Genomic DNA, 57,281 nt, shown 5'->3' with positions numbered 1-57,281 from the left:
CGCGAGCGCCAGCGAATTGGCGGCCGTGCCGTTGAATACGAAGAACACTTCACAGTCGGTCTGGAACAGCTCGCGCAGACGGTCGCATACCTGGTTGGTCCAGGAGTCGTCGCCGTAGGCCGGCTCGTGGCCGCTGTTGTTGGCGGCGATCAGCGCTTCGAGCGCTTCAGGGCAGATGCCGGCATAGTTGTCGGACGCGAAATGTTGCATGGCTGGCGGCGCGCCCGGCGACAGGCGCGCTGAGATGACGGGAAAGCGGTCATTTTAGTGCGCCCTTCGGTTATTTGTTTTCCGGTTACGGACCGGCGGGGGCGGTCGCGTCGATACGCGCTCAGTTGCAGCCGCAATCGGGCATGCGGCCACGGCCACGAGTCATGCGTGCGACGACGATCAGCCCGGCCGCGCCCACCAGCAATGCGGCCGCCGCCAGCCACAGCGCCGGTGAAAAAGAACCGCTCCGTGCGGCAATCGGCGCCGCGACCAGCGGGCCGACGATCTGACCAACACCATAGGCCGCCGTCGCATAACCCATCAGCGCGGCAGCGTCGTCGCCACGCAGACGCCTCGCCTCGCGCATCGCGAACAGGGTGATCGCGGTAAACGGCAAGCCGATCAGGATGCTGCCGAATGAGAAGCCGCCTGCTGTCGGCCAGACGATACCGAGCGCGATGCCGCACGCCTGCAGCACGTAACAGCCGGCCAGCAGCTTGCGATTGTCCCAATGCACCGGCAAACGCGCGGCCAGCAGTGCGCCGACGATCAGCGCCGCGCCGAACATCGGCCAGAACAGGTCCGGCCAGGACGAGCCGGGCAACGCGTGACGCGCGATCACCGGCAGGAAAGTCGCGGTGATGATGTAGCCGAAGCCAGGGATGCCGTAGAGGAGGATGAGCCAGAAGGCGTCGGCGGGGCGGGTGGTGGTGGGGAGGGCGTGGCTTCTTGGGGCGGGGGCCGGAGTGGCGGGAGTCTCGGCAGGCGCGGCATCGCTGTCCACCTGGCGAGCACCCCGCTCATTCCCGCGACCGGTGAAAACCGGCCAAACGACAATCGCCAGAACTGCGGCGACAAGACCAAAACCGAGCCACCCCGTCGAGGGCCCGTACCCATCCGCCACGGTGACCAGCAGCCCCGTTCCGACGATACCCGCACCCGGCCCCGTATAGATCACCCCGCCCCACTCCGGCGCACCGAGTTCGGCAAGCCGCCGCAAGCCCCACTGCGACGCGAAAACGAACGTCATCGCACTGACCGCGCCGGCGAGGAAGCGTACCGCCGCCCATACCCAGAACTGACTCGTCACGCCCATCGCCAGCGTCAGCAGCACCGTCGTCGCAAGCCCCGCGCGCACCATGCGCGCCGGCTCGATCCGCAGCGCGGCGCAACTGACCGCGCCGACGAAATAGCCCGCGTAATTGAACGACGCAAGCCACCCACCATGCTGAATGTCGATCTGCGGCTGGCCAAATGCGCCGCCGTGCAGCATCAGAGGCAAGAGCGGCGTGAACGCAAATCGGCCGATGCCGAGCGCAACGGCCAGTGTGACCATGCAGGCAAGCGCGGCGCGGCGGGCGGCGTGGTGCCCGGCTAGGCTGCCGCGCGCAATGGAGGCGAATTCGTTCATGAGCGGGCGGTGATAGATGCCGTTAGCAGGATCGGAATGGTTGAATTCATGATAGCTTGACCTTTCGATCACGAAAAATGAATAATTCGGATATCACCAATCGCCAGGAGAGAATCATGGATCTGGCCGCCCTGACCATTTTTCGCGCCGTCGTGCGGGAAAACGGCGTGACGCGCGCCGCTGCCAAGCTCAACCGCGTGCAATCGAACGTCACCACGCGCATCAAGCAGCTTGAAGAGCAACTGGGCACCGACCTGTTTATCCGCGACGGCCGCCGTCTCGTGCTGACGCCGGCCGGCGAGACGCTGCTGCCATATGCCGAACGACTGCTCGCGCTCGCCGACGAGGCGCGTCACGCGGTGCGTGAGGATCGTCCGAGCGGGCGCCTGCGTTTGGGCACGATGGAAAGCGTCGCGGCAACGCGTCTTCCCGCGTTGCTCGCTCTTTACCATCAGCGGTGGCCCGCAGTTGCACTGGAACTGGAAACCGGCACGACCGGCAAGCTGATCGAGCGGGTGCGCGAATTCGAAGTGGATGCGGCGTTGGTGGCAACGCCGTTGGACCCCGCCGCGCTCGGCGAATTATTCGAGTCGGTGCCTGTGTTCAGGGAGGAGTTGGTGATGCTGACGCCCCGCGGGCATCGGCCGATCCACGACGTTCGGGACATTGCGCTGTCAACGCTGATCGCGTTCGAGCGCGGTTGCGCTTACCGGGCTTATATCGAGAAGTGGTATCTGGAACACGGCGTGAGGCCCGCGCGCGTGCTGGAGTTGGGCTCCTACCACGCGATCGTGGCTTGCGTGGCCGCCGGCGCGGGAGTGGCGGTCGCGCCACGATCGGTGCTGGATTTGCAGGCTGACGCCAGCAATATCGCGGTGCATGAGCTACCGGATATCGGCGAGATCGAGACATTGCTCGTGTGGCGGCGCGGGCATTTTTCGTCCGCACTGAACGCGCTCAAGCAGGCAATGGTGACTCGGGAAAGTGCCGCGAATTTGCCTGAGCCCGCAACTGCGGCGGAAGGTGCTTCCTGATCTTGCGGTTGCGGTTGCGGTTGCGGTTGCGGTTGCGGTTGCGGTTGCGGTTGCGGTTGCGGTTGCGGCTGCGGCTGCGGCTGCGGCTGCGGCTGCGGCTGCGGTTGCGATTATGCCTGCGCGGCGCGGCATGAAATCAATTGTGCGAAGGTGAACTACGAGGGAATCCTCGCGAGGCGGGGCGCCACGCCGATGAACAGACTGGCGTGACAGACCGAAAAAACTCAGGCCACACGGCACGCCCAAACTGCGGCGCGCGGTGTGGCCCAATCATGCTCGAATCAGAGCTGGCCTTCGACCCAGCCCTTGACGCCGGCCAGTGCCGCCGGCAGATTCGCCGGCTCGGTGCCGCCCGCCTGCGCCATATCCGGACGGCCACCGCCCTTGCCGCCGACTTGCTGCGCGACGAAGTTCACCAGTTCGCCTGCCTTGACCTTCTTGCTGGCGTCCGCCGTGACACCCGCGATCAGGCTCACCTTGCCGCCTTCGACCGATGCCAGCACGATTGCCGCGCTCTTCAGCTTGTCCTTCAGCTTGTCGACGGTTTCGCGCAGTGTCTTGACGTCCGCGCCCTCGAGCGTAGCTGCCAGCACGTGCACGCCGCCAACTTCGATCGCCTGACCCGCCAGTTCGTCGCCCTGGCTTGACGCCATTTTCGACTTCAGCGCGCTCAGTTCCTTTTCCAGCGACTTCACCTGGTCCTGCACCTGGACGATACGCTGCGTCAGTTCCGACGGTTGCGCCTTCAGCACGGCAGCGGCCGCATTGATGCGCGCGTCGAGATCCTGCACGAAGCGCACGGCGTTGTCGCCCGTAATCGCTTCCACGCGACGGATGCCCGCCGCCACGCCGCCTTCCATCACGATCTTGAAGAGGCCGATGTCGCCGGTGCGATGCACGTGCGTACCGCCGCACAATTCACGCGAAAAACCCAGGTCGAGCACGCGCACTTCGTCGCCGTACTTTTCGCCGAACAATGCCATAGCGCCGCCCTTCACGGCTTCGTCGAACGGCATGACCTGCACGATGCCCGGCGCGTTCGCCAGCACTTCGGCATTGACGATTTCCTCGACGCGGCGGATCTGCTCGTCTGTCATCGGCGCGTTGTGCGCGAAGTCGAAACGGGTCTTGTCCGCGTCGACGAGTGATCCCTTCTGTTGCACGTGCGTGCCGAGCACTTCGCGCAACGCCTTGTGCATCAAGTGCGTGGCCGAGTGGTTGCGAGCCGTGCGGGCGCGGCGCACCGCGTCGATTTCCGCCTTGACGACGTCGCCCACCTTCAGCGTGCCCTGCTCGAGCGTGCCGTGATGACCGACCACGTCGGCCTGCACCTTCAGCGTATCGCTCACCGCGAAGCGCACGCTCGCGTTGGCCAGCACGCCCTGGTCGCCGACCTGGCCGCCCGATTCCGCGTAGAACGGCGTGTGATCCAGCACGACCACCGCCTGCTGGCCGTGGTTCACTTCCTGCACCGAAGCACCGTCCACGTACAGCGCGATCACCTTCGCGTCGTCGAAGACGATTTCTTCGTAACCGTGGAACGTGGTCTTCGCGCCCGAGTATTCGAGGCCTTGCGCCATCTTGAACTTGCCCGCCGCGCGAGCCTGCTCGCGCTGACGCGCCATGGCTTCGTCGAACGCGGCTTCGTCGACCGTGACTTCGCGCTCGCGACACACGTCTGCCGTCAGATCCAGCGGGAAACCATACGTGTCGTGCAGCTTGAATGCGAGTTCGCCGTCGAGCGTCTTGCCGCCCTTGGCTTCGAGGTCGGCCAACGCGCTCTCGAGAATCGACATGCCGTGCTCGATGGTTTCAAAGAAGCGCTCTTCTTCCTGACGCAGCACGTCGGTCACGCGTTGCTCGGCTTCCTTCAGTTCCGGATACGCGCCGCCCATTTGCGCGACGAGGTCCGCCACCATGCGGTGGAAGAACGAGCCCTTCTTGCCCAGCTTGTAGCCGTGACGGATCGCGCGGCGCACGATCCGGCGCAGCACGTAGCCGCGGCCCTCGTTGCCCGGAATCACACCGTCGACGATCAGGAACGAGCACGCGCGAATGTGATCGGCAATCACCTTCAGCGAATTGTTGGTCAGGTCGCTCACGCCGGTTTCGCGGCCCGCAGCCTTGATGAGCGCCTGGAACAGGTCGATCTCATAGTTGCTGTGCACGTGCTGCAGAACGGCGGCGATACGCTCCAGGCCCATGCCGGTGTCGACGCACTGCTTGGGCAGCGGCGTCATGTTGCCTTGCGCGTCGCGATTGAACTGCATGAACACGAGATTCCAGATCTCGATGTAGCGGTCACCGTCTTCTTCAGGCGAGCCCGGGGGGCCGCCCCACACGTCCGGGCCGTGGTCGTAGAAGATTTCCGAGCACGGGCCGCACGGGCCGGTGTCGGCCATCTGCCAGAAGTTGTCCGACGCGTAGCGCGCGCCCTTGTTGTCGCCGATGCGGATGATGCGCTCGACCGGCACGCCCACTTCTTTCGCCCAGATGTCGTGCGCTTCGTCGTCTTCGTGATAGACGGTGACCCACAGCTTGTCTTTCGGCAGCTGGTACACACCTGTCAGCAGCTCCCACGCGTAGTGGATCGCGTCGCGCTTGAAGTAGTCGCCGAACGAGAAGTTGCCCAGCATTTCGAAGAATGTATGGTGGCGCGCGGTGTAGCCGACGTTTTCCAGATCGTTGTGCTTGCCGCCGGCGCGCACGCTGCGCTGCGCGGTCGTGGCGCGGGAATACGGACGCGACTCCGCGCCGAGGAACACATCTTTGAACTGCACCATTCCCGAATTGGTGAAGAGCAGTGTCGGATCGTTGCCGGGCACAAGGCTCGACGAGCGAACGATCGTATGGCCCTTCGATTCGAAGAACTTGAGGAATTTCTCGCGGATTTCGGCGGCTTTCATAGCGTGCGGGGGACGGGTTTGCCAGTTCCCTGGCTGTTACCGGCGGCATCGTGGGATGCGCCAACTGTTTGTTTCTTAAACGACTGATTATACGGGATCGGCGCCCGTGCGCGGCAGCGCGCCCTGCAGGGTTGGCCGTTCGGCCAGGTTTGAGCGGGCAGCGTGGGACATTATGGGGCGCGCCGTTAGTCTTATGACGTTCGGCCGACTCCGCCCGCGTGCCGGAATCGCTTAAGATTGCCTCCATTCGCGGCGCCTTGCGCGCCGCCTCGCGATTCGCAACTACGTGCATGAAACCAGGGCGCGCTGCGCGCTGGCCGACACAGGAGACATCTACGAATATGGGCGCTCTCAGTCATATCCGCGTGCTGGATCTCACACGCGTGCTCGCCGGACCCTGGTGCGCGCAGACTCTTGCCGATTTCGGCGCCGACGTGATCAAGATCGAACGCCCCGAAGTCGGCGACGACACCCGCCATTGGGGGCCGCCGTACCTCAAGACGCCTGATGGCAAAGACACCCGCGAAGCCGCGTATTACCTCGCGGCGAACCGCAACAAGCGCTCGGTCACCGTCGACATCGCTTCGCCCGAAGGCCAGCGGATCATCCGCGAGCTGGCCGCGCAGAGCGACGTGGTGCTGGAGAACTACAAGGTCGGCCAGTTGAAGAAATACGGTCTGGACTACGCATCGCTCAAGGAAGTGAAGCCCGATCTCATTTATTGCTCGGTGACGGGCTTCGGGCAGACCGGGCCGTATGCGCAGCGCGCCGGCTATGACTTTATCGTGCAAGGCATTGGCGGCTTCATGAGCATTACCGGCGAACGCGACGGCCAGCCGGGCGGCGGCCCGCAAAAGGCCGGCGTCGCGATCGCCGACCTCATGACCGGCATGTACTCGACCATTGCCGTGCTCACCGCCCTCACCCACCGTGACCGGACGGGCGAAGGCCAGTACATCGACATGGCGCTGCTCGACGTGCAGGTGGCGATGCTCGCCAATATGAATTCGAACTACCTGGCAAGCGGCCAGCCGCCGGTGCGCTGGGGCAATGCGCATCCCAACATCGTGCCGTACCAGACGTTCCAGACGAGCGACGGCTGGATCATCGTCGCAGTCGGCAACGACGGGCAGTTCCGTAAGTTCGTCGAAGTGGGCGGCCGTCCGGAACTGGCCGACGACGAGCGATTCGCGACCAACCCGGCGCGGGTGCGCAATCGCGACATCCTCGTGCCGATTCTCGCGGAGATGGTCCGGCTCCAGGGCAAGCAGCAATGGATCAGCGCGCTCGAAGCCGCAGGCGTGCCGTGTGGGCCGATCAACGATCTCGGCGAAGTCTTCGAGAACGAACAGGTGGTGGCGCGTGGGATGCAGGTGGATCTGCCGCATCCGTCGGGCGGCACGGTCAAGCTGGTGCGCAATCCGATCAATATGACCGGCACGCCGCCCGAAGCGCTTGCGCATCCGCCTACGCTCGGGGAACACACGGAGAGCATTTTGCGTGACGTGCTCGGCTATGACGAAGCGAGGATCGCGGCGTTGCGGGGGCAGTCGGTGATTTGAAGCCGGCGAGGTCGCGTTGGTCGCGCGTTGATCGCGGTGGCACGTTGATCGCGTTCTGCGCGGGCGTTACTCAGCGACGGTTTGACGCACCGAACGACTCCAGCCACTCGCGCCCTTCGTCCCAATCACCAAGCCCGCTGTCCGCGTTGATATGCCCGCGCGCACCGATGTCGATCCAACGGCTGCCCCAAGCGTTCGCACAGGTCTGTGAAAACGTCACGCCGCCATAGGGATCGTCGCGGCTCGCCACGACAATGGACGGAAACGGCAGGCGCGCGGGCGGCACGGGTGCGAAACCGCTCGCGTCCTGCGGGAAATGCGCTTCGGCGGGATCTGGCGGAGCGACCAGCAATGCGCCCGCCACCTTCGCAAGCTGCGCGGCGCCCGCGTACTGCGAGGCCCAGAAGGCGACCGTCAGGCAACCGAGGCTATGCGCGGCGAACACCACCGGCGCGTCAGCGGCGGCTACGGCGGCATCGAGCGTGCGGCACCAGGCGTCGCGTTCGGGGTGGTCCCAGTCGGTCATTCGCACCCGTACGAATGACGGGTCCAGCGCTTCCCAACGCGTCTGCCAGTGGCCAGCGCCGGAGCCTTGGTAGCCGGGCAGCACGAGTGTGCTCAGTTGTTTTTGTCCGCTCATCGCGTTCCCCGTTGGTCGTTACCTGCAGTTAGTCGTGACTTGCAATTTATTGTCGTAGGCACGGCCACCTTTTCAACGCATCACGCGCGCCACACCCACGCCGCGCGGGTCCGCTGCCGGCTCAGGCGCGGTGCCGTCGATACGAATCATCTGCACATCGCCGTTGAACGACTGCCCCTCGAGCGTGTAGCCCATGCCTTGCAACTGCTCGGCCAGCTCACCCGTGACCGGATGATACGGCTCGAAATAGATCGTCTTTTGCGGCAGCAACTGATGGTGGAAACGCATCGCGGCGAGCGCGTCGGCGGGCGGCATATTGAAATCGTACAGGTCGGTCATTACCTGGAATATCGAGGTCAGGATGCGCGAGCCGCCTGGCGTGCCGATCACGAGCGACACCTTGTTGTCCTTCAGCAGAATGGTCGGCGTCATCGACGACAGCGGGCGGCGTCCGGGCGCCACCGTATTGACCTCCGCGCCGCTCGCGCTCGCCGGCCTGGTGACGAAGTCATCCATGGCGTCGTTCAGCAGAAAGCCGCCGCCGTCCACCACCACGCCCGAACCGAAGTCACCGTTCAACGTGTACGTGTTCGACACGGCATTGCCCCACTTGTCGACCACCGAGAAATGCGTGGTCTGCGCCTTCTCCGGCGCCGCGTCGCCGAGGCCCGGCTTGACCGGCGCCGCGCCCGGCACTTCGTCGGGTTTGACTTCGTCCGCGCGCTGCGCAAGGTAGGCGTCGTCGATCAGTTTGCCGACCGGCACCTTGTACGCATCCGGATCGCCCAGGTATTGCTGGCGATCAGCGAACACGCGGTCCTCGATCTGTGCGATCAAATGGATATACGGCACGGAATTGAGTTCGAGGCCGTCGAACGCCTGCTTCAGATCGGCTTTCATCTTCAGCATCTGGATCAACCCGACGCCGCCCGAACTCGGCGGCGGCGCGGTAACGACCTGGTAGCCGTTCCAGTCGGCGGTGAGCGGCTGGCGCCACACGGCTTTGTATTGAATCAGGTCCTGCTTCGTGACAAGACCGTGGCCGTACATCTGCTGGGCAATCAGATCCGCGGTGCGGCCTTCGTAGAATTCGCGCCCGCCGTCGCTCGCAATGCGCGACAGCGTCTGCGCGAGTTCAGGCTGGCGGTACGTCAGGCCTGCCTTGAGACTGGAAAAGTACGCGTCGAAATTGGTCTTGCCGGCGAAGTTCTTCGCTGCGGCGTCGCGGCGCTGCTGCAACCATGGCTCGACCTGAAAACCGTCGGTGGCATAGCGGATCGCCGGCGCCAGCACCTGCTTCCACTTCAGCTTGCCGAAACGCTGCTGCGCCTCCCACATGCCCTCGACCGTCCCCGGCACGGCCACCGCGCGGTGGCCGACGGTGCTCATGCCCGGCAACAGGTTGCCCTTGTCGTCGAGGTACATGTCGCGGGTCGCCTGTTGCGGCGCGCGCTCGCGGTAGTCGAGGAAGTACGGCTTGCCGTCCATGAACACGGTCATGAATCCGCCGCCGCCCAGATTGCCCGCGTCCGGACAGGTCACGGCCAGCGTGAACGCGATTGCGACAGCGGCATCCACCGCGTTGCCGCCGGCGGCGAAAATCTGCTGCGCCGTGTCCGCGCTGTAACGGTCCGGCACGGCCACGGCCGACGCGTCGAATACGGCTTTGGGCGGCGGCGTTTTCGCCAAAGCGGGCACGGGCGCGAGCGCGCTGCCCGCAAACGCGGCGAGCATGGCCGACACCGTCACGAGCCGGGCGAAATTAAGAGCGGTGAAAGGCGCGCGAGGCGCGCCGTGCGTGGGGACAGACATCCGAGAAACTCCGGCAACTGAGGGCGCCATGGTGCACGAACGACAGGATTTCGTGCAAGGCGACAAGGGACTGTGCGGCCCGGGCATGGAAGGCTCGCGACCGGGCGCGGCGCCAGAAAGCCCAATGCGGGCATGCCGCACGCGAGCGGACGAGGCCGCGCCGCTCGCATCCTAAGTCGGCGGCGAACCCATCAACAAACCGATTTACCTCCTGTTACAGCGCCGGCTGCGCCCAGAATCCGCCACGAAAACCGCTCAAACGTTGGCTGCATGCCGCACTCGCCTGCCGCAACGGGGCTCGTCAGGTAGAATTGTCGGATAAGAGGACGCATTGCGCGCCCTCGACAGACTTTCACCTTCTCGCATGAATACCGAACGCAACGACGCGCCAGCGGCATCCAATTTCATCCGCAACATCATTGACGAAGACAACCGCACCGGCAAGTGGGGCCAGCGCGTCGAAACGCGCTTTCCGCCCGAGCCGAACGGCTATCTGCACATCGGTCACGCCAAGAGCATCTGCCTGAACTTCGGCGTGGCGCGCAGCTACGGCGGCGTGTGCCATTTGCGCTTCGACGACACCAATCCGGAAAAGGAAAGCGTCGAATACGTCGACTCGATCATCGACGCCGTGCGCTGGCTCGGCTTCGAGTGGGAAAAAGACGGCAAGGAACAGCTCTACTACGCGAGCGATTACTACGACAAGCTGTACGAATTCGCCGAGCTGCTGATCGAACGCGGCAAGGCGTATGTGGACAGTCAGTCGGCCGAAGAAATGCGCGCGAACCGCGGCTCGGCCACGGAAGTCGGCACGCCCTCGCGCTTTCGCGAACGTTCGGTGCAGGAGAATCTCGACCTGTTCCGCCGCATGAGGGCCGGTGAGTTCAAGGAAGGCGAGCATGTGCTGCGCGCGAAGATCGACATGTCGTCGCCCAACTTCAACATGCGCGATCCGGTCATTTACCGGATCCGTTTCGCGCATCACTACCGGACCGGCGACAAGTGGTGCGTGTACCCCATGTACGACTACACGCACTGCATCTCGGACGCGCTGGAAAACATCACGCATTCGCTGTGCACGCTCGAGTTCGAAGACCACCGTCCGCTGTACGACTGGATTCTGAACGAGCTTGCCGAGGCCGGCATTTTCATGCGCCCGCTCCCGCAGCAGATCGAATTTTCGCGCCTGAACCTGACCTACGCGATCACCAGCAAGCGCAAGCTGCTGCAACTCGTGACCGAAGGTCACGTGGACGGCTGGGACGATCCGCGTATGCCGACCATCGTCGGCGTGCGCCGGCGCGGCTTCACGCCGGAAGCGATCCAGTTGTTCTGCGAGCGTATCGGCATCACCAAGGTCGATTCGTGGATCGACATGAGCGTGTTCGAAGGCGCGCTGCGCGACGATCTCGATGCGAAGGCGCCGCGCACGGCCGCCGTGCTCGACCCGGTCAAGCTGATCATCGACAACTTCCCGGAAGGCGTGACCGAATCGTGCAATGCGCCGGTCCACCCGCATCATCCGGAAATGGGCGTGCGCGAATTTCCGATTTCACGCGAGTTGTGGATCGAGCGCGACGACTATAACGAAACGCCGCCCAAGGGCTACTTCCGTCTGTTCCCGGGCAACAAGGTACGCCTGCGCTACGGCTACGTGATCGAATGCATCGGCGCGGACAAGGACGAAAACGGCAACATCGTCGCGATCCACTGCAACTACTTCCCGGACAGCAAATCGGGCACCGAAGGCGCGAACAACTACAAGGTCAAGGGCAACATCCACTGGGTCAGCGCCGCAGGTGCGTGCCCGGCCGAAGTGCGCATCTACGACCGCCTGTTCAAGGAGCCGCAACCGGACGCCGGCGGCCGCGATTTCCTCGAGGCGCTGAATCCGGATTCGAAGCGCGTGGTCAACGCCTACCTGGAGCCGGGCGCGCGCGAGGCGCTGCCGGAACAGCGCTATCAGTTCGAACGCCACGGCTACTTCGTTGCCGACCGCGTCGATTCGCAACCGGGTAAGCCCGTATTCAATCGCATCGTCAGCCTGCGTGATAGTTGGGGCAAGCCGGCGTAAGCTGAACGTGAGCTTTGTTGCGCAGTAAACGTTGAATACGGCGTGCGTCTCGTGAGAAGGATGCACGCCGTTTTGTTGCATCCCTATTCCATCGACAGTGACGACGCGGTGTTCGCAAGCGCCAGTCCCGGAGGTCTGATGAAAGTTTCAGCCCGCCACAGGGCGAGTATCAAGGACACAACGCGGCACCCCATGCAGGACACGGCGTGGCGTGCAACGCACGGCGCCGCGCAGGCCACGCGCGACTGCGTTCGTGGTGCGCGTCGCGCGCTCATGGCACTGGCCGCCTTCGGCGCGGCGTCGCTGACTTGCTCCGCGTACGCGGACGAACTCACCGGCACGCTGAAGAAAATTCACGATGATGGCGTGGTCGTGCTCGGCGTGCGTGAAGCGTCGATCCCCTTTTCCTATTTCGACGGCAAAGGCACGGTCGGCTACTCGCAGACCATCGCGCTGCAGATCGTGGACGAGATCAAGAAGACGCTCGGCATGCCGCAACTGAAGGTGCGCGAGATCACCGTGACCTCGTCGAACCGTACGCCGATGTTGCTCAACAACCAGATCGATCTGGAGTGCGGGTCGACCACGCACACGGTGGAACGCGAAAACCTGGCTGCGTTCTCCAACAGTTTCTTCCAGTACGCGGTGCGCATGATCGCGCGCAAAAACAGCGGCATTACGGATTTTCAGGATCTGGCCGGCAAGGCGGTCGTAACGACCGCGGGCACCTCGGATGAACGCCTGCTGCGTCGCCTGAATACCGACAAGCATCTGAACATGCGCATCACCAGTGCCCGGGATCATCCCGAGGCGTTCGGCGCGCTCAAGGACGATCGGGCCGTGGCCTTCGTGATGGACGAGCCGATCGTGTACGGTTTCAAAGCGACCGACCCGCGTCCGGACGACTTCGTGGTGACCGGCACGCCGCTTGGCTATGAAGTTTACGCGTGCATGTTCCGCAAGGGCGATGAACCGTTCCGCAGCCTCGTGAACGGGGTGATCGCGCGCGGCCAGACTTCCGGCGAAGCGGAGCGTCTGTACAAGCAGTGGTTCACGCAACCTATTCCGCCGCACGGTATCAATCTGAATTTTCCGCTGTCGGAGCAGAACCGCGCCCTCTTCGCGCATCCCAACGACCGGGCGCTCGACTGAACTGTCAGGCGGCCTGCGCACTCGCCGCTAGAGCGACCGGTGCAGTTCCGCGAGTGACAGCGTGGTCTGAAAGAGCCGCGTGAGACTGCGGCTCGCATACTTGTCGACCTCGTCCGGCGAGGTCCAGCGGTAGGCATCCATTTCCGGAATCAGCGTGCCGTCATAGCGGCGCGGAAAAAGCGACGTGCAGGTGCATACGCTCAGATCGAGTTCGTCGACGGTAGCGCGCGCGCCGAACAGATGCAGATCCTTGTCGCGCCGGTAGACGAACAGACCCAGGTCTTTCAGACGCGCGGGCTCAATGGCGATTCCGGTCTCCTCGACCATCTCGCGCAACGCCGTGACATGCGGCGCCTCGCCTTCTTCGCCGTGCCCTTTCGGAATATCCCAGTGCGATGTCTCGGTGGCATGCGCGAGCAGCACGCGGCCATCCGGATCAAGCAACACGATGCCGCACGAGATCACCCGCGCGCTCATTGCGCCCCCGCTTCACGCGAGCACACACACCAGCGCGCAGGCACATGCGGGACTTCCAGCCGCGCCGGCAGCAAGCGGACACGCGCCGCCATGACGGCCTGCATGCTCAATGCTTTTTCTGCAGTTGCCAGGTGCCGCTGCCCTGCTTGCAGAACTGCGGGCGCAGGCTCATCGACTGTCCCTTCGCATTGAGGAGGACGCCGACATCACGGCAGGTGCGTTCGCCATCTTTGGCCGTGCTGGCAACCGTTATCGCTGCGTCGATCTTTACGCTGTTGCCCGTGCCTTCATTGACCCAGTTCGTGGTTTCGCCGTCCTGTTTGTCGTTGAGGGCGGAGAAGACCGCCTTTTTGACCGAGTCGATGTCGCGTTGCTTCATATAGGTGAGCGGCGTGTCGTTCAGAAAGCCGAGGTTCGCTGCGTGCGCGCCGATCGCGCCACCGAGCAACACACTAGCGGCGGTCAGGTGACACAGCACACGGGTTCGCATCGACATGAAGGGTTCTCCTCGAAAGTGTTCGGACGGTCTCGCGCTCGCTCACGGCGTCTCGCGATCTGGACCTCAAAAGCATAGCATGGCGCCTCTGAAGTGACCGTGCGAAACGGCTGAGCGCTGAGTCAGCGCAAACGCCCGCGACGTGAGCCTGCGGCGCGCGCCGCTCCCCGCGTCACGCGTTGGCACCTGCGGCGGCCTCACGCAATTTTAGGACGCGTCCCATTCCGAATAGTACGACCCATTCTTAAGATGGCTTGTCGCGCTTTCGCGGCAATCCGAAACCCGCCCCGGCCACCTCGCCATGCACATCCTGTCCACTCTGGAAATCTTCGCTGCCGCGCTGGCGCTGCTGTGCCTCGCGCTGGTGCCGGTTGCTATTCGCCGCGATCCGGGACTTGCGCGGCGCATCGTGCGGATGGACGCGCTGCCTCGCGCCCGTTGGCCCAATCTGCTGACGCGCGCGGGCATCGCTTGCCTGCTCATGTCGTTCGCCTGGCTGCTCGTCGGCTGCTATTACATGCTGGCGAGCGCGGGCGATTGAGACTGCGCTGAGCGGCTGGCTACGCGAGCAACAGCAGCCCTTGCACCACCTGCATCCACGTCTTGCTTCACTTCGCGGCCACTGAACTGACCGTCCCGCCACCCGCGCTATACCCGTCCGTCAGCGTATTCAAAAACGCGACCACCTCCTTGATTTCAGCCTCGTCGAGCGCCGGCTTGTCGCCCGGTTTGCGGTCGAACGGCGCCTCGGTATTCAGATTGGCCCAGTATTGCTGCGGCAGATCGTCGAACTTCTGCACCTTGCCTTTCGACACCGGATAGAACTTCTCGGGGTTCGTGTCGCGCTGCGCATAGAAGCGCACCACCTGATCGAGCGAATGATAGATGCCGTTGTGGAAGAAGCTCTTCTTCAACGCCACATTGCGCAGCGTCGGTGTGCGGAAAATGCCGCAAAATTCGGCGCGGCCCTTCAGATCGGTGCGCTCCGGACCGCACGCGCCGAGGTCGTAGAAATGCGGATCGCGATTCACGGGCAGCGCGCGATTGCGCGGCACGCCGATCGCGATCAAGCCGAAGTCGCTGAACTGCGGTGGCGCGCCGTCTTTGCTGCGCTGGCTGATGTGGCAGCTCGCACAATTGCCCTTATTTTCGTCGTTGAAGAGCTGAAGCCCGCGGAGTTCGGCTTGCGTCAACGTTGCCTTGCCCGCGAGATATGCGTCGTACTTGCTGGTGTACGGATAGAAAGTTTCGGGCGTCTGCTCGAAGGTTTCGAGCGCTTGCAGCACGGCTTTGAAGGTGGCGTCGTCGCTATCGAAAACGTGTTCGCCGAAGGCCGCACGGAAAGCACCGGCATACGGCGCGGCCTTGACCGCCGCTGTGACCCTGGCCGGCGTGCTGCCCATTTCGAACGACGACAGCAACGGAATGCGCGCCTGGTCAGCGCCACGGTCCACGCGGCCATCCCAGGTCAGGCCGCCCGTCGGCCCCGCGTCCACGCTTTCGTCGCCCTCGTCGTCGGACTCGTGATAGTGCTCGGCGAACGCCGGCACCGATTGCAGATACTTCAGCGTCGGCGCGGCGCGCATGCCGGTGCGGTGCATATCGCTGCCGCCCAGTTGCACCGACAACGCATTGGCCGGCGAGAACCCGTGGTCCGGACTGTGGCACGACGCGCAAGCGAGCTTGCCGGAGCCGGAGAGCGACGCATCGAAAAAGAGCTGCTTGCCGAGGGCTGTCATCTGCCGCACCGACTCGTAGACCTGCGCGCGCGACTGGCCCGCCTCACGAGCGGCGACCCGCACAGCCGACGCCGCGACCGGCCCCAACGAATGCGACGACGCGCCCGCGGCAGCGCTCGCCGCTTCACTCGCGATCGCCGCGGTCCCCGGCGCACCCGCGTCACACGCGGCAAGGGTCATGGTCATGGCCGTCAGCGCGAGCGCTGCGGCGAGCCGCACGCGCCTCGGCGCGAGTCCGGCAGTACGCCGCGCCGCGCCTCCAGCCATTATTTTTCGAATCCCGGACAGACCTGGCCGCATATGAAAGATGTGAGTTCGCGATAGTGAAGTCCGCGAGCGTATTTCATCCGCATGTCGATTAAATGACATGTAGCCGACGGAATTTCCCAAAGCAGAGGTGATTCGTAATCAATTACATCTTTCTGTCAAATTGCCTTGCCAAACTTTCGCCGGCGGCCATCCGTGTAAGGAGTGCACGTGGCCCGTCCCCAACGCGAGAGAGAAACCACATCAAATGAACAAGAAACTGATCTGCGCGACGCCTATCGCGATCGCAGCAGCGTTGAGCCTGTATGCATGCGGCGGCAGTGAAGTCACGCAACCGGACATCACCTCGATCAAGACGGTCGTGGTGATTTACGCGGAAAACCGCAGCTTCGACAACCTGTACGGCAACTTCCCGGGCGCGAACGGATTGCAGAACGTGACGGCGGCAAGCGCCACGCAGGTGGACCGCAACGGCACGACGCTCGCGACGCTGCCGCAGGTGTGGAACGGCCTCACGCAAACCGGCGTGACGCCGGTGGTGACGCAGGCCATGACGGCGAATCTGCCGAACAGTCCGTTCGCGATCGACGATCCGAACGGCTTCAACACGCCTATCACGGCCACCACGCGCGACCTGTATCACCGCTTCTACGAGAATCAGATGCAGATCGACGGCGGCAAGAACGACAAGTTCGCCGCGTGGGCGGATTCGGGCGGTCTCGTGATGGGCCACTACTCACTCAATGCCGACAAGCTGCCGTTGTGGAAGATCGCGCAACAGTACACGCTGGCCGACAACTTCTTCATGGGCGCGTTCGGCGGCTCGTTCCTGAACCATCAGTGGCTCGTGTGCGCGTGCACGCCGACCTATCCGAACGCGGACAAGAGCCCGGCGGCCGGCTCGATCTCGTCGGTGGAAAGCGACGGCGTCACGCTGAAGGTCGCGACCAACTCGCCGGCTTCGGCGTTGAGCGGCCCGCCCAAATACGTGAATTCGGGCAACCTCACGCCTGACTTCTACGCCATCAACACGATGCAGCCGCCGTATCAGCCGAGCGGCAACAAGGCGGCGTCGGGCGGCGACGCGAATCTCGCCGATCCGTCGGCGGCGACCACCTTGCCGGCGCAGACGCAGCAGCACATCGGCGATCTGCTGAACAACGCGAAGGTGTCGTGGGCATGGTACGGCGGCGCGTGGGGCGCGGCTGTGTCGGCGGCGCAAGCCGGCACGTCGAACGTGATCTACGGCGCGAATCTGTCGGCGCCGAACTTCCAGCCGCATCACCAGCCGTTCAACTATTTCGCCGACCTCGCGCCGGGTAGCGCGAACCGCGCGCAGCATCTGCTCGACGGCGGCCTCGCCGGCTCTGAGTTCATCAAGGCGATCGACAGCGGCACGCTGCCGCAAGTGTCGTTCTACAAGCCGCAGGGCAATTTGAACGAACACCCGGGCTATACGGACGTCGCGTCGGGCGACCAGCACATCGCCGACGTGATTTCGCATCTGCAGAAGAGCCCGCAGTGGAACAACATGGTGGTCGTCGTGACGTACGACGAAAACGGCGGCTTCTGGGATCACGTGGCGCCGCCGAAAGCCGACCGCTGGGGTCCGGGCACGCGTATTCCGGCGCTGATCATCTCGCCGTACGCAAAGAAGGGTTATGTCGACCACACGCAGTACGACACCACCTCGATCCTGCGTTTCATCACGCACCGCTTCTCCTTGCCGACGCTGCCGGGCATCGCGGCGCGCGACGCGGCGCTCGTGAGCAACGGCAGCAAGCCGATGGGCGATCTCACGGCCGCGCTGAACATCCGGCCATGAGCGAACGGCCAGACGTGTCCGATACCACGCGGACGACGTCGAGCATCAAGCAACAGTCCGCCGGACGGTGAGACTTTGAGGGGCAGCTTCGGCTGCCCTTTTTTTATGCCTGCCGCACGGAGTGCGACGCGTTTTCACGAGCGGCGTATGCTTCGACGCAAGACGCGATCGCTTCGCCTCGCCGATGACGGCTCGACATGCTTCGCAATGCATGGCGGGCTTGCCCACTCACTCAGGAGTTCGACAGCATGACTGGAAGAACCATCAAGGTACCCGGCCCCGATCATCCGATCACGGTCGAACCGGCGAAGGCGCGCGTGGTCGTGACCGTAGCCGGCAAGGTGATCGCCGATACGCACAATGCGCTGGTGCTGCGTGAAGCGTCGTATCCGGCGGTGTATTACATTCCGCGCAACGACGTCGAGATGACGCTGCTCGCGCGCACCGACCACGCGACCTACTGCCCGTACAAGGGCGATTGCGCGTACTACAGCATTCCGCTTGGCGGCGAGCGGACGGTGAACGCGGTGTGGACTTACGAGTCGCCGTATGCGGCAGTGAAAGAGATCGCGCAGCATCTCGCGTTCTATCCAGACCGCGTCGACTCGATCGATGTGAAACCGGCAGGTTGAGAACGGCGCGGCGAGGCAGCAGCAATGCGCGACGCACGCTCGCCGCGCACCGGCGCGGGCCGCGGCACGCCGCGCGGCGTGAGCACTCGCAAACATGAGAAGTACGGCAGGAGGGACTCGAACCCCCCACCCTCGGCTTAGAAGGCCGATGCTCTATCCAGCTGAGCTACTGCCGTATTGACGTGAGGCGATGCAACTACGCACAGCATGCATCGCCCGCAATGAGAACCCGCTCTCGGGCATTGGACCCTGTGCCCCGACAAGCCACAGAGTTCGTGGAATACCGAAATTCTAACTGACCGCGCCCCAGACGGGAAATCTGAGCCCGCATGGGACAGAGTTCCGCGAGCGGGCCCGAGCACCGTGGCAAGCCATCAAACAAACGGGCCCGGCAGGTTGAGCCGGGCCCGGATTATAACCGATCGCTCCCTGCCCGCCAGCACGCAGCGGACACGGCGAACACAATCAGACCGGTTGCGGATTCAGCAGGAACCAGCCGAGGAACACGATACCGGCAATCACGCAATACACGCCGAACGAAGCCAGACGACCGCGGCCTTCGAAATAGCGCATCAGGAAACGCACGCTGAGGTACGCGGCGATCGCCGTCAGCACGCCGCCAAGCAACGCGTCCGCGAGCTGGCCCGGCGCGTGGAACAGCTTCGGCAGTTCGAGCACGCCGGCCGCGAAGATGATCGGCGTGCCGAGCAGGAACGAAAACTCCGCGGCCTTCTCCGCCGTCAGGCCGGCCGCATTACCGGCGATCATCGTCAGGCCGCTGCGCGAAAAACCTGGAATCAGCGCGCCGATCTGCGCCAGACCCACGAAAAACGCCTGACCGAAACTCAGCTTCTCCGGCGCCTGATGCGTCCGCGTACGCTGCAGGCGGTCGCCGAACCACAGCAGCACACCGTTGACGATCAGCGCGATCGCCACGATCCGCAAGTCGTGGAAAATCCGCTCGAGCCGCTTTTCCAGCAGCAGGCCGACGAGACCCGCCGGAATCGTGCCGATGATGAGCGCCCACATCATGTGCGCGTCGTCGTTACGGCGGCCACCGAACGACGCGAAGAAACCGCGCACCAGCGCACACCAGCGTTTGCGGAAGTACCACAGCAGCGCGAACGCCGTGCCGAGATGCAGCGCGACGAGGAACGGCAGCAGTTGCGGCGCGTGTTTGTCGATATGCATACCGAACAGCGCGGGCACGAGCAGCGTATGGCCGAGGCTGCTCACCGGAAACAGTTCGGTGACGCCTTGCAGCACGCTCAGGAAGATCAGAAACGACAGGTTCACGCGGCGGATCCTTGTAAGGAAAATGTCGGGGACTAGCGCGCCGGATAAGGATCTGCGGGCGCGTCAAAGGCGCACCGATTATGCCTGGCTGCAATGTCAGCGCCAAGCGTTTGAGCCGCATTCGAGGAAATATTGTGCGCCGCGTCACAACTCGAAACCGTTGTTACGGGGCTGAAAAAGACGGGCACCGTGGGAAGGCTGCCCTATGTGACTAGCGTGTACGTCATGACAGCCGGCGGACCAACCATCCGCGAGCCGCGCTTTGACGGCGAAACAAGAAGGTAATCCGGAGCGCTCGAATCAGCGTTCGAGTTTGTAGAAGAAGTAGACCGTGCTTGCCGCGAACATGCCGAATAAAGCCACACCCATTGCCATTGCGAGATCCATACAGCCTCCTGAGCCGATCTTGCCGGGTCGTCGAAGTTACCCGGGAGTCAGACGAATTATCAGAAGGATGCCCTTGCGGCGACACCCGCAATTTCCCCAGAAGGGTTTCCCCGTAGCGGAAAGCAGCGCAGAATCATTCCTTTCGTGAGCCGCCGCGCGGCGATTTCCGATGTTCACCGTCGCTCGCAAGCCGCGCTTGCGCGGCCTTCGGCTCACCACTGTCCGCCCTCAAACCCTTACCCATCAGCCCATCGACCATGCCCCTCTCCCCGCAACAGGACATTCTCGAGATCGACCAGGACGACTCCGTGCTGCGTTTCGCGCCGCAAGCCGGCGGCCGCCTCATGTCGTGGACGATCGACGGCGAAGAAGTCATCCATTGGCCGGAGCACGCCGACTGGAGCCAACCCGCGCGGATTCGCGGCGGCAATCCCCTGCTCTTCCCGTTTCTCGGCCGGCATAGAGTCGACGGCAAAATCGGTTTCTGGCGTGACGCCAAAGGCACGGTGCGCGAACTGCCGATGCACGGCTTTGCCCGCGACCTCCCATTCGAAGCTCACGCCGACGTGCATGGCGCGGGACTGCGCATGATCCTCACCGATAGCAAGGCAACCCGTCACGGCTATCCGTTCGGCTTCCGCTTCGAGGCCGCCTACAGCCTCGCGGATGCGCGCACGCTCGACGTCACCTTCACCACCACCAATACCGGCGACGCGCGTCTGCCCTACTACGCCGGCCATCACTTCTACTTCACGCTGCCGCACACGCAGCGCGCCCAGACCTCGCTGGAGCTGCCGCGCACCGAACGGCGCTATCAGCAGGACGACGGGTCGATCAGCGCCGCCGAGCCTGGCGAAGCGCGCTACACGCTCGACGAGGCGCGCATTCATGACCGCTTCCATTGCCTCACTGGCACGCCGGATCAGCCGGTCCGCCTCATCGCGCCGGGTCTGGACCGGCTCGTCACGATCGACCTGCAACGGCCGGGCTCGGTGCCGTGGTACGCCGTGACGACGTGGACCGAAGCCGCGGACTCGGACTTCTACTGTGTCGAACCGTGGCTCGGACTGCCGGACGCGATTCACAACGGCATGGGCTTGCGCTGGCTCGAACCGGGTCAGACGGAGGTCGCGGCGCTGCGCATCACCGTCACCAGGCTGGGTTGATCGCGGTAATTTCACTTACAGGCTCGCGGACGGATTTGAAGCGGGGTTTGCTTCCGGCTTTAGCCCTGCTTTTGCCACGACCGTCGCTACATTTCACCGCACGTTGGCCCGCGCGAGCCTCCAGCGTTGGCGGCTTTTCGCGTGTTGCAGCGCAAAACCGTTAGAATCGAGCGCTTTGTATCCACCTGCCGCGTGATCGGGATCGGCGCGCGGCAGCGGTTTGCGAGGTCCAATGCGTAACACAACAAGAATGATGAAGCAGCTCGTCGGCGCGTCGTTGGTGGCTTTGCTCGCCGCGTGCGGGTCGGCGCCGGTGGGACCGGGCTTCTATCGGGTGGAACAGGGCGATACGCTGTCGAAGATCGCGCGCAGTAACCGGCAATCGGTGCAAAGCATCGTGCGCTGGAACAATCTGACCAATCCGGACAGCATCGAGGTCGGCCAAGTCCTGCGCGTCGCGCCGCCGGGCGGCGCCGCGTCGACCGGTGGCGCCGTGCGCAGCAGTGGAAACGGCAGCGCGTCTTTGCCGGCTACGCGCCCGGCGCCCGCGGACAGTACGCCGTCCGCCGCTCCGGCTTCGACCATCTCGCTGGTATGGCCAGCCGACGGCACGGTCATCCGCCGTTTCGACGGCAGCAATTCGAAGGGCATCGATATTTCGGCGGCAGCGGGCACGCCCGTGATCGCCGCGGCGCCCGGCACGGTGGTCTACGCCGGCAATGGTTTGCGCGGCTACGGCAATCTGCTGATTCTGAAACACAACGCCGAGTATCTGACCGCCTATGCGCACAACCGTGTGCTGCTGGTGAAGGAAGGCCAATCGGTCACGCGCGGCGAGAAAATTGCCGAGATGGGCGACACCGATACCGACCGTGTCATGCTGCATTTCGAGCTGCGCTATCAGGGGCGTTCGATCGACCCGTCGCGGGCGCTGCCGCCTCGCTAGAGGGCGGACGCAAGCGCGGACTGGCGGGCGGTTTCGCCAGTCCCGATCCGGACTTGCCGATCATGTATGCGCCTCTGGCGCTCACTCGGTCCCGTGTCTGGCACGCGCCGTGCAAGGCGGCCAAGGGAACCCGGCGTGCTATAAAACGCCCAATCAGGACACGACGTGGCCTCGCTTCACGTCTTTTTCGGTCATTTGTAAGGAACCTCTATGAAGAGCGCATTTGCGTCCGTCGCGACGGCTGCGGCGATCGGTCTCGGCGTACTGACGCTCGGCGGCCTCGGCGGCTGCTCCAGCACCACCACCATGACCTACCTGCCGAGCGGCGACACCGGCTTTGCAATCAATTGCAGCGGCAGCGACGCAAGCTCGAGCTGGGCCGAGTGCTACAAACGCGCGGGTGAAGTGTGCGGCAACTATGGCTACGACGTCGTTTCGAAAGATGTCGACAACGGCGCGACCTCGGGCGGAACGGTGGGCGGTATTTTTGGCGCGAACGTGAAAAATCGCTCGATGGTGGTTCGCTGCAAGCAATGACGATAACCCACGACCACGCACGGCAACGCGCCAGCCGCCACGCGGGCGGCCGCTGCGATTAGCGGCGGCGCCAGCGTCCTGAGCGCGGGTCGATGCGCGCGGCGAAGGCGACCAGCACGCCGAGCGCGATCGGCCAGATGCCAAGAAAGATGAGTAGCGCGGTCATACTCAGGAAAGAAAAAGTAAGGTTTCATGATCCGCCGTTGATATGAAACCGCAGTGACCCGCACGTGAATCCCACGAAAAAAAAGCCCGGCACGAGGCCGGGCTAACGGGGGTTCGGCGCATATCGGCAAAGGACCGGTTCACCATGCGCCAGAACGAAATCTAACAACCCGCTTTTACAAGCGCAATATATTAATTGCGCATGCAATGTGATACGGCGTACGGATTCCGCGCTACGTGAACCAAACAAGTCGGAAATAAACAGGCTTAATACGCCCAGCGTTTCAAATGAAACGCCAACAGTGCCACGCCGCAAAGCCCACGCAAAACCCGCGGATTGCCCGGCGCACCGCGCGGCGCTGGAATCCGCCTGAAATGGCCTGCGAAAAGGCTGAAGAAAGGGCACTGGCGGATTTCGGCTAATCCATTCAGCATATTTCGGACGCTTTGCGTCTTGCGTAGCTTTAGTGCGCCAACGCACTCTTTCTGACAATCAATGAAAATCGTGATGACATTCAATGCCTCGATAAATCAGCTGATTTATTCACCACACATTCGCGAATAGCGAATATACAGAGATCGGTTAATCCACCGACAAATTGCGGCGCCGAAAATCGACTCACATTAATGAGTCGATCAAACAAATCACAAGTACCGCCATCGAATCGTTCAAGCTGGCCGAATGGCTAAAATCGGCCGCCTGGAGTTTCGTGCCTACATGACGCGCAAGCCCAGTTCGGTGACGAGCACGGCTGCCTGAGCATGTGAGATCGTCGCGCCCTTGAAGAGCGCTGCGTCGACGAGCCGCACGCCGCTCAGGTCGGCTTCGCGCAGGTCCGCGCCGTCGAAGCGCGCGCCCTTCAGATGCGCGTCCTTCAGGCTGCCGCCGTCGAAAATCGCTTCGCGGAAATCGACCCCGGCGAGATCGGCGTCGGAGAAATCGAGCTGATGCAGAGTGGCTTTGCGAAACGACAGGCCGCGCAAGTGCGCGCCGACCAGCAGGGTTTCGACGAAGCTCAAGCCGAGCGCCGCGCACGCTTCAAAATTGGCGCCGGTCAGCTTACAGCTGTGAAACGACGCCGAAGCGAGCTTGGCGCGCCGCCAACTGGTGTTGTTCAGGTCACTCGACTGAAACTGCGCGTCGACCAGATCGGCTGACGCGAAATCCGCTTCGCGGCCGCGGCAACGGACCCAGCGGGTATGCGAGAGCGTCGCGCCGAAAAACGAGGTTTCGACGATCGTGCAGCGATGAAACTCGGCGCCGCGCAGGTCGAGTCGTGACAGATCCACGCCTTCGAAATCGCAGCCGGTGAAATGAAGCGGCGCCTTATTGCCGGCGCCGCTCGCCGCGATGAGTTGCTCGACCTCGGCACGCGTGAGCGTCGCGTCGGTCACGATATGCGCTGGCGCGCCCGCAGCCGGCGCCGTTGAATCCAGTGACATGAAGGTTAGAATCGATTTCGAAAGACCGCTAGCCTACCGGAACGCGGCCCCCGCTGGCGGCCCGTACCGATGGTTTATAGTAACGACCCCGTCAAATCCCGCTTACGATGACTTCCAACGACGCCACCCATAGCCCGCTGTACGCCAAGCTGCTCGCCGAAACCGCCAAGATTGGCTGGCCCGAACTCGAACGCTTTTTTGCGCGCGGCATGCTGCTGCGCGTCGTGCGCGACCTCGACCTGGTCAGCGTTGCCGAAGCCATCGCCAGCGACGACACCGCGCAGGTGACGCAATGGCTGTCCGCGGGCCTCGTCGAGCGCGTGCAGGCGGAAACCGCCGCCGATTTCGCCGCGCGCGACCCGGACCTCTGGGCGGTCGTCGTCTCGCCTTGGGTGTGCGTGCAGGAACGCAATTGAGCAATGCCGCGCGCGGCGCGGACCCGTCGGCAGCAGCGCCCGCCGTTCCCATCCACTGGCACCGCCGGGTGCTGGCGCTGGCGTTTCCCATCGTCCTTGCGAATCTGACGCAGCCGATTCTCGGTGCGGTCGACACCGCTGTCGCCGGCCATCTTGACGGCGCGTCGTATCTCGGCGGCGTGGCGCTCGGCGGGCTCTTTTTCAACTTCGTGTTCTGGGGCTTCGGCTTCCTGCGCATGGGCACCACGGGTCTGGTCGCGCAATCGCACGGCGCGAACGACTCCGCCGAACTGCGCAACAACGTCGTACGCGCGCTGTTGCTGGCGGCCGCGATCGGCGCCACGGTGCTGGCGCTGCAATTGCCTCTGATCGACTACGCCTTGCGCGTGATCGGCGGCAGCGACGCGGTACAACGCAATGCCCGGCTCTATTGCCACGCGCGCATCTGGGCCGCCCCGCTCGCGCTGGGCAATTACGTGGTGCTCGGCTGGCTGCTCGGCACGCAGCAGGTGCGGCTCGCGTTGCTCTCGCAGGCGTTTATCAACGGCGTGAACATCGCGGCAGTGCTGTTGTACGTGTATGTGTTCGATTGGGGCGTAGCGGGCATCGGCGCGGCCACGGCCACTGCCGACGCACTCGGCTTCGTGCTCGGCGCCGCGCTGTTATGGCACGGCAGGCCGCGCGGCCTGCCCGCGCTGAACCGCGCAGCCCTGTTCGACACGGCTGCGCTCACGCGGCTGGTGGTGCTCAATCGCGACATCTTCGTGCGCACCTTGTGCCTGCTCTCGTCGTTCGGCTGGTTTGCCCATCTGGGCGCGCGGCAAGGCGACACCACACTCGCCGCCAACGCGCTGCTGCTCAATTTTCAGACCTTCATGGCTTACGGGCTCGACGGCTTTGCGCACGCCGCGGAGGCGCTGGTCGGCGCGGCGATCGGCGCGCGCGAGCGGCATGCATTCACGCAGGCGATCAAGGTGACGGCGCTGTGGTCGGGCCTCGGCGCACTGGGGTTCTCGCTGGTGTATTGGAGCGCGGGCTCGTGGATCGTCGAACGTCTGACCAATCAGGCCGCGGTGCGCGTCACCGCTGAGATGTATCTGCCGTGGGCGGCGCTCTCGCCGGTGGTTTCCGTGTGGGGCTTTCTGCTCGATGGGGTGTTCATCGGTGCGACCCGCACGCGCGAACTCATGATGTCGATGGTGGTGTCGTTCACGCTGTTCGTGGCGGCGTCGTGGGCCTTGCTGGCGCTCTACGGCAATCACGGTTTGTGGGCCGCGATGCTGTTCTTTATGGCGCTGCGCGGCCTCACGCTCGGTCGGTACGTGCCGGGCGTCGTGCGCGGCATGGCGGGTGCGACGGGGTAGGTGGCTTGCTGGCTTGCTGGCTTGCTGGCTTGATCGGCTCGAAGGGCTCGAAGGGCTCGAAGGGCTCGAAGGGCTCGAAGGGCTCGAAGGGCTCGAAGAGCCTAAGCGGCTTGGCCCAGTTGGCCAGCTTAAGCCCCACTCATTTCGCATCGCGGTAGCCGGTTACGGCTTGAAACAAGCGCACACATATCCGCCGCCACGCGCGCCCTAAAATGACCCCAGCCCGCGCATTCCGCGCGAACAGTCTGCGCGGGTCAGAGGCGCCGGCGTGCCCGCGCCGGTGCTTCGCCCCCGCTACCCACATCCCCTTTGCCGATTTCGTGTTCCGTCGACGCTCAAGGCGCAGCCGGTGAAGGCACCATCGTTGGCGGCCGGGTGTCGGTCGGCACGCCGTGATAGTCGGCGGGATCTTGCGGCGGCGGACCGCCGTGATGGCCGGACGGATTGTTCGCACAGCCGGCAACGCCGGCAATCAGCAGCAACGCAAGCATCGGAACGCGGATCATAAACAGGTGGTCTCTCGAAGCAGAATGCAGAATAAAAAAAGCAGCAGCCGGCCGGTAGTCCGGCAAGCGCGAGCGCCGAGAGTCTAACCGCAAAGCGCCTTTAACGACGCCGCGGAAAACAGCGTGTGCCTGCCATTTTGTCGCGCGTGACCTACTATAAAGTCACCGCCGCATGTCATAGGAGGCTGCCATGGACGCAGAAACGATCGCGGGTCTGACCGGACTCGCCATAGGCCTGCTCGTGCTACTCGCCTTATCGATTTTCGAAGCGAGAACGTATCGGCGCGAACACGACGGCGAAGGCATGGTGCATCACTGGCTGACTCATCAGCACATGCCGCATTGGATGCGTCGCCGGCACTGAACGGAAACCGGCTGACGAACGATGACGCCCGCAGTGGTCTTGCTGTTGCAGGCGGATTTCAATCATGCCTGCGCGCGGAAGACCAGCGCGACGGCGGCCACGCACTGAATTATTGCCCCATTGCGCGGTGAAGGCGGCAACGCATCCGCCCGGGCCGCGCGAATCTTTCCTGCCCGTCACTCTCCACGCCCATTGCGCTCTCGTGACGCACGGCGCCCGACCGCCGTTCCGCGCTCGCTCGTCGCTACAACCCGCTCAGGCACACGCCTTGCTGCTCTCCAGTCTGCAAGCAGCGCGCAGATCGCGCGCGGAATGTCCCGGCGTGAATGCGCCGAACCAATCAGACTAACTGGCCGAGGCCAGACAGGGAGAACCAGAATGACCATCGGAACCATACTGCTTATCGTGCTCATCCTCCTGCTGATCGGCGCGCTGCCGAGCTGGCCGTATAGCAGCGGCTGGGGCTACCGGCCGACCGGACTCGTGGGCGTCGTACTGATCATCGTGATCGTCTTGCTGCTGATGGGACGCATATAATCGCGGCCGCATCGCGTTTCTGAGCGATTGTTTTCGGTCCGGCGCAAATCGTGATTGACTCTGGCACCCAATGCCACGTAGAATCTCGGATTCGTCGGAGCGTAGCGCAGCCTGGTAGCGCATCTGATTTGGGATCAGAGGGTCGAAGGTTCGAATCCTTTCGCTCCGACCACGAAAAGCAACACGAAACCCGCGTAGCCTCCGGCTACGCGGGTTTTTGCTTTTTGGCGTTCGCGTCGCGACAAACAAAGCGCGACAAACGAAGCAACTGCTCACGCGCGTCACACCGCGACGACTTGCCGCAACGCTTATACGGTCTGCCCCGATCGCCTTGCGGATTCACGAGCCCGCATGCGACAGTGATCAAAACCGTGCGCGTGCCTCATCAGGCACAAGCGCCGCAACCAGAGTCAAGGAGACACGCATGGATCTGATTCTCTGGCGTCACGCCGAAGCCGAAGAAATCGCCACGACCGACCTCGCGCGAGCGCTCACCACCCGAGGCCGCAAGCAGGCGCAAAGCGTCGCCAAGTGGCTGCGCACCCGACTGCCCGATGACGCCGTGGTGCTCGCGAGTCCTGCCGTGCGCACCATCCAGACCGCCGAGACCTTGAGCGATCAATATCGCGTGCTGCGCGAACTCGCGCCCAACGCGAGCGCGGACGACGTGCTCGAGGCGGCCGGCTGGCCCAAAGGCGTCGCGCAGACGGTGGTGATCGTCGGCCATCAACCCACGCTCGGCCACGTGGCCGCGCGTCTGCTTGGCAATAGCGAAGCAAGCTGGCCGCTCAAGAAAGCCGGCGTATGGTGGATTGCGAGCCGCGAGCGCGACGGCGACGACCACGCCGTGTTGCGCGCCGCAATGAGTCCCGATCTGGTCTGACTCAGTTCGGCGGGCCGGCTTAAAAAACCCCACGCGGTTCGGCGAGCCCGCGCCCATAAAAACCCACACGCGGTTCGCGACCCTCGCCGCGCCGCCCGTATCGATCACACGCTTGCCCCACTTCGCCGGGATTGAATCGTCCCGGCGCTCGAACTGCTCCCACACGTCGCCCCATGCCCGGCATTTGCGCGGGAGCAACACTCGCCGCCGCCCCTCGCAAGATTACAAGCCGCGCGCCTGCAGCTTACGGGCAGTCATCCAATCGTCATGGCTTTGCCATGCGAGCGTCACCAGGCGTTACTACATTGGCGAAAAAAGAATTCTCCCTTTTTTCGACCAGGACCCCCCATGCGAGAACTGCCGACGCCTACCCTGCCCCTCGCTTCCATCTTCGAGTCGCGCCGCCTGCCGCGCGCCGAGGAGACGGTCACCGCCCAGCATCGTTTGCAGGTGACGTGGGCGCGCACCGACGAGGAACTGCGCGAAGCCCAGCGTCTGCGCTACCGCGTGTTCGCCGACGAAATGGGCGCGCGTCTGACGGGCCCCGCGGGTCTCGACGTCGATTTGTTCGACGCCTACTGCGATCACCTGCTGGTGCGCGATCTCGACACGTTGAAAGTGGTCGGCACGTATCGCGCCTTGCCGCCGCATCAGGCCGCGCGCATTGGCCGTCTGTATGCGGAAAGCGAATTCGATGTGTCGCGCCTGACGCACCTGCGCGCCAAGATGGTCGAAGTGGGCCGCTCGTGCGTGCATCCCGACTATCGCAGCGGCTCGGTCATCATGTCGCTGTGGGCGGGGCTTGCCGCCTACATGAAGCACAACGGCTACGAGACGATGCTCGGCTGCGCGAGCGTGGCGATGGTTGACGGTGGCCACTACGCGGCGAATCTGTATTGCTCGCTGCGCGACAACGCGCTGACCGCGCCGGAATATCGCGCGTTCCCGCATACGCCGCTGCCGGTCGATGAATTGCAAACGGGCGCCGAAGTGGCGCCGCCGCCGCTGGTGAAGGGCTATCTGCGCCTCGGCGCCAAGATTTGCGGCGCACCGGCATGGGATCCCGACTTCAATACCGCGGACTTTCTGACACTGTTCCGTTTGTCCGATATCAATGCACGTTACGCTCGCCATTTCCTCGGCGATGCGCTGCCGCGCTAAGCGAACTCGCTCGCGTGACGCGCCTCGATGCGCGTCGGCGAAACGAACGGCCGTAAAAAAGCCCGGCGACATGCCGGGCTTTCTCATTTATGCACGGGCTCGAACGTTCAATCGTCCGTATAGACCACGCGATACGGCAGACCGACCTTCTCCCACTCCGCAGCTTCCTGGATCAGGCTGTAGTCGGTGAGCGGATTGTTGACCACCCACTCGTTCGGCAAACGCACCTCGTAACCGCCGTTGACTTGCGCCACCGAAATTCCCGGCAAGCCGACATCCGCACGCCGACGGCACAGCAGCGCCGCGAGGCGCAGACAGAACAACAGCGGCCACTCCACTTCGCGCGTTTGAGAAAGCTTGCCGAGTTTGCCCGCGTGACCGAGCACGAGCGCGGCGAGCCGCGCCTGGTCGGTGCGCGAAAAGCCCGGCATGTCCGCGTTGCTGGCGATATAGGCCGAATGCTTGTGATACGCGCTGTGCGAGATCGACAGGCCGATTTCGTGCAGCGCTGCCGCCCAGCCAAGAAACATGCGGTTTTCCGCACGGCGTTCTTCGTCGGGTTCCGCGAACTGGTCGTAAAAGCGCACCGCGAGTTCGCCGATGCGCCCCGCCTGCGCCCGATCCACGCCATAGCGGCGCATGAAGCCTTCTACCGTCACCGTGCGCATGTCCTCGTGCTGCGAACGGCCCAGCAGGTCGTACAGCACGCCGAGACGCAGCGCGCCGTCCGTGGTGTCGACGTAATCGACGCCGAGTTCGTCGAACACCGCGATCATGATCGACAGGCCACCGGCCAGCACCGGAACCCGATCGCCCTTCAACGCGACGAGCTTCAGCCGATTAACGTTCTCCGCCTTGATGAGCGCGCGCTTGAGCCGTTCAAGGCCGCCGCGCGAAATGCCGTGCGTAACGCCCGGATCATTGAAGCCGTTCGCTTCGACCAGTTCGGCCAACGCGCGTGCGGTGCCCGACGAGCCGATCGCCTGCTCCCAGCCGGTCTTCTTGTACTCGGCGGAAATGATCTGGATTTCGCGCCCCGCGGCGAGTTCGGCCTGGCGCATGGTGTATTCGTCGACGTTGCCGGCCGGGAAGAACGCACGGCTATGGCTCACGCAGCCGATATACAGGCTCTCCATCTTGATCGGCGTGTAATGCGAGCCGATGATGAATTCCGTCGAGCCGCCGCCAATGTCGACCACCAGACGTTTGCCAGGGCTCGCAGGCACGGAGTGTGCAGCGCCGGCGTAGATCAGGCGCGCTTCTTCACGCCCGGCGATCACTTCGATCGGAAAACCCAGCGCAGCTTGTGCCTCACCGAGAAATTCGCCGGCATTCTTGGCGATGCGCAACGTATTGGTGGCGACAGCACGCACATGATCGGGGTGAAAGTCGCGAAGACGCTCGCCGAAACGCTTGAGCGCGTCCCATCCGCGCACCTGCGAAGCGCGATCGAGCATCTTGTCGCGCGACAGGCCGGCCGCGAGGCGAACCGGCTCGCGCAACGCGTCGACCTGATAGATCTGGCTGCCTGCGTCGGTTTCCTCGACCCGGCCGACGATCAGCCGGAAGCTGTTCGAGCCGAGATCGACGGCAGCGAGGAGTTGTGGCGTAGTGACCATCGAGTAAGCGGACTCCATGCGCGCGAGCGTGGCGACGGAAGATGCGTGGGGAGCCGGTCGTCCACCCGGTGCCTTAGGCGCCTTCTGGCCGGCCGCGCTGTTCAAAGACGCCATTCTAAGCGTACCGGACCTCACGATGTCACCTCGCAGCGTTGGGGGAAACTATGCTCCCATATGAACTGCGTCATATTGACGACACGCAGCGAATCCGGCGTAAAATTTAAAACATCGAGAATGTCATAACAACGTCATCATACTGTGAGAATTTCCGAGCGTCTTTCCGCCTCTCTTCCTGACATTCCATTCTCGCTGCCGATGTCCATCCGCTACCCCTTATTGAATCGCGAGCTGGGCATTCTGGGTTTCAACGAGCGTGTGTTGGCACAAGCTGCCGACCCCGCCGTCCCTTTGCTCGAACGCCTGCGCTTCATCTGCATCACCAGTAGCAATCTCGACGAATTCTTCGAGGTCCGCATGGCCGGGCTGCAGGAGCAGATGCGCGACAACCCGGGCGCACTGTCGCCGGACGGCATGTCGCTGCAGCATGTCTACGACCTCGTGGTCGAACGCGCGCAGAAGCTCGTGCATCGTCAATACACCATGCTGCACGACACGGTGCTCACCGCGCTCGAAGCGGAAGGCATCTATTTTCACGGGACCGAAGCGTGGAACGAAGCGCAGACCGAATGGGCGCGCAACTACTTCTTCGACGAACTGCTGCCGGTGCTGACTCCGATCGGACTCGATCCGGCGCATCCGTTTCCGCGCGTGCTTAACAAGAGCCTGAACTTTGTCGTCGAACTGGAGGGCAAGGACGCCTTCGGCCGTCAGGCGATGATGGGCATCGTGCAGGCGCCTCGCGCGCTGCCGCGCCTCGTGCGCATGCCGCAGGAGCTATCCGGCTACCCGCATGGCTTCGTGCTGCTGAGCTCGCTGTTGCAACGCTTCGTCGGCGAGCTGTTTCCGAACCTCGTCGTGCGCAGTTGCAATCAGTTTCGCATCACGCGCAATAGCGAACTGTTCGTCGACGAAGACGAAATCACCAATCTGCGTGTCGCGCTGCAGGGTGAATTGCCGGCGCGGCATCTGGGCAACGCGGTGCGGCTCGAGGTGTCGGCGGACACGCCCTCGCACGTGGTGCGGCGCCTGCTCGATGAAAGCAGCCTCTCCAACAAAGATTGCTATTACGCCGACGGCCCCGTCAATCTCGTGCGGCTGATGCAATTGCCGGAGATGGTGGACCGCCCCGATCTGAAGTTCGTGCCGCACATTCCCGCGATTCCACCGCAGATCGCCAACAGCACCAGCATGTTCGACGTAATCGATCAGGGCGACGTGCTGCTGCACCACCCGTACGAAAGTTTTCAGCCGGTGCTCGAACTGTTGCTGCAGGCGGCCAAAGATCCGAACGTGATGGCCATCAAGCAGACCATCTATCGCACCGGCACCGATTCGCCGCTAATGGACGCGCTCATGCAAGCCGCGCGCAACGGCAAGGAGGTGACGGTGGTGGTCGAACTGCTCGCGCGCTTCGACGAAGAAACCAACATCAACTGGGCCTCGCAGCTCGAAGCGGTCGGCGCACACGTCGTGTATGGCGTAGTGGGCCACAAGTGCCACGCGAAGATGATGCTGATCGTGCGGCGCGTGTCGGTGGGCGGCAAGACCACGCTCAAGCGTTACGTGCACCTCGGCACCGGTAACTATCATCCGCGTACGGCGCGTCTTTACACCGACTTCGGCCTCATGACCGCCGACCAGAAAATCTGCGAAGACGTGCATCACGTGTTCCAGCAGTTGACCGGCATTGGCGGTGAATTGAAGCTGCACGAGTTGTGGCAATCGCCGTTCACGCTGCATCCGAAACTGGTCGAGGCGATTCGCGCTGAAGCCGAGCATGCGCGCGCCGGCAGGAAAGCGCGCATCGTCGCGAAGATGAACGCGCTGCTCGAACCCACGGTGATTGCCGAGTTGTACGAAGCAGCGCAAGCCGGCGTCAAAATCGATCTGATCGTGCGTGGCGTGTGTTCGTTGCAGCCGGGCGTGGCGGGCCTTTCGGAGAACATCACCGTGCGCTCGATCGTCGGGCGCTTTCTCGAACATCACCGCATCTTCTACTTCTACGACGGTGGCAAGGAACAGGTGTATCTGTCGAGCGCCGACTGGATGGACCGCAACTTCTTCCGGCGCGTGGAAGTCGCGTTTCCGGTCAACAACCGGCGTCTTAAGCGACGCGTGATCGCCGAAGGTCTGTCGGCGTTTCTCGGCGACAATCAATCCGCGTGGCTGATGCAAAGCGACGGCCATTATCGGCGCCGTCGGCCGGGCAAGTCTTCGCGCAACGCGCAGATGAGTCTGCTGGGGAAATTCTGTTCGTGACGGGTGCGCGCGCTTCGGCGGGCTAGTAACAACGCTCGTCACGCGCCGTCGAATAAGGTTCTTCTCGCTTTGGAAAGAGGCTTTCCCGGCGGCGGGCAACGTTTTGCCCCACATCACCCGCATGCGGCAGTTCGGGGCGGAGTCGATATCCGCTCATATTATGAGTCGATTAGGCGTTCAATCGACTCACGGTGGCTCACGCGAACATCCCGAGCCAATGCAAACGATGCGTTAACCTCAAACCGGCGCCGGTTGCCGACGCGCCGTGCGATACACCGGAAAGCGCACCGTGAACGTACTGCCACGCCCCTCTTCGCTCTTCACATCGAGCTGTGCATCGTGACGTTGCAGCACGTGCTTGACGATCGCGAGACCGAGACCCGTTCCGCCGGTGTCGCGTGAACGGCTGCGATCCACGCGGTAGAAGCGCTCGGTCAGCCGCGGAATGTCCGCGGCGGGAATGCCCAATCCACTGTCCGTGACGGAAAAGACCGCATTGCCGCCTTGCGCGTGCCAGGACACCTTGATCGCACCGCCGTCCGGCGTGTAGCGGATCGCGTTCGTGACGAGATTGCCGAACGCGCTGAGAATTTCCGTTTCGACGCCGGTGACGGTGAGCCCTTCATCGGCATCGAACACGATCTTGTGATGATCGCTCGACAGGCTTTGCGCGTCGTCACGCAAATGCCGCAACACCGCGCGCATGTCGATCATCTGATCGCTCGGCGGCTTGTTGTCGCCCTCGAGTTTGGCGAGCACCAACAGGTCGCTGACGATATGGCGCATGCGCGAAGCCTGTTGCTCCATCAGCTCGAGATAGCGCGAACGTTCAGCTTCGCTCAACGGCAACTCGCGCATGGTCTCCAGAAAACCCGAGAGCACCGTGAGTGGCGTCTTCAGCTCATGCGACACATTGGCGACGAAGTCGCGCCGCATTGCATCGGTCCGTTCGAGTTCGGTGATGTCTTGCGAGAGCACCAGCTTGCGGTTTTCGCCGTACGGAAAGACCTGTACCGACAGCACGTTTTGACGCTTGTCACCCATGCCGCGCATGATCAGCATCTCTTCGTACCGGTGCGAATTCAGGTAACGCACAAAGTCCGGCTGACGCACGAGATGCGTGATGTGTTGACGCAGATCGCGTTTCGCGTCCAGGCCGAAATGGAGTTCGGAGATCGCGTTGCACCACTCGATCTGATCATGATCGTCGAGCATCGCCACGCCGTTTGGCGAAGCCTGGATCGCCTGGATGAACCGCGAATGCTGCTGCTCGACCTGGCGCACCTGAGCGTGCCAGCGCTTCGCGAGCTTGTGCAAACGGTAGTAGATTTCGCCCCAGATGCCGGGGGCGCTCGGCACTTCGCCGTACACCGGCGCGTCGAGCAAACGCCACAGACGCTGCTTATGGAAGGTGCTGAAAATGCTCTGCGCGAGCAACATGACGATCGCGAGGACGAGCGCTGTCTTGACGTTCACCAGTGCGCCGACCACCACGCACAGAACAGCCAGCAGCACGACCGACACGATGGAGCGCGCCCAGATGATGTTCATGGTCTAGCGATCGAAGAAAAAAGCCTATGCGCCGGAATCGGAATCGCGGCGCCTAACGTAGCGAAGAGTGACGACGAGCAGCAAAGATCACGTACCTGGCGCGGGCGGCCCCAACGCCGCCAGCGCAAGCGTCAGGCGCTCTTCGCGAGCCGGTAGCCGCTGCCGCGCACCGTCTCAATCATAGCATCGCACCCGGCCGGCTTGAGGGCCGCACGCAGGCGTTTGATATGCACGTCGACCGTGCGCTCTTCGACGAACACGTGATCGCCCCACACCTGATCGAGCAATTGCGTGCGGCTGTGCACGCGCTCCGGGTGCGTCATGAAGAAGTGCAGCAGACGGAATTCGGTCGGGCCGAGATCGAGCTTGATCTCGCTGCCTTCCGCTGCAGCGGCCACGCGGTGCGTCGCCGGATCGAGCTTGAGACCGTTGATCGCGACCACGTCTTCGGTCAGCTGCGGCGCGCGACGGCGCAACACCGCCTTGATGCGCGCCATCAGTTCTTTCGGCGAGAACGGCTTGGTGACGTAGTCGTCGGCGCCGATTTCGAGGCCGAGCACCTTGTCCTGCTCGTCGCCACGCGCGGTCAGCATGATGATCGGGATATGCTTCGTGCGCTCGTTGTTGCGCAGATCACGCGCGAACGCAATGCCCGATTTCCCCGGCAACATCCAGTCGAGCAGCACGAGGTCGGGCAGTACGTCGCTGATCAGGTTTTGCGCCTGCTCCGCGTTGTACGCGCGAATCGGGCAGTGTCCGGCGTGTTGAAGATTGACCGAAATCAGTTCGGAAATGGCGGGCTCATCTTCAATGACGAGAATGCTGCTGGGCATCGGCACCTCTGGTCCTTATGTCTGGATTAACTGAGTGCTTCGCGTTCGAGCGCGTCGCGCGACTTGTGCCGCACGTCGGTGCCCTTCACGATGTAAATGATGAATTCCGCGATGTTCTTCGCGTGGTCGCCGATCCGCTCGATCGCCTTGGCGATGAAGAGGAAATCGAGGCCCACCGAAATCGAACGCGGATCTTCGGTCATGTACGAAATCAGTTTGCGCACGAATGCGCGGAATTCTTCGTCGATCGCTTTGTCGTCGCGCACGATCTGCGCGGCGGCCACCGTGTCGAGTCGCGCGAACGCGTCCAGCGCGCGGCGCAGAATCGACACTGCCATTTCACCCGACAACTTGATCTCGGCGATGTTGATGGTGCGCGAGGCGCCGTCTTCCATCAAACGCTTGGTGCGCTTGGCGATTTTTTCGGCTTCGTCGCCAGCGCGCTCGAGATTCGTGATGGTCTTCGAAATCGCGATCAGGAGGCGCAGATCACGCGCGGCCGGCTGACGGCGCGCGATGATGTTGCTGCACTCTTCGTCGATCTCCACTTCCATCTTGTTCAGGCGCTCTTCCGCGGCGATCACCTGCTCGGCGATGTCGAGATCGAATTCGTTGAGTGCCTGCATGGCCTTGACGATTTGCGATTCGACCAGGCCGCCCATTTCGAGCACCTTGGAGGAAACCAGATTCAGGTCGGCGTCGAACTGGCTGGACAGGTGTTTGTCGGACATGTCGTACTCCCTTGTTTGACTCGGCGATTTAACCGAAGCGGCCAGTGATGTAGTCCTCGGTTTCCTTGCGGACCGGCTTGATGAAGATCTTTTCGGTGTCGCCGAATTCGATCAACTCGCCGAGGTACATATAGGCAGTGTAGTCCGAACAGCGGGCCGCCTGTTGCATGTTGTGCGTGACGATCACGACCGTGTAATCGCTCTTCAATTCAGCGATCAGCTCTTCGATTCGGCCCGTGGAAATCGGGTCGAGCGCGGAGCACGGTTCGTCAAGCAGCAGCACTTCCGGACGGATCGCGATACCGCGCGCAATGCACAGACGTTGCTGCTGGCCGCCCGACAGACCGTAGCCGCTCTGGCCGAGCTTGTCCTTCACTTCGTTCCACAACGCGGCCTTGGTCAACGCCCATTCCACGCGGTCGTCCATTTCCGAGCGCGGCAGCGTTTCGAACATCTTCACGCCGAACGCGATGTTGTCGTAGATCGACATCGGAAACGGCGTCGGTTTCTGGAAGACCATGCCGATCCGTGCGCGCAGCAGCGAGATATCGCGCTTGGTGGTCAGCAGGTTTTCGCCGTCCATCAGGATCTCGCCCTCGGCGCGCTGCTCCGGATAGAGCGCGTACATCTTGTTGAGCGTGCGCAGCAACGTGGATTTACCGCAGCCCGACGGACCGATGAACGCGGTCACCTTGCCCTCCGGGATTTGCAGGTTGATGTTCTTCAGCGCGTGATACTTGCCGTAGAAGAAGTTCAGGTCGTTGATCTCGATCTTCGGGCGCGACGGCGCTTGCGATTGGCCGCTTTGGGCGGGGTCGAAGCCGGCGGGCGCCGTGGAGCGCTCGATCGGATTGAGTTGAGTTTCTGCCATATTCATCGGATTACACTCCGCCCTTACTTGTTCGTGAAGATCGTGCGCGCGAGGATATTCAATCCCAGCACCGCGAGCGTGATCAGGAAGACGCCGGCCCACGCGAGCGATTGCCACTGCGCGAACGGGCTCATCGCAAACTTGTAGATCGTGACCGGCAGGTTCGCGACCGGCTGGTCCATGTTCATCGAGAAGAACTGGTTCGACAACGCCGTGAAGAGCAGCGGCGCGGTTTCGCCCGCGATACGCGCCACGCCGAGCAACACACCGGTGACGATACCGGCGATGGAAGCCTTCAGCGTGATCGACAGCACCATCTTCCACTTCGGCGTGCCGAGTGCGAAGGCGGCTTCACGCAGCGCATTCGGCACGAGTTTCAGCATGTTTTCCGTGGTGCGGATCACAATTGGAATCTGCAGCAAGGCGAGCGCGAACACGCCGGCCCAGCCGCTGAAGTGGCCCATCTTCGCGACGACCAGCGCATACACGAACAGACCCACCACGATCGAAGGCGCCGACAAGAGAATGTCGTTGATAAAACGCGTAATGCTTGCGAGCCAGCCCTTCTGCCCATATTCGGCGAGATAGACGCCCGCCAGAATGCCGATCGGCGTGCCGACGAAAGTGGCGAGCCCGACCAGCATCAAACTGCCGACAATCGCGTTGGCGAGACCACCGCCATCGGTATTCGGCGGCGGCGTGGATTGCGTGAACAGTTCCACCGACAAGCCGCCGACACCCAGGCGCAAGGTCGTGTACAGAATCCAGATCAGCCACACGAGGCCGAACGCCATCGCGGCGAGCGACATGGTCAGCGCGATCGCGTTCTTCATGCGGCGGCGGCCTTGCAGACGCACGCGCATGGCTTCGAGCGCGGCGGCGTCGGTCGAACCCGGCATATTCAAAGTGGGCTGGCTCATTTTGCGCCCTCCCCTTTTTCGAGGCGAAGCAGCATGATCTTCGAGATCGCCAGCACGATGAAAGTGATCACGAACAGAATGAGGCCGAGCTCCATCAGCGCCGACGTATGCAGGCCCGGATCCGCTTCGGCGAATTCGTTGGCGAGCGCCGACGTAATGCTGTTGCCCGGCGAAAAGAGCGAGACGTTATCGAGCAGATTGGTGTTGCCGATCACGAACGTGACCGCCATGGTCTCGCCGAGCGCGCGGCCGAGACCCAGCATGACGCCGCCGATCACACCGCTCTTCGTAAAGGGCAGCACGATCTTCCACATCACTTCCCACGTCGTGCAGCCGATGCCGTACGCCGACTCTTTCAGCAACACCGGCGTGACTTCGAACACGTCGCGCATCACCGAGGCGATGTACGGAATGATCATGATCGCGAGAATCACGCCCGCGCACAAAATGCCGATGCCGATCGGCGCGCCCTGAAACAGCGCACCCACTACCGGAATGCCGCCGAGCACCACGCCGAGCGGCTTTTCGAAATACGTTGCGAAGATCGGCGCGAACACCAACAGACCCCACATGCCGTACACGATCGACGGAATCGCGGCGAGCAGTTCGATCGCGATGCCGAGCGGCCGGCGCAGCCACGCGGGCGCGAGTTCGGTCAGGAAAAGCGCGATGCCGAAGCTCACAGGCACCGCGATGATGAGTGCAATGATCGAGGTGGCGATCGTGCCGTAGATCGGCACCAATGCCCCGAATTGCTTGGTGGGTGGATCCCAGTCGGCGGTCCACAGGAAGCTGAGGCCGAACTGCCTGATCGACGGCATGGACGCGACGATCAGCGAAACGATGATGCCGCCGAGCAGCAACAAGGTGATGATGGCGGCGAGGCGCGCGAGACCGCCGAAGATCACGTCGCCGGCGCGGCCAGGCGCTTTCTGCTGCGATGCGCTGCCGGGCGGGGTCGACCTGCTCGCGCCGGACGCTAATTGGATATCGGACATGAGAGCCTGATGGACCTGTTTCCAGTTGCCGTATGACACGTGTCGTGCGGCCGGTAATGCCGAGGGTTAAAGCCGTTGGCCGTCCTCACATGAGGACGGCCAACGTGTTACGTACTGCTGTTGCCGACTGCCTGACTTACTCGGTAATTGCCTTGCCCGAAGCGTCCTTCACCTTCGACTTCCACTGCGTGCGGATTTCCGACACGACCGAATCCGGCAGCGAGATGTAGTCCAGATCGTTCGCGGCTTGCGTGCCGTTCTTGAATGCCCAGTCGAAGAACTTCAGCGTTTCCGTTCCTTGCGCCGGCTTGTCCTGCGCCGTGTGCAACAGCACGAACGTCGCGCCGACGATCGGCCATGCGTTCTTGCCCGGCTCGTTCGTCAGGATCTGGTAAAACGACTTCGACCAGTCCGCGCCTGCCGCCGCTGCCTTGAAGGTGTCCGTCTTCGGCTCGACCACCGCGCCCGACGAGTTCTTCAGCGCGACGTACGTCATGTGGTTCTGCTTCGCATACGCCCATTCCACGTAGCCGATTGCGCCCGGCAGACGTTGCACGAAGGCTGCAACGCCGTCGTTGCCCTTGCCGCCCGTGCCCGTCGGCCAGTTGACCGTCGAACCTTCACCGACCTTCGACTTCCAGTCCGCGTTGACCTTCGACAGATAGTTCGTCCAGATGAAGCTGGTGCCCGAACCATCGGCGCGGCGAACCACGGCGATGTCGGTATCCGGCAGCTTGACCTTCGGGTTCAGTGCAACGATCGCCGGATCGTTCCACTTCTTGATCTTGCCCAGATAGATGTCGCCGAGCACTTCGCCCGACAGCGTCAGTTCAGCCGGCTTCACGCCCGGCACGTTGACGACCGGCACCACGCCGCCGACCACCGTCGGGAACTGGAACAGGCCTTCCTTGGCGAGCTCGTCGTCCTTCAGCGGAGCGTCCGAACCGGCGAAGTCGACGGTCTTCGCGACGATCTGCTTCACGCCACCCGACGAACCGATACCCTGATAGTTAACCTTGCCGCCACCGGACTTCTGATAGGCGTCGGCCCACTTCGTGTAAATCGGTGCTGCGAAGGTGCTGCCCGCGCCGGTGATGTCTGCGGCTTGCGCTGCGATCGCGAAAAGCGCGCCAGCGACGCCAGCGAACACGGTTTGCATCAATTTCATGAGACCTCCAAGGTGTGAGCGGTGTGAGCGAGTAACACGAACACCGCGAAGCTTAGGGTCTCTTTGTGACAGTAACGTGACTAACCGTGAAACGGATGTGACAGTGGGATTACTAGGGTGAAAGGCTTTTGGGGTGGGAAATTGCCGGTTTTGCTGAACCGGGCGGCTTCGTTCTACAGATTAGACGAAAAAGATGGGGCGCGAACGTTTGCGCGTGAAAGGCGGGGTGGGGAAAGGTTTAGATATGTGGCCCGCATGACGCCGATTGGTTTGGCGGGTTTGGCGGGTTTGGCGGCGGGACGATATTGCCATGTCCCGCCGCACTGCACTAATAAGGCGCGCAGCTTACGCCGTAGCCTGCTTCACAGCGCTGGCAATCGATTCCGCATGATGAACCGCGTCGGCTACATTTTCCGCTTCCACCATCACGCGCAGCACCGGCTCGGTACCGGACGCGCGGATCAGCACGCGGCCGCGGCCGCTCAGCGCATCTTCGGCCTTGGCAATGGCGCGGCGAATCACGTCGCTGCCCTTCCAGTCCGCGTCGGGCTTCATCCGCACGTTGATCAGCTTCTGCGGGAACAGCGTCACCCCGTCGAGCAGATCAGCGAGCGTCTTGTCGCTGCGCTTCATGGCCGCCAGCACGAGCAACGCGGAGACGATGCCGTCGCCCGTGGAATGGCGGTCAAGCGAGAGAATATGGCCGGAGCCTTCGGCCCCGAGTTGCCAGCCGTGCTCGCGCAACTGTTCGAGCACGTAACGGTCGCCGACCGCCGCGCGGACGAACTTCACGCCGGCCTTCTGCAGCGCCACTTCCACCGCCATGTTCGTCATCAAGGTGCCGACCGCGCCTTCCACCTTGCCCTCGGTCGCAATACGGTCCTTGACGAGGATGTACAGCAACTCATCGCCGTTATAGAGCCGGCCAGCGGCATCGACCACCTGCAGACGGTCGGCGTCGCCGTCGAGCGCGATGCCGAGGTCGGCATGGTTCGCTCGCACGGCGCGCACCAGCGCATCCGGCGCGGTCGCGCCAACTCCGTCGTTGATGTTGAAGCCGTTCGGCGCAACACCGATCGGAATCACGTCGGCGCCCAGTTCATGGAAGACGTGCGGCGCGACGTCATACGCGGCGCCGTGCGCGCAGTCGACCACCAGCTTCAGCCCACGCAGGTCGAACGCAGCCGGGAAAGTGCTCTTGCAGAACTCGATGTAGCGGCCCGCCGCGTCGTCCAGACGCCGTGCCTTGCCGAGTTGCTCGGATGCCGCGCAGTTCAGCGGCTGATCGAGTTGCTCTTCGATCTGTGCTTCCACTTCGTCCGGCAACTTGTTGCCGTCGGCGGAGAAAAATTTGATGCCGTTGTCGTAGTACGGGTTATGCGACGCGCTGATCACCACGCCCGCGGCCAGCCGCAACGCGCGCGTCAAATAGGCGATGCCGGGGGTCGGCATCGGGCCGGCCAGCATCACGTCCACACCTGCCGCGGAGAAGCCCGCTTCGAGCGCGGCTTCGAGCATATAGCCCGACACCCGCGTATCTTTGCCGATCAGCACGGTTGGCCGCGTGCCCGTCCTCGCCCAGCGGTCCGCGCCCACCAGCACCTTGCCGGCCGCGTAACCGAGCCGCAATACAAATTCCGGCGTGATAGGTCCTTCGCCGACTTTGCCCCGAATGCCGTCCGTTCCGAAATAACGACGTGCCATGTTTTATATTCCTCCTTGGCTTGTGGGCTCAGCCGCGCGCGCGACTGTGATTCGCCGCTTCGCGCATGGCTGCCCAGACTTTCAATGCATCTACTGTTTGCGCGACGTCGTGCACGCGCAGAATCGCAGCGCCGCGTTCAGCGGCGCACACCGCCGCCGCAATACTGCCAGCAACGCGTTCCGGCGCCGGGCGCCCCACCACCGCGCCAATCATCGACTTGCGCGACATGCCGGCAAGAATGGGATACGGCGACTCGGCTCGCGGCGCCGTATCCGGCAGGTGGGCAAGCAGCGCATAATTGTGCTCGACCACGGCCTTGCCGAAGCCGAAACCTGGATCCACGCTGATGCGAGCACGCGCGATGCCAGCCTGTTCAAGCGTTGCGACGCGCTCCTCGAGAAACTCCCGAACGGCACTCACCACGTCGTCATAGAGAGGCTCGCCGAGTTGCATGGTCTGCGGCTCACCGAGCATATGCATGACGCACAGGCCGCATTGGCTGTCGCGCACCGCGTCGATTGCGCCGGCCATCCGGAAGCCCCAGATGTCATTGATCAGATCAGCGCCCGCGGCCAATGCGTGGCGCATCACTTCAGGCTTGTATGTGTCGACCGACAGCGGCACATTCGCGCCGCGCAATTGCTCGACGAGAGGGATCACCCGCTCGAGTTCTTCGTCAAGCGGCACTGGCGGCGCACCGGGCCGCGTCGATTCGCCGCCGATGTCGATGATGTCCGCGCCGTCGAGCATCATACGCTCGGCCTGGCGCAACGCATCGCCGCGCATCGCGTATTTGCCGCCGTCGGAAAAAGAATCGGGTGTGACGTTCAGAATGCCCATGACCAACGGGCGTTCAAAGGTCAGCTTGAAACGGCCACACTGCAACGGTTCCGGAACTGGTAAAGCAGAAAATTCGACTTTCGGCACGAGGAGATACTTCACGCAAACGAATAAATGCAAAACGGGCCGGTGTGAAAACACACCGGCCCGCACTTTCTAGTGGTCGCCGATCAGGCCGGAGCTGTTGCGCTACCCGGCTTGACCTCGGTACCCGGGCTGCCGCCCGATGAGGCGTCGCTTGCCGACGGCGGCGAGCTCTTCGGCGAGCGCGGCGGACGGCCAGCCATGATGTCGTTGATCTGATCAGCGTCGATCGTTTCCCACTCCATCAGTGCGGCGGTCATTGCCTCGACCTTATCGCGGTTCTCGTCCAGCAGGCGCTTCGCGAGGTTGTACTGCTCGTCCAGCACGCGGCGGATTTCGGCGTCGACCTTCTGCTGCGTCGCTTCCGAAATGGTGCGAGTGAAGCCGCGGCCAAACGGCGTCGCGTCGTTTTCGTCGTCGACGTAGACCATTGGTCCGAGCGCATCCGTCATGCCGAAGCGGGCCACCATGGCGCGCGCCGTTTGCGTCGCCTTGTTGAAGTCGTCCGACGCGCCGGTGCTGATCAGGTTCAGGAACAACTCTTCCGCAACGCGGCCACCGAACAGGATCGCGAGACGATCCAGCAGGTAGTCCTTCGAATACGTTTCGTTGTCATGCTCCGGCAACTGCCACGTCACGCCCAGCGCACGGCCGCGCGGAATGATCGTAACCTTGTGCACCGGATCAGCCTTTGGCAGGAGTTTGGCGATCACCGCATGGCCCGACTCGTGGTACGCCGTTGCGCGCTTCGATTCTTCGCGAATCACGGCCGACTTGCGCTCCGGACCCATGAAAATCTTGTCCTTCGCGTCTTCGAAGTCCGTCATTTCGACGATGCGCTTACCGCGGCGAGCCGCGAACAAGGCCGCTTCGTTCACGAGATTCGCGAGATCGGCGCCCGAGAAGCCCGGCGTGCCACGTGCGATCACCGCTGCATCGACGTCGTTCGAAATCGGCACCTTGCGCAGGTGGACCTTCATGATGTGTTCACGGCCGCGAATGTCCGGCAGACCGACATACACCTGACGGTCGAAACGGCCCGGACGCAACAGCGCCTTGTCGAGCACGTCCGAACGGTTGGTTGCAGCGATCACGATCACGCCCGAGTTCGCTTCGAAGCCGTCCATCTCGACGAGCATCTGGTTCAGCGTCTGTTCGCGTTCGTCGTTACCGCCGCCCATGCCGGCACCGCGATGACGGCCAACCGCGTCGATTTCGTCGATGAACACGATGCATGGCGCATGCTTCTTGGCTTGCTCGAACATATCGCGAACACGAGCCGCACCGACACCCACGAACATTTCAACGAAGTCCGAACCCGAGATGCTGAAGAACGGCACTTTCGCTTCACCGGCGATAGCACGTGCCAGCAGCGTCTTACCCGTTCCCGGCGGCCCGACCAGCAGCACACCACGCGGAATACGGCCGCCCAGTTTCTGAAATTTCTGCGGATCGCGCAGGAAGTCGACCAGTTCGGAGACTTCTTCCTTGGCTTCGTCGCAACCGGCGACGTCGGTGAAATTGATTGCGTTGTTGTTTTCGTCGATCAGACGTGCACGGGATTTACCGAACGAGAACGCACCGCCTTTCCCGCCTCCCTGCATCTGTCGCATCATGTAGAACCAGAAACCGATGATCAGGATCGTCGGCCCGAGGTAATACAGTGCGGACACAAGCGCATTGGGTTCGTCATCAGCCTTGCCGCTCACCTGAACGCCGTACTTCATCAGATCGCCGACCATCCAGATGTCGCCGGGCGACACGATCTGGTACTTCTGGCCGTCTGCTGGAGTGACCGTGAGGTTCCGCCCCTGGACAATGACGTTCTTGACTTTGCCGTTCTTTGCGTCGTCCATGAACTGCGAATAGGAAACGCCTTCCTGGACACGGGGCTTGTCGAACTGCTTGAACACCGTAAACAGCACCAGTGCGATAACCAGCCACACTGCTGCTTTCGAAAACATATTGTTGTTCAAAGCACCACTCCTTCACTTAGACGGGCGCCTACATTTGCCTTGCGGCACCACGAAAGCATTCTAATCCAGTCCGCAGACCCCTGCCATAAGGTTTCACTACCACAGAAATAGGACAGCGTGCCATTGCAGCACCCGTTTCTGAAGTCGTGATCGCATTAACGGCAGATGCGGAACCTTCCTGCAGCGCCTCTATGCGGGCCGCTTGAGATGCTTACCCAAAATAAATGTTTCTGACGATTTGTCCCGCGACGCTTTCGGCTTGCGGGCCCCCACCACCTTGAACTGATGCTTGAACTTTTCGACAATCTGGCTATAACCGCTGCCGTGAAAACATTTGACTAAAAGGGCACCGTCCGGTTTCAGGTGATTTTGTGAGAATTCCAGCGCGAGATCGCATAGGTGCTCGATTCGCGCGGCATCCGCCACCGCCACTCCCGACAGGTTGGGCGCCATATCCGAAATTACAAGATCTACCTGACGCTCTCCGACCAATTCTTCCAGTTGCGCCAGAACCGAGTCTTCGCGGAAGTCACCCTGAATGAAGTGAACGTCGGCGACCGGCTCCATCGGCAGCAGGTCGAGCGCGATGATCGTGCCGTCGATCCCGCCTTCGCGCTCGGCGTCGCGTTGGGCGCCCTTGGCAAGTTTGTTGCGCGCATACTGGCTCCAGCTACCCGGCGTCGAGCCAAGGTCGACGATGACCTGCCCCGGGCGGATCAGCTTGTCCTGTTCGTCGATTTCCTTGAGTTTGTAGGCCGCGCGGGCGCGATAGCCCTCCCGCTGCGCCATTTTTACGTACGGATCGTTGATGTGGTCATGCAGCCACGCGGTGTTGAACTTGTTTTTTGCCATTAAACGTTGAACTCTTGCTGCGTGATGTCACGCTTTAGCGGATAATACGCGGTTAATTCGCGCGGCCACCGCCAAAACTGGCGGCCATCCGCGATTCTGTTGTTCTGACGCGCCGCCCTGCCGAATCGCCTCGATCAAGTCAATCGAACGACTGTACCGGGGAACGCAGGTGCCGCCATTTTAGTCGAGTCTCCCACTTTCCATGCCCGCCCTCAAAGTCTCTTCCGACCAACGCGCCGAGTTGCGCTCCCAGGCACATGCGCTCAAACCGGTCGTGCTCGTCGGCGCCGAAGGCTTGACCGACGCCGTGCTCTCCGAGATCAAGGTCCACCTTGGCGCTCATCAGCTCATCAAAATCCGTGTGTTCGGCGACGAGCGCGAAGCGCGCCTTGCGATCTACGAAGAAATCTGTGACAAGCTGAACGCCGCGCCGATCCAGCATATCGGCAAGCTGCTGGTGATCTGGAAGCCGGAAGCCGCACAACCAGCGGTGAAGGCCAAACGCGGCGCACTGCCGAGCGCGCGCGAAGCCGCTGTGGAAGCCAAACCGGGCAAAGGCCGCGCGCCACGCGTCGTAACGGTCGTCAAGCCCAGCGAAATCCCGATGCGCAAACCGAAGGCAAAAGCAGTCGTGGTGCGCGGCAATGAACGTGTTACCCAAGGCGGCAACATCAAGCGCGCCAAGAAGCGCCAAAGCAGCGCGAAGCGCGCGCATCAGTCGTCGAAATAAGCGATTGATGAGAGGTGCGGGCGAGTCCCGCATCTCGGCGTTGCCCGCCGAACGCGTCTTGCAAGCTCAACATCGCGCTCAACGAAAGAAACCGCCGCCGAGTCGATTTGCCCAGACGCTGCGAAGCGCCCCACTGGTTCGCAACGTCAGCCAGTGACCTTGCCCGCCGTGTTGCGGGTACCTTGCTCCGCCGCCGCAACGCCTGCGCCCGCAGGTAACTTCCACACGAGCGCCACGCCCAGCAGGCTTTCGATCAGATAAAACAGACTCGACACGCCGTGCAGGATGCCAAAGCGCGTCGCAAAAGCCGAATGGCCGACGTCGCTGCCCGCTTCGAGCGCGGCAATGCGCATGGCATTCATGAACGGCTGCAACGCGAAGTAGCCAACGAGCACGCAAACGAGCATGCCGGCGATCAGCCAGCGCAAACGCCGATAGGCATCGCCGCCGCGGCGAACCAGTACGTTCGCAAGACCGAGCAGCAAAATGCCGCACACCGCACCCAGCACACCTTCAATGCGAAACAGTTGCGCCGCGACCGCGCCCGCCGTCACTCGGTCGAGCGAGCTGAACAGCACGGGTGCGACGGCATAGCCGATAGTCAGCAGACTACCGACCCACACCACCGTCAATAACCGGAACAATCGATGCGGCATCTGGGGCACCAGGAGCGCGTTCAGACGTAGCTGACCGCGATGATTTCGTATTCGCGCACGCCGCCCGGCGCCTGCACCGACGCAACGTCGCCTTCCGACTTGCCGATCAAGGCACGCGCAATCGGCGAGCTGATGGAGATCAGGCCATGATCGATGTCCGCTTCGTCGTCGCCGACGATCTGATATTTGACGGACGCGCCCGAATCCAGGTCTTCCAGTTCCACCGTTGCACCGAACACCACACGACCGTCCGCTTCCACCGCTGACGGGTCGATCACTTGCGCACCGGCCAGCTTCGACTCGATTTCGGCGATACGGCCTTCGATGAAGCCCTGCTTTTCCTTCGCCGCGTCGTACTCTGCATTTTCCGACAGATCGCCTTGGGCACGCGCTTCCGCGATCGAATTGATCACCGAGGGACGCTCAACCGATTTCAGGCGCTGCAATTCATCGCGCAACATTTCCGCGCCGCGCTTAGTCAATGGAACAGTGCTCATAAACAACTCTATGCAAAAAACAGCCGTAAAAAAAATCACCGCGGTTAAGTGCATTCCGCAGGGGCCAGAGCGCCGGGCAAAACCCGGTGCCAAGCACCTGCGGAACGCCGCTTAACCGCGGCACTTACATCTTGGACAGGTATTCGAAGCCTTAGTTTAGGCGAGCGTGGAGGCCTTGTAAATCATAGACTTCCAGGTCCTTCAAATAGCGCAAACCTTCCACTGCGGCCCGCGCGCCGGACATGGTCGTGTAGTACGTGACCTTGTTCGCCTGGGCGCTCATGCGGATCGAACGCGAATCGGCGATCGCGGCGCGGGTTTCGTCGACGGTCGTGAAGACCAGCGCGATCTCACCATTCTTGATCATGTCGACGATGTGCGGACGGCCGTCCTTCACCTTGTTGACGACCTTGACCGGCACGCCGGCCGCTTCGATGGCTGCGGCCGTACCCTTCGTCGCGACGATCGGATAACCGAGTTCGTGCAGCATGCGCGCGACTTCGACCGCCTTCGGTTTATCGGCGTCCATCACGGTCAACAGCACCGTGCCCGACTCCGGCAAACGCGAACCCGCCGCGAGTTGCGACTTGAACAAGGCTTCGCCGAAGGTCTGACCCACGCCCATCACTTCACCGGTCGAACGCATTTCCGGTCCGAGCACCGGATCGACAGCCGGGAACTTGACGAACGGGAACACGGCTTCCTTCACGCTGAAGTACGGCGGGTCGATCTCTTTCGTCACGCCTTGCTGCGCCAGCGTCTGGCCGACCATTGCACGCGCGGCGATTTTCGCGAGCGGCAGGCTGGTCGCCTTCGACACGTACGGCACCGTACGCGAAGCACGAGGATTCACTTCGAGCACGTAGATGATGTCTTCTTTCGAACCGTCCGCCTGCGGCACCTGCTGGATCGCGAACTGCACGTTCATCAGGCCGACCACGTTCAGCGCCTTCGCCATTGCGCCCGTTTGACGCTTCAGTTCCGCGACGGTTTCCGTCGACAGCGAATACGGCGGCAGCGAGCACGCCGAGTCGCCCGAGTGCACGCCGGCCTGTTCGATGTGCTCCATCACGCCGCCGATGAACACGGCTTCACCATCCGAGATGCAATCCACGTCGCATTCGATCGCGTCGTTCAGGAAGCGGTCGAGCAGCACCGGCGAGTCGTTCGACACCTTCACGGCCTCGCGCATGTAGCGCTCGAGGTCGCGCGGCTCGTGGACGATTTCCATCGCGCGGCCACCCAGCACGTACGACGGACGCACCACCAGCGGATAGCCGATTTCGTCGGCGAGCTTGAGCGCTTCGTCTTCGGCGCGCGCGGTGCGATTCGGCGGCTGACGCAGACCGAGGTCTTGCAGCAGCTTCTGGAAACGCTCGCGGTCTTCCGCGGCGTCGATCATGTCCGGCGATGTGCCGACGATCGGCACACCGTTGGCTTCGAGATCGAGCGCGAGCTTCAACGGCGTTTGACCGCCGTATTGCACGATCACGCCGACCGGCTTTTCCTTGTCGACGATTTCGAGCACGTCTTCGAGCGTCAGCGATTCGAAGTACAGACGATCGGACGTGTCGTAGTCGGTCGAAACGGTTTCAGGGTTGCAGTTGACCATGATCGTTTCGTAGCCGTCTTCGCGCATGGCGAGCGCGGCGTGCACGCAGCAGTAGTCGAACTCGATGCCTTGGCCGATCCGGTTCGGGCCACCGCCCAGCACCATGATCTTCTTGTTGTTGGTCGGGTTCGCTTCGCACTCTTCCTCATAGGTCGAGTACATGTAAGCGGTTTTCGTGGCGAACTCGGCCGCGCAGGTGTCGACGCGCTTGTACACCGGACGCACGTTCAACTCGATACGGCGTTGACGCACTTCCGCAGGCTTCGCGCCGAGCAGTTTCGCGAGACGCCGATCCGAGAAGCCGCTTTGCTTCAGGTACTTCAGCTCTTCCTTCGAAAGGCTCCCGAGTGTGCGGCCGGCCAGCGCCTTTTCCTTCAGGATGATCTGTTCGATCTGCGCGAGGAACCACGGGTCGATCGAGGTTTCCTCGAAAATCTCTTCAGCCGTCATGCCGACACGGAACGCGTCGCCCACGTACCAGATACGATCCGGGCCGGCTTCGCCGATCTCGCGGATGATCTCGTCACGGTTATCGGTCTTTTCGTCCAGACCGTCCACGCCGACTTCCAGACCGCGCAGCGCCTTCTGGAACGACTCCTGGAACGTGCGGCCGATTGCCATCACTTCGCCGACCGACTTCATTTGCGTGGTCAGACGCGAATCGGCTTCGCGGAATTTTTCGAACGCGAAACGCGGGATCTTGGTGACGACGTAGTCGATCGTCGGTTCGAACGACGCCGGGGTCTGGCCGCCGGTGATTTCGTTCTTCAATTCGTCCAGCGTGTAGCCGACGGCGAGCTTGGCCGCGACCTTGGCGATCGGGAAACCCGTTGCCTTCGAAGCCAATGCCGACGAACGCGACACACGCGGATTCATTTCGATCACGATCATCCGGCCGTCTTTCGGATTGATCGAGAACTGCACGTTCGAACCGCCGGTGTCGACGCCGATCTCGCGCAGCACCGCGAGCGATGCGTTACGCAGGACCTGATATTCCTTGTCGGTGAGCGTTTGCGCCGGGGCAACCGTGATCGAGTCGCCGGTGTGGATGCCCATTGGGTCCAGGTTTTCGATCGAGCAGACGATGATGCAGTTGTCCTTCCTGTCGCGGACCACTTCCATCTCGTACTCTTTCCAGCCGAGCAGCGACTCTTCGATCAGCAGTTCGCGCGTGGGCGACAGGTCGAGACCGCGCTTGCAGATCTCTTCGAACTCGTCGCGGTTATACGCGATACCGCCGCCCGAGCCGCCCAGCGTGAACGACGGACGAATCACGACCGGATAACCGCCGCTGCCGGTTTGCGCGGCGATGTCGGCCTGCACCTGGAGCGCTTCTTCCATGGAATGCGCGGTGCCCGATTTGGCCGAACCGAGGCCGATCTTGGTCATCGCGTCCTTGAACTTCTGACGGTCTTCCGCCTTGTCGATGGCTTCTGGCGACGCGCCGATCAGCTCGACCTTGTACTTTTCCAGCACGCCGTGCGCGTGCAGATCGAGCGCGCAGTTCAGCGCGGTCTGGCCGCCCATCGTCGGCAGGATCGCGTCGGGGCGCTCCTTCGCGATGATGCGCTCGACCACTTCCCACGTGATCGGCTCGATGTAGGTCACGTCGGCCGTGTTCGGGTCGGTCATGATCGTCGCCGGATTGCTGTTGACGAGAATGACCTTGTAGCCTTCCTCACGCAGCGCCTTGCATGCCTGCGCGCCCGAGTAGTCGAACTCGCACGCCTGGCCGATGATGATCGGACCCGCGCCGATGATGAGGATGCTCTTGATGTCTGTCCGCTTGGGCATAACGCTCTCGCTAATGTATTCCTGAATTCTTTCCGTCGGCGCGCGCTGCTGTTACGCTGCGCGCGCTCTGCTCTGTCTGGTCCGGCTCACCGCGTGTTCGCAGCGTGTTCGTCGCGCATTCGCCGCGTGTGCGTCGATCACGCGCGGCGCGGCGCGAGCCGTGCGCCGCCGAGACTTTGATGCCGCTTTATGCCGCAGCGGTCTTGCCGGCCTTCTTCGTGTCCATCAACGCCGTGAAGCGGTCGAACAGATAGGCGATGTCATGCGGGCCAGGCGACGCTTCCGGGTGCCCCTGAAAGCAGAACGCCGGCTTGTCGGTCAGCGCGAAGCCCTGCAGCGTGCCGTCGAACAGCGAGACGTGCGTGGCGCGGGCGTTGGCGGGCAGCGTGTCGGCATCGACCGCGAAACCATGGTTCTGCGACGTGATCACCACGCGGCCGTCGTCCAGATCTTTCACAGGATGGTTCGCGCCGTGGTGGCCAGTCTTCATCTTCATGGTCTTGGCGCCGACCGCGAGACCCATGATCTGATGGCCGAGGCAGATGCCGAAGGTCGGAATGCCACGCTCGATCAGTTCCTTCGTGGCGCGAATCGCGTAGTCGCACGGTTCCGGATCGCCCGGGCCGTTCGACAGGAATACGCCGTCAGGATTGAGCGCGAGCGCGTCGGCCGCAGTGGCTTGCGCCGGCAGCACCGTGACGTGGCAGCCGCGTTCAGCCAGCATGCGCAGGATGTTGTACTTGACGCCGTAATCGAACGCCACGACGCGGTACTTCGGCGCGGCTTGCGTGCCGTAGCCCTCGCCCAGACGCCATTCGGTCTGGGTCCACTCGTACGATTCCTTCGTCGACACGACCTTCGCGAGGTCCATGCCCGCGAGGCCCGGGAACGAGCGTGCGAGTTCGATGGCGCGGGCTTCGTCGTCCGAACCGGCGAGGATCGCGCCGTTCTGCGCACCCTTGTCGCGCAGGACGCGAGTCAGCATGCGGGTATCGAGACCGGCGATGGCGACCACGCCTTCGTCCTGCAAATATTGCTGGAGCGTGCGCTCCATGCGGAAGTTCGACGCGAGAACCGGCAGATCACGAATGATCAGCCCGGCGGCATGGACTTTCGTTGCTTCGACGTCTTCGGCGTTCACGCCGACGTTGCCGATATGCGGATACGTGAGGGTCACGATCTGGCGCGCGTAGCTCGGGTCAGTCAGGATTTCCTGATAGCCGGTGATAGCGGTGTTGAACACGACTTCGCCGATGGTATGCCCGGGGGCGCCGATCGAGTAACCACGAAAGACCGTGCCGTCGGCGAGCGCGAGCAGAGCGGGAGAAAATGACGGCAACACGGGAGACTCCTTGGGGAACACCCTGTTGCCGACCTGTCTATCCGACTGCGAGCCGCAGCGAGACGCATCCGGGATGCGCGCGCAGACTCGCTCGCGAACTGCCGTTGACGTTGCAAGGGGCGCGATGGGTCCATTGTGTGGACGGATCGGCTGGGGGCGAAGCCCTGCTTGCTACGCCAGTGGCGCGCGGCGGATGAACGGTATGGGAGAGGTAGGCGCTAGGGTGCGGGTTGATAAGCTCAAACCTTGAAATTATAGCGTGAAAACGCCCTTCCGTCCAAATCCGAGATGGCGAGCGAGCCTGGGAAAGCACGCCTGAAAGCCGCTCAAAGCCTTGCTGTGTCTGGCGCGGCGGCATTCGACATAATTTCCACGGGTTCGAATCGGGATAGTCCAAGCCTGGTGTCGACGGTCGCCAGAATTACGCCGGCGGACTGCTCAGAGTGGCGAATCGACGCGGCTGGCAGCATCGAGGCGGGCTCGAGACAATGTTTAGCGAACTCAAGCTTCCTGTTCGAGGTGGACTTCAGGCGGACACAGCTGTTTTTTGCGGCCAGGCAATACGTACCAGATCGCGCTCAGCATCTGCAGCGTGACCAGAATGCCCCACGCGGTCAAATGCGCGGCCGCCGGATAATGGCCACCACTCGCCGGCCAACGTGAAAGCACGGCGCCCACGCCGATCTGGAAGCCGAAAATCAGCAGGAAGATGATCAACGTCAGTGTGGTGTTCACCCGGCCGATCATCTGCGCGGGGAAGTGCCGGGCCATGACCGCGTAGCTGAGAATGCCCGTGCCACCAAAGATCCCGTACGCCGCCCACAGGAGAGCCGCGGGCAGCGGCGCCTTGAACATGATCAGCAACTGCGTCAGCACATACAGCGCCATGCCGATGCCGCAAAACGCATGGAGCGAGATGCCGCGCCGCTCGAGACCGCGCGCCGCCGCGCCGAAGCCCACGCAGCCGGCCATCATCGCGAAGCCGAGAACCGACACGAGCGCTGCCGCCTCGCGCGCCCCGAAGCCCTGCACGTCACGCAACCACGCGCCGACCCAAAGCGACTGCATTGCATAGAAGACGCCTTGCGTGACGACTGAGAACGACGCGATCTTCCAGAACGCCGCACTGCGCAAAATATGCAGCGTGCCTTTGAACTGCGCGCCGAGACTCGCCTGGTGATGGGTTTCCTTCGTGTCCGGAGCGAGCGTCCATTGCGCCAGCGCGACGAGCACGGTCAGCAAGCCCAGCCCGACGCAGACCATGCGCCAACTGGCAAACGTCAGCACCCATGTCAGCGGCGAGCCGACCATCACGCCGCCGAAGCCGCCGATCGCCATCACCAGTCCGTTCATCAACGGCAGGCGCGCCGGCGTGAAGTGTTGCGCCAATGCCTTGAATGCGGCGCCAAGACAGACGGAGACACCCACGCCGATCAGCAGCCGCCCCGCCATCATCGCGCCGACGCCTTGGGCGGCGCCGAACACGCCGATGCCGAGCGCGGCAAACAACAGCGTGGCGGCCGTGACCCGCCGCGCGCCGAAGTGATCGAGCAGGACGCCGGCTGGAATCTGAGCGCCCGCAAAACCAAGAAAATAGAGACTGGTGAGCAAGCCCAGATCAGCCGCCGACAAGCCGAGATCACGGGTAATGAACGGCGCAAAGCCGAGGTTGACGCCGCGAAACACGTAAGAAACGAAATAACCGGCGGAAAACAGCAAAAAGACGCGCAGCTGGGTCGACGACATAAGCTCCTGGATCAGGCGGCTGGCCGGATCAGTTTGATCCAAAGCACGAACGATAAAGGAAAAGCGCCGGCTTTACCCAAAATGATCTGCAGAATGAAGAACGCCGTCACCACAGGTGACGGCGTTGGAAAAAGCACGGTGCGTGATCGGAGCGCAATTCACGCGCTGCTCCGCAGCGCATGTGGTCACTACCGTGTGAACCGCTATTGGTCTACTTACCCTTCTTCGCGTTGGCCGCGGTCTTCGGGCGACTCTCTGCCGCAGCCTTCGACGCCTTGCTGGACGTGGAAGCCGATACCTTGGTCACCTTGCCCTTGTTGGCGCTCGATGCCGTCGGCTTGCTGACTTTGCCTGCCGGCTCGGAAACCTTCACCACGCCTGACCGGCCGCGACCCTTCCTGTTATCGAAGCGCGAATCGCTTCTCGTGTCGGCGACGCGAGTGCCGATCTTCTCGACGCCGCCGCCCTGCACGTCCGTCGCGATCCGCTCAGGGCCCGGTTCGCTCGGCATCGCCTTGCCGACCGGCACGTGCAGCACGATCACCTGGCCGCGCGAGACGCTGTCCCGATGCGTGCGGTTCCATGCCTTCAACTGGCCGATCGACACCCCGTAACGCACGGCAATGGCAGCCATGGTCTGATTGCGGCGCACGCGAATCAGCATCTTGCGCGTGTCGGGGACGTCGGGTTCCATTGCCAGCACCGCGCTTTCAGCCACGTCCGCGCTGATGTCTTCGTCGTCGTCCGAACCGCGCGGCACCACGATCGTGGAGCCGGGTTTCAGGCGCATGCCGACGGGAATCTTGTTCACTTCCATCAGCGTGTCGGCATCGACACCGATCTTCTGCGCGATCGCCGCCGGCGCCGCGCGCTCGGTGACCGTATACGTGGTCCACGACGACAGCGAGCCGGAGTAGGTCTTCAGATTGCGTTCGAATGCGCTCGCGTTGTCGAACGGCAGCAGGATTTGCGGCTGCGTGGCGCCGAGAATGACCGGCTTTCTGAACGACGGATTCAACGAGCGGAACTCGTCCGTGGAGAGATTCGCAAGCTTGGCGGCCATGTCCACGTCGATATCGTGCGAGGTGGTCACCGTCACGAAATACGGGTGGTTCGGAATGGACGGCAGCGCGAGCCCGTACATTTGCGGGTTCATCACGATGTTCTTCACCGCCTGCAGCTTGGGCACGTAGTTACGTGTCTCGTTCGGCATGCGCAGGCTCAGGTAATCAGTCGGCAGGCCCGCCGCTTCGTTACGCGCGATCGCGCGCTGCACGTTGCCCTCGCCCCAGTTGTACGCCGCGAGCGCCAACTGCCAGTCGCCGAACATGTCATGCAGACGCGACAGATAGTCGAGCGCGGCACTGGTCGAAGCCAGTACGTCGCGGCGCTCGTCCTGCCACATGTTCTGCTTGAGATTGTAGGTGCGGCCCGTGCCCGGCATAAACTGCCACATGCCGGCCGCCTTCGCTACCGACAAAGCCTGCGGGCTATACGCCGACTCGATGAACGGCAGCAACGCGAGCTCGGTCGGCATATGGCGCGCTTCGAGCTCTTCGACGATGTGGTACAGGTACTTCTGCGAACGCTCGGTCATGCGCTGCACGTAATCGGGACGCTGCGCATACCAGTTCACCTGCATGTCGACGAGGTCGGTTTGCAGGTCCGGCATCTGGAAACCACGGCGAATACGGCCCCAAAGATCGGCGTCGGCGCTCGTCAACTGCGTGACGGAGCCCTGGTCAACGTTAATCGTTTCTTTGGCGGTGGCGCTCTTGCGAAGGGCGTCGGCTACGGCTTGCTGACTGGCGGGATTTGTTGCAGTGGAAAGGCTACTCGTTGTTGGTCCCTGGCTCGCGCAGGCGGCGAGCGTCAGAACCAGCAACGCACTTAAGATAAATCGCATGAACGTCTCGGCTTCCACAAGGGCTGGAATTTGCAGCCGATAGTACGAAACGGCAACGTTTACGTCAATCGGAAAATTACGAAAAAATCAAGTAAATCTTGGGCTTGGCGAATTTTTCCGATTCTTCGCGTGAACAACACCCTTCATTGGAACGGGTCAACGGAAGCGGTTTTTCCATTCGCGCATCAACGTAAAGGCCGTCAATCGATCGGGCACTTTTTCGTGCAACTGCTCTTGCAGGCTCGCCTGGACTGCCGGATTATCCGCGCGCAAAAACGGATTCACCGCGCGTTCGTGGGCGATCGTGGTGGGCAGTGTCGGCACGCCGCGCGCGCGCAAGTCGCTCGCCTTATCCCGCCAGGCTTGCAGTTCGACGTTGGCGGGTTCGCAGGCGAGCGCGAAGCGGATATTCGAGAGCGTGTACTCGTGGGCGCAATGAACCTCGGTCGCGCCGGGCAGCGCGGCAAGCGCGTCCAGCGAAGCGAGCATCTGCTTCGGCGTGCCTTCGAACAGCCGGCCGCAACCGCAGGCGAACAGCGTGTCGCCGCAAAAAACGTGCGGCGTGCCGCGCGGGTCGGCCGCCTGAAAATAAGCGATGTGCCCGCTCGTATGACCTGGCACATCGAGCACGCTCAATTCGAGCGCGGGGGCCGCAATCGACACGTGATCACCATTTTTCAGACGGCGCGTGAGATGCTCGATCGCCTCGCCCGCCGGGCCGTAGACGGGCACGTCCTGGCCGTTCAGCAGATCGGCCACCCCACCGACGTGGTCTTGATGATGGTGCGTGAGTAAAATAGCGCTCAGCCGCCAACCCCGCTTCGCCAGATAAGCTTGCACGGGGGCGGCCTCACCCGGATCGACGACGACCGCATTGTGTCCGTCGGAGACGACCCAGATGTAATTGTCATCAAACGCCGGGACCGGTACGTACTCGAGCGCATTCATAGGCGACGCATTCTCTGATATGACTGATCGAGCGATTATAGACTGGCCCGCGTGGACCGATTCGCCGCCTGGCCGCTACGTGCTTGAGTGGGAACAGACCCAGCTCGATCGCGTG

General features: G+C 62.8%; 51 protein-coding genes and 2 tRNA genes (2 of these 53 only partly in view). 21 read left to right on the top strand and 32 right to left on the bottom strand.

Annotation, left to right across the window (positions count from 1 at the left end):
* Nucleotides 1–210, bottom strand: the 5' portion of a protein-coding gene (locus tag AC57B1_RS35815) for a threonine aldolase family protein (protein ID WP_091792638.1). 822 nt of this gene lie to the left of the window's left edge; the window shows 210 of its 1,032 coding nt (coding positions 1–210); it begins with the start codon at nt 208–210; the stop codon falls past the left edge of the window.
* Nucleotides 211–331: 121 nt separating this feature from the next.
* The gene (locus tag AC57B1_RS35810) at nt 332–1,621 is read right to left on the bottom strand and encodes a YbfB/YjiJ family MFS transporter (protein ID WP_496420052.1); all 1,290 of its coding nucleotides are present in this window, start codon (nt 1,619–1,621) and stop codon (nt 332–334) included.
* Nucleotides 1,622–1,737: 116 nt separating this feature from the next.
* Here AC57B1_RS35810 and AC57B1_RS35805 point away from each other — a divergent pair, with 116 nt between their 5' ends.
* On the top strand, nt 1,738–2,655 hold the full coding sequence (locus tag AC57B1_RS35805; protein WP_496420051.1) for a LysR family transcriptional regulator: 918 nt from the start codon (nt 1,738–1,740) through the stop codon (nt 2,653–2,655).
* A gap of 281 nt (nt 2,656–2,936) precedes the next feature.
* Here the strand turns inward: AC57B1_RS35805 and alaS are convergent, their stop codons facing one another.
* Complete coding sequence (alaS, locus tag AC57B1_RS35800; protein ID WP_496420050.1) at nt 2,937–5,561, bottom strand: alanine--tRNA ligase; 2,625 nt, start codon at nt 5,559–5,561, stop codon at nt 2,937–2,939.
* 341 nt (nt 5,562–5,902) lie between these two features.
* Between alaS and AC57B1_RS35795 the strand changes: the two genes are divergently transcribed.
* Nucleotides 5,903–7,123: a CaiB/BaiF CoA transferase family protein gene (locus AC57B1_RS35795; protein ID WP_496420049.1), complete on the top strand. Its 1,221-nt coding sequence runs from the start codon at nt 5,903–5,905 to the stop codon at nt 7,121–7,123.
* A 70-nt stretch (nt 7,124–7,193) separates the two neighbouring features.
* On the opposite strand, the gene AC57B1_RS35790 is transcribed toward AC57B1_RS35795, so the two are convergent.
* Nucleotides 7,194–7,763 (bottom strand): RBBP9/YdeN family alpha/beta hydrolase, encoded by a 570-nt coding sequence (locus AC57B1_RS35790; RefSeq protein ID WP_496420048.1) that lies wholly within the window; start codon nt 7,761–7,763, stop codon nt 7,194–7,196.
* Nucleotides 7,764–7,835: 72 nt separating this feature from the next.
* Nucleotides 7,836–9,575, bottom strand: a complete 1,740-nt coding sequence (gene ggt, locus AC57B1_RS35785; RefSeq protein ID WP_496420047.1) for a gamma-glutamyltransferase — start codon at nt 9,573–9,575, stop codon at nt 7,836–7,838.
* Between the two features lie 28 nt (nt 9,576–9,603).
* On the opposite strand from ggt, the gene AC57B1_RS35780 reads away from it, so the two are divergent.
* The 3 genes from AC57B1_RS35780 to AC57B1_RS35770 all read left to right on the top strand — a co-directional run bounded on the left by AC57B1_RS35780 (nt 9,604) and on the right by AC57B1_RS35770 (nt 12,801).
* Nucleotides 9,604–9,750 carry a hypothetical protein gene (locus AC57B1_RS35780; RefSeq protein ID WP_496420046.1) on the top strand — a complete coding sequence of 49 codons (147 nt, stop codon included), beginning with the start codon at nt 9,604–9,606 and terminating at the stop codon, nt 9,748–9,750.
* Nucleotides 9,751–9,939: 189 nt separating this feature from the next.
* On the top strand, nt 9,940–11,649 hold the full coding sequence (locus AC57B1_RS35775; protein ID WP_496420045.1) for a glutamine--tRNA ligase/YqeY domain fusion protein: 1,710 nt from the start codon (nt 9,940–9,942) through the stop codon (nt 11,647–11,649).
* A gap of 138 nt (nt 11,650–11,787) precedes the next feature.
* Nucleotides 11,788–12,801, top strand: coding sequence for a transporter substrate-binding domain-containing protein (locus AC57B1_RS35770; protein ID WP_496420044.1), 1,014 nt, complete (start codon nt 11,788–11,790; stop codon nt 12,799–12,801).
* A gap of 27 nt (nt 12,802–12,828) precedes the next feature.
* Here the strand turns inward: AC57B1_RS35770 and AC57B1_RS35765 are convergent, their stop codons facing one another.
* Together AC57B1_RS35765 and AC57B1_RS35760 are read right to left on the bottom strand one after the other, a co-directional pair.
* Nucleotides 12,829–13,278: an NUDIX hydrolase gene (locus AC57B1_RS35765; protein WP_091792631.1), complete on the bottom strand. Its 450-nt coding sequence runs from the start codon at nt 13,276–13,278 to the stop codon at nt 12,829–12,831.
* A 106-nt stretch (nt 13,279–13,384) separates the two neighbouring features.
* Entirely contained in the window at nt 13,385–13,774 is a 390-nt protein-coding gene (locus AC57B1_RS35760; protein ID WP_496420043.1) for a hypothetical protein, read from the bottom strand.
* 301 nt (nt 13,775–14,075) lie between these two features.
* On the opposite strand from AC57B1_RS35760, the gene AC57B1_RS35755 reads away from it, so the two are divergent.
* Entirely contained in the window at nt 14,076–14,315 is a 240-nt protein-coding gene (locus tag AC57B1_RS35755) for a hypothetical protein (RefSeq protein WP_091792629.1), read from the top strand.
* Between the two features lie 67 nt (nt 14,316–14,382).
* Here AC57B1_RS35755 and AC57B1_RS35750 read toward each other — a convergent pair whose 3' ends face one another.
* On the bottom strand, nt 14,383–15,780 hold the full coding sequence (locus tag AC57B1_RS35750) for a cytochrome-c peroxidase (protein WP_496420042.1): 1,398 nt from the start codon (nt 15,778–15,780) through the stop codon (nt 14,383–14,385).
* Between the two features lie 247 nt (nt 15,781–16,027).
* Between AC57B1_RS35750 and AC57B1_RS35745 the strand changes: the two genes are divergently transcribed.
* Together AC57B1_RS35745 and AC57B1_RS35740 are read left to right on the top strand one after the other, a co-directional pair.
* On the top strand, nt 16,028–17,605 hold the full coding sequence (locus tag AC57B1_RS35745) for an acid phosphatase (RefSeq protein ID WP_408354105.1): 1,578 nt from the start codon (nt 16,028–16,030) through the stop codon (nt 17,603–17,605).
* A 248-nt stretch (nt 17,606–17,853) separates the two neighbouring features.
* Nucleotides 17,854–18,237, top strand: coding sequence for a DUF427 domain-containing protein (locus tag AC57B1_RS35740; RefSeq protein ID WP_496420041.1), 384 nt, complete (start codon nt 17,854–17,856; stop codon nt 18,235–18,237).
* Between the two features lie 102 nt (nt 18,238–18,339).
* Here AC57B1_RS35740 and AC57B1_RS35735 read toward each other — a convergent pair.
* Both AC57B1_RS35735 and AC57B1_RS35730 read right to left on the bottom strand, forming a co-directional pair.
* Nucleotides 18,340–18,413 (bottom strand) — tRNA-Arg (locus tag AC57B1_RS35735).
* 289 nt (nt 18,414–18,702) lie between these two features.
* Nucleotides 18,703–19,533 (bottom strand): undecaprenyl-diphosphate phosphatase, encoded by an 831-nt coding sequence (locus AC57B1_RS35730; RefSeq protein ID WP_091792625.1) that lies wholly within the window; start codon nt 19,531–19,533, stop codon nt 18,703–18,705.
* Nucleotides 19,534–20,177: 644 nt separating this feature from the next.
* On the opposite strand from AC57B1_RS35730, the gene AC57B1_RS35725 reads away from it, so the two are divergent.
* From AC57B1_RS35725 to AC57B1_RS35715, 3 genes are all read left to right on the top strand, one after another.
* Nucleotides 20,178–21,086 carry an aldose epimerase family protein gene (locus AC57B1_RS35725; protein ID WP_496420040.1) on the top strand — a complete coding sequence of 303 codons (909 nt, stop codon included), beginning with the start codon at nt 20,178–20,180 and terminating at the stop codon, nt 21,084–21,086.
* Nucleotides 21,087–21,318: 232 nt separating this feature from the next.
* Entirely contained in the window at nt 21,319–22,032 is a 714-nt protein-coding gene (locus AC57B1_RS35720; RefSeq protein WP_496420039.1) for a peptidoglycan DD-metalloendopeptidase family protein, read from the top strand.
* A gap of 210 nt (nt 22,033–22,242) precedes the next feature.
* Entirely contained in the window at nt 22,243–22,569 is a 327-nt protein-coding gene (locus AC57B1_RS35715; RefSeq protein ID WP_091792622.1) for a hypothetical protein, read from the top strand.
* A 432-nt stretch (nt 22,570–23,001) separates the two neighbouring features.
* On the opposite strand, the gene AC57B1_RS35710 is transcribed toward AC57B1_RS35715, so the two are convergent.
* Both AC57B1_RS35710 and AC57B1_RS35705 read right to left on the bottom strand, forming a co-directional pair.
* Nucleotides 23,002–23,253, bottom strand: a complete 252-nt coding sequence (locus tag AC57B1_RS35710) for a hypothetical protein (protein WP_496420038.1) — start codon at nt 23,251–23,253, stop codon at nt 23,002–23,004.
* Nucleotides 23,254–23,448: 195 nt separating this feature from the next.
* Entirely contained in the window at nt 23,449–24,177 is a 729-nt protein-coding gene (locus tag AC57B1_RS35705) for a pentapeptide repeat-containing protein (protein WP_496420037.1), read from the bottom strand.
* Between the two features lie 107 nt (nt 24,178–24,284).
* Between AC57B1_RS35705 and AC57B1_RS35700 the strand changes: the two genes are divergently transcribed.
* Complete coding sequence (locus AC57B1_RS35700; RefSeq protein WP_408186617.1) at nt 24,285–24,593, top strand: DUF2288 domain-containing protein; 309 nt, start codon at nt 24,285–24,287, stop codon at nt 24,591–24,593.
* On the top strand, nt 24,590–25,957 hold the full coding sequence (locus AC57B1_RS35695) for an MATE family efflux transporter (RefSeq protein ID WP_408354092.1): 1,368 nt from the start codon (nt 24,590–24,592) through the stop codon (nt 25,955–25,957). The genes AC57B1_RS35700 and AC57B1_RS35695 overlap by 4 nt, the downstream gene beginning before the upstream one ends.
* A 335-nt stretch (nt 25,958–26,292) precedes the next feature.
* Here the strand turns inward: AC57B1_RS35695 and AC57B1_RS35690 are convergent, their stop codons facing one another.
* Nucleotides 26,293–26,463, bottom strand: coding sequence for a hypothetical protein (locus AC57B1_RS35690; protein ID WP_408354089.1), 171 nt, complete (start codon nt 26,461–26,463; stop codon nt 26,293–26,295).
* Between the two features lie 190 nt (nt 26,464–26,653).
* On the opposite strand from AC57B1_RS35690, the gene AC57B1_RS35685 reads away from it, so the two are divergent.
* The 5 genes from AC57B1_RS35685 to AC57B1_RS35665 all read left to right on the top strand — a co-directional run bounded on the left by AC57B1_RS35685 (nt 26,654) and on the right by AC57B1_RS35665 (nt 29,408).
* Nucleotides 26,654–26,827: a hypothetical protein gene (locus AC57B1_RS35685; protein ID WP_177204940.1), complete on the top strand. Its 174-nt coding sequence runs from the start codon at nt 26,654–26,656 to the stop codon at nt 26,825–26,827.
* A gap of 378 nt (nt 26,828–27,205) precedes the next feature.
* Nucleotides 27,206–27,364, top strand: coding sequence for a DUF3309 family protein (locus AC57B1_RS35680; RefSeq protein ID WP_091792618.1), 159 nt, complete (start codon nt 27,206–27,208; stop codon nt 27,362–27,364).
* A gap of 95 nt (nt 27,365–27,459) precedes the next feature.
* A tRNA-Pro gene (locus AC57B1_RS35675) sits at nt 27,460–27,536 on the top strand.
* A gap of 252 nt (nt 27,537–27,788) precedes the next feature.
* The gene (sixA, locus tag AC57B1_RS35670; RefSeq protein WP_496420036.1) at nt 27,789–28,247 is read left to right on the top strand and encodes a phosphohistidine phosphatase SixA; all 459 of its coding nucleotides are present in this window, start codon (nt 27,789–27,791) and stop codon (nt 28,245–28,247) included.
* Between the two features lie 348 nt (nt 28,248–28,595).
* The gene (locus tag AC57B1_RS35665) at nt 28,596–29,408 is read left to right on the top strand and encodes a GNAT family N-acetyltransferase (protein WP_496420035.1); all 813 of its coding nucleotides are present in this window, start codon (nt 28,596–28,598) and stop codon (nt 29,406–29,408) included.
* 107 nt (nt 29,409–29,515) lie between these two features.
* On the opposite strand, the gene ppx is transcribed toward AC57B1_RS35665, so the two are convergent.
* A complete protein-coding gene (ppx, locus tag AC57B1_RS35660) occupies nt 29,516–31,141 on the bottom strand; it encodes an exopolyphosphatase (protein WP_496420034.1) in 1,626 nt (541 codons plus the stop codon).
* Nucleotides 31,142–31,342: 201 nt separating this feature from the next.
* On the opposite strand from ppx, the gene ppk1 reads away from it, so the two are divergent.
* Nucleotides 31,343–33,406: a polyphosphate kinase 1 gene (gene ppk1 / locus AC57B1_RS35655; RefSeq protein WP_408354077.1), complete on the top strand. Its 2,064-nt coding sequence runs from the start codon at nt 31,343–31,345 to the stop codon at nt 33,404–33,406.
* Nucleotides 33,407–33,643: 237 nt separating this feature from the next.
* Here ppk1 and phoR read toward each other — a convergent pair whose 3' ends face one another.
* The 11 genes from phoR to AC57B1_RS35600 all read right to left on the bottom strand — a co-directional run bounded on the left by phoR (nt 33,644) and on the right by AC57B1_RS35600 (nt 45,935).
* Nucleotides 33,644–34,957 (bottom strand): phosphate regulon sensor histidine kinase PhoR, encoded by a 1,314-nt coding sequence (phoR, locus tag AC57B1_RS35650; RefSeq protein WP_091792612.1) that lies wholly within the window; start codon nt 34,955–34,957, stop codon nt 33,644–33,646.
* 131 nt (nt 34,958–35,088) lie between these two features.
* Nucleotides 35,089–35,790, bottom strand: coding sequence for a phosphate regulon transcriptional regulator PhoB (gene phoB / locus AC57B1_RS35645; protein WP_091792611.1), 702 nt, complete (start codon nt 35,788–35,790; stop codon nt 35,089–35,091).
* Nucleotides 35,791–35,816: 26 nt separating this feature from the next.
* The gene (phoU, locus tag AC57B1_RS35640; RefSeq protein WP_091792610.1) at nt 35,817–36,521 is read right to left on the bottom strand and encodes a phosphate signaling complex protein PhoU; all 705 of its coding nucleotides are present in this window, start codon (nt 36,519–36,521) and stop codon (nt 35,817–35,819) included.
* 28 nt (nt 36,522–36,549) lie between these two features.
* Nucleotides 36,550–37,398: a phosphate ABC transporter ATP-binding protein PstB gene (gene pstB / locus AC57B1_RS35635; protein ID WP_091792609.1), complete on the bottom strand. Its 849-nt coding sequence runs from the start codon at nt 37,396–37,398 to the stop codon at nt 36,550–36,552.
* A gap of 17 nt (nt 37,399–37,415) precedes the next feature.
* Nucleotides 37,416–38,312, bottom strand: a complete 897-nt coding sequence (pstA, locus tag AC57B1_RS35630; protein ID WP_408354071.1) for a phosphate ABC transporter permease PstA — start codon at nt 38,310–38,312, stop codon at nt 37,416–37,418.
* Nucleotides 38,309–39,310, bottom strand: a complete 1,002-nt coding sequence (gene pstC, locus AC57B1_RS35625; RefSeq protein WP_496420033.1) for a phosphate ABC transporter permease PstC — start codon at nt 39,308–39,310, stop codon at nt 38,309–38,311. Before pstC ends, pstA begins: the two co-directional genes overlap by 4 nt.
* Before the next feature lie 136 nt (nt 39,311–39,446).
* Nucleotides 39,447–40,478, bottom strand: coding sequence for a phosphate ABC transporter substrate-binding protein PstS (pstS, locus tag AC57B1_RS35620; RefSeq protein WP_408354065.1), 1,032 nt, complete (start codon nt 40,476–40,478; stop codon nt 39,447–39,449).
* A 345-nt stretch (nt 40,479–40,823) separates the two neighbouring features.
* A complete protein-coding gene (gene glmM, locus AC57B1_RS35615; RefSeq protein ID WP_408185380.1) occupies nt 40,824–42,182 on the bottom strand; it encodes a phosphoglucosamine mutase in 1,359 nt (452 codons plus the stop codon).
* Between the two features lie 28 nt (nt 42,183–42,210).
* Entirely contained in the window at nt 42,211–43,023 is an 813-nt protein-coding gene (folP, locus tag AC57B1_RS35610; RefSeq protein WP_496420032.1) for a dihydropteroate synthase, read from the bottom strand.
* A gap of 170 nt (nt 43,024–43,193) precedes the next feature.
* The gene (ftsH, locus tag AC57B1_RS35605; RefSeq protein WP_006051983.1) at nt 43,194–45,083 is read right to left on the bottom strand and encodes an ATP-dependent zinc metalloprotease FtsH; all 1,890 of its coding nucleotides are present in this window, start codon (nt 45,081–45,083) and stop codon (nt 43,194–43,196) included.
* A 189-nt stretch (nt 45,084–45,272) separates the two neighbouring features.
* Nucleotides 45,273–45,935: an RlmE family RNA methyltransferase gene (locus tag AC57B1_RS35600; protein ID WP_091792604.1), complete on the bottom strand. Its 663-nt coding sequence runs from the start codon at nt 45,933–45,935 to the stop codon at nt 45,273–45,275.
* A gap of 202 nt (nt 45,936–46,137) precedes the next feature.
* On the opposite strand from AC57B1_RS35600, the gene AC57B1_RS35595 reads away from it, so the two are divergent.
* Nucleotides 46,138–46,665: a YhbY family RNA-binding protein gene (locus AC57B1_RS35595; RefSeq protein ID WP_408353661.1), complete on the top strand. Its 528-nt coding sequence runs from the start codon at nt 46,138–46,140 to the stop codon at nt 46,663–46,665.
* 146 nt (nt 46,666–46,811) lie between these two features.
* Here the strand turns inward: AC57B1_RS35595 and AC57B1_RS35590 are convergent, their stop codons facing one another.
* The 7 genes from AC57B1_RS35590 to gloB all read right to left on the bottom strand — a co-directional run bounded on the left by AC57B1_RS35590 (nt 46,812) and on the right by gloB (nt 57,166).
* Nucleotides 46,812–47,321, bottom strand: a complete 510-nt coding sequence (locus AC57B1_RS35590) for a DUF4149 domain-containing protein (protein ID WP_408353663.1) — start codon at nt 47,319–47,321, stop codon at nt 46,812–46,814.
* Between the two features lie 20 nt (nt 47,322–47,341).
* Nucleotides 47,342–47,818, bottom strand: coding sequence for a transcription elongation factor GreA (gene greA, locus AC57B1_RS35585; protein ID WP_091792601.1), 477 nt, complete (start codon nt 47,816–47,818; stop codon nt 47,342–47,344).
* 151 nt (nt 47,819–47,969) lie between these two features.
* The gene (gene carB, locus AC57B1_RS35580) at nt 47,970–51,224 is read right to left on the bottom strand and encodes a carbamoyl-phosphate synthase large subunit (RefSeq protein WP_496420031.1); all 3,255 of its coding nucleotides are present in this window, start codon (nt 51,222–51,224) and stop codon (nt 47,970–47,972) included.
* 187 nt (nt 51,225–51,411) lie between these two features.
* Nucleotides 51,412–52,566: a glutamine-hydrolyzing carbamoyl-phosphate synthase small subunit gene (gene carA, locus AC57B1_RS35575; protein ID WP_408353667.1), complete on the bottom strand. Its 1,155-nt coding sequence runs from the start codon at nt 52,564–52,566 to the stop codon at nt 51,412–51,414.
* Between the two features lie 501 nt (nt 52,567–53,067).
* On the bottom strand, nt 53,068–54,312 hold the full coding sequence (locus AC57B1_RS35570) for an MFS transporter (protein WP_496420030.1): 1,245 nt from the start codon (nt 54,310–54,312) through the stop codon (nt 53,068–53,070).
* A gap of 211 nt (nt 54,313–54,523) precedes the next feature.
* Nucleotides 54,524–56,218: a transglycosylase SLT domain-containing protein gene (locus tag AC57B1_RS35565; protein WP_496420029.1), complete on the bottom strand. Its 1,695-nt coding sequence runs from the start codon at nt 56,216–56,218 to the stop codon at nt 54,524–54,526.
* Between the two features lie 156 nt (nt 56,219–56,374).
* Nucleotides 56,375–57,166 carry a hydroxyacylglutathione hydrolase gene (gene gloB / locus AC57B1_RS35560; protein WP_408353673.1) on the bottom strand — a complete coding sequence of 264 codons (792 nt, stop codon included), beginning with the start codon at nt 57,164–57,166 and terminating at the stop codon, nt 56,375–56,377.
* A 19-nt stretch (nt 57,167–57,185) separates the two neighbouring features.
* On the opposite strand from gloB, the gene AC57B1_RS35555 reads away from it, so the two are divergent.
* Nucleotides 57,186–57,281, top strand: the start of a protein-coding gene (locus tag AC57B1_RS35555) for a class I SAM-dependent methyltransferase (RefSeq protein ID WP_496420028.1). Its footprint extends 759 nt past the window's final position; only the first 96 of its 855 coding nucleotides appear in the window; the start codon lies at nt 57,186–57,188; its stop codon lies beyond the right edge, outside the window.

This window comes from Paraburkholderia sp. BGA-UO-ETr-F21 (assembly GCF_059567925.1).
This window is presented reverse-complemented; position numbering and strand designations above follow the sequence as displayed.

Bases quoted from the DNA above. Each gene is read 5' to 3' on its own strand.
- gloB (WP_408353673.1), bottom strand. From the start codon at position 57,166: ATGAATGCGCTCGAGTACGTACCGGTCCCGGCGTTTGATGACAATTAC.
- AC57B1_RS35725 (WP_496420040.1), top strand. From the start codon at position 20,178: ATGCCCCTCTCCCCGCAACAGGACATTCTCGAGATCGACCAGGACGAC.
- pstA (WP_408354071.1), bottom strand. From the start codon at position 38,312: ATGAGCCAGCCCACTTTGAATATGCCGGGTTCGACCGACGCCGCCGCG.
- AC57B1_RS35795 (WP_496420049.1), top strand. From the start codon at position 5,903: ATGGGCGCTCTCAGTCATATCCGCGTGCTGGATCTCACACGCGTGCTC.
- AC57B1_RS35780 (WP_496420046.1), top strand. From the start codon at position 9,604: ATGGTGCACGAACGACAGGATTTCGTGCAAGGCGACAAGGGACTGTGC.
- ppx (WP_496420034.1), bottom strand. From the start codon at position 31,141: ATGGCGTCTTTGAACAGCGCGGCCGGCCAGAAGGCGCCTAAGGCACCG.
- pstB (WP_091792609.1), bottom strand. From the start codon at position 37,398: ATGAATATGGCAGAAACTCAACTCAATCCGATCGAGCGCTCCACGGCG.
- AC57B1_RS35590 (WP_408353663.1), bottom strand. From the start codon at position 47,321: ATGCCGCATCGATTGTTCCGGTTATTGACGGTGGTGTGGGTCGGTAGT.
- glmM (WP_408185380.1), bottom strand. From the start codon at position 42,182: ATGGCACGTCGTTATTTCGGAACGGACGGCATTCGGGGCAAAGTCGGC.
- AC57B1_RS35740 (WP_496420041.1), top strand. From the start codon at position 17,854: ATGACTGGAAGAACCATCAAGGTACCCGGCCCCGATCATCCGATCACG.
- ppk1 (WP_408354077.1), top strand. From the start codon at position 31,343: ATGTCCATCCGCTACCCCTTATTGAATCGCGAGCTGGGCATTCTGGGT.
- AC57B1_RS35765 (WP_091792631.1), bottom strand. From the start codon at position 13,278: ATGAGCGCGCGGGTGATCTCGTGCGGCATCGTGTTGCTTGATCCGGAT.
- greA (WP_091792601.1), bottom strand. From the start codon at position 47,818: ATGAGCACTGTTCCATTGACTAAGCGCGGCGCGGAAATGTTGCGCGAT.
- AC57B1_RS35690 (WP_408354089.1), bottom strand. From the start codon at position 26,463: ATGATCCGCGTTCCGATGCTTGCGTTGCTGCTGATTGCCGGCGTTGCC.
- carB (WP_496420031.1), bottom strand. From the start codon at position 51,224: ATGCCCAAGCGGACAGACATCAAGAGCATCCTCATCATCGGCGCGGGT.
- AC57B1_RS35685 (WP_177204940.1), top strand. From the start codon at position 26,654: ATGGACGCAGAAACGATCGCGGGTCTGACCGGACTCGCCATAGGCCTG.
- AC57B1_RS35565 (WP_496420029.1), bottom strand. From the start codon at position 56,218: ATGCGATTTATCTTAAGTGCGTTGCTGGTTCTGACGCTCGCCGCCTGC.
- alaS (WP_496420050.1), bottom strand. From the start codon at position 5,561: ATGAAAGCCGCCGAAATCCGCGAGAAATTCCTCAAGTTCTTCGAATCG.
- AC57B1_RS35720 (WP_496420039.1), top strand. From the start codon at position 21,319: ATGCGTAACACAACAAGAATGATGAAGCAGCTCGTCGGCGCGTCGTTG.
- AC57B1_RS35760 (WP_496420043.1), bottom strand. From the start codon at position 13,774: ATGTCGATGCGAACCCGTGTGCTGTGTCACCTGACCGCCGCTAGTGTG.
- AC57B1_RS35715 (WP_091792622.1), top strand. From the start codon at position 22,243: ATGAAGAGCGCATTTGCGTCCGTCGCGACGGCTGCGGCGATCGGTCTC.
- AC57B1_RS35595 (WP_408353661.1), top strand. From the start codon at position 46,138: ATGCCCGCCCTCAAAGTCTCTTCCGACCAACGCGCCGAGTTGCGCTCC.
- pstS (WP_408354065.1), bottom strand. From the start codon at position 40,478: ATGAAATTGATGCAAACCGTGTTCGCTGGCGTCGCTGGCGCGCTTTTC.
- AC57B1_RS35600 (WP_091792604.1), bottom strand. From the start codon at position 45,935: ATGGCAAAAAACAAGTTCAACACCGCGTGGCTGCATGACCACATCAAC.
- AC57B1_RS35755 (WP_091792629.1), top strand. From the start codon at position 14,076: ATGCACATCCTGTCCACTCTGGAAATCTTCGCTGCCGCGCTGGCGCTG.
- folP (WP_496420032.1), bottom strand. From the start codon at position 43,023: ATGGGCATTCTGAACGTCACACCCGATTCTTTTTCCGACGGCGGCAAA.
- phoB (WP_091792611.1), bottom strand. From the start codon at position 35,790: ATGCCCAGCAGCATTCTCGTCATTGAAGATGAGCCCGCCATTTCCGAA.
- AC57B1_RS35810 (WP_496420052.1), bottom strand. From the start codon at position 1,621: ATGAACGAATTCGCCTCCATTGCGCGCGGCAGCCTAGCCGGGCACCAC.
- AC57B1_RS35775 (WP_496420045.1), top strand. From the start codon at position 9,940: ATGAATACCGAACGCAACGACGCGCCAGCGGCATCCAATTTCATCCGC.
- AC57B1_RS35570 (WP_496420030.1), bottom strand. From the start codon at position 54,312: ATGTCGTCGACCCAGCTGCGCGTCTTTTTGCTGTTTTCCGCCGGTTAT.
- sixA (WP_496420036.1), top strand. From the start codon at position 27,789: ATGGATCTGATTCTCTGGCGTCACGCCGAAGCCGAAGAAATCGCCACG.
- phoR (WP_091792612.1), bottom strand. From the start codon at position 34,957: ATGAACATCATCTGGGCGCGCTCCATCGTGTCGGTCGTGCTGCTGGCT.
- AC57B1_RS35680 (WP_091792618.1), top strand. From the start codon at position 27,206: ATGACCATCGGAACCATACTGCTTATCGTGCTCATCCTCCTGCTGATC.
- AC57B1_RS35790 (WP_496420048.1), bottom strand. From the start codon at position 7,763: ATGAGCGGACAAAAACAACTGAGCACACTCGTGCTGCCCGGCTACCAA.
- pstC (WP_496420033.1), bottom strand. From the start codon at position 39,310: ATGTCCGATATCCAATTAGCGTCCGGCGCGAGCAGGTCGACCCCGCCC.
- AC57B1_RS35705 (WP_496420037.1), bottom strand. From the start codon at position 24,177: ATGTCACTGGATTCAACGGCGCCGGCTGCGGGCGCGCCAGCGCATATC.
- AC57B1_RS35745 (WP_408354105.1), top strand. From the start codon at position 16,028: ATGAACAAGAAACTGATCTGCGCGACGCCTATCGCGATCGCAGCAGCG.
- AC57B1_RS35770 (WP_496420044.1), top strand. From the start codon at position 11,788: ATGAAAGTTTCAGCCCGCCACAGGGCGAGTATCAAGGACACAACGCGG.
- AC57B1_RS35750 (WP_496420042.1), bottom strand. From the start codon at position 15,780: ATGGCTGGAGGCGCGGCGCGGCGTACTGCCGGACTCGCGCCGAGGCGC.
- AC57B1_RS35805 (WP_496420051.1), top strand. From the start codon at position 1,738: ATGGATCTGGCCGCCCTGACCATTTTTCGCGCCGTCGTGCGGGAAAAC.
- AC57B1_RS35665 (WP_496420035.1), top strand. From the start codon at position 28,596: ATGCGAGAACTGCCGACGCCTACCCTGCCCCTCGCTTCCATCTTCGAG.
- ggt (WP_496420047.1), bottom strand. From the start codon at position 9,575: ATGTCTGTCCCCACGCACGGCGCGCCTCGCGCGCCTTTCACCGCTCTT.
- AC57B1_RS35700 (WP_408186617.1), top strand. From the start codon at position 24,285: ATGACTTCCAACGACGCCACCCATAGCCCGCTGTACGCCAAGCTGCTC.
- phoU (WP_091792610.1), bottom strand. From the start codon at position 36,521: ATGTCCGACAAACACCTGTCCAGCCAGTTCGACGCCGACCTGAATCTG.